We start from the raw sequence: 57671 nt of genomic DNA on the forward strand, positions 1-57671 counted from the left end.
TGAGCGTAGAGAACTCCATGATCACTTTGGCTCGTGCCTGCTCTACTTCCGGGTGCCTGCCATCAACTCCACACCCGCCTACTGCCGAGCCCTCTTAGGCCGCCGCCTCCGGGCCGCGTCGTCACATGCCCTGGCCCGGGCCCGGCGGCCCCTACGAGGCGTCCTGCCGGCGGGCGTAGTCCGCCTGGGCCGTGTAGGCGGTGTCCTGGACCTCCTCGCCGCCCTCGATGCCGCAGACCTTGCGGGCGAGGTCGGCGACCGGCCCGCGCGGGGACAGCTCCGCACGCTTCATCGTGAGGGTGCGGATCGCCAGCAGGGGCGTGCCGTTGAAGTTCTCGAAGACGCTGATGCGGTCGCCCCAGTCGGACAGGAACAGGTCGCGGATCACCCGGCTGATCTTCAGCCGGTCGTGCGGCCTGCCGACCGGTCCGGTCTGCAGCGCCTCCAGCCACGGCCGCAGCTCCGGGCGCTGCCACTGGCCCTCGGTGGGGAAGATCAGCGACGCGCGGCCCGCGAGGTCGACGACCTCGTTCACCATCCGGGCGATGTTCTCCAGGTAGTAGGCCCGGCCGTAGTCGAACATCAGGACGTTCGGCTTGTAGAGGCCGCCCGGGGTGGTGAAGCCCTCGTCCTCGGACGCGATCACGTGCGCCTTCAGCGTCTGGTGGAAGCCGGCGAACTGCGAGATCCGCGTCTGGACGGGAGGCAGCTGGTAGGTGCCGATGTGCTCGGTGATCAGCAGGGTCAGACCCAGCATCAGTTCGGCGCGCACCATCTGCCGGACCAGCGCCTGGTAGTGCAGCCAGTCGAAGACGCGCTGCGGGTAGAGCGAGGCGTGCTGGGGGTTGCCGATGTGGAACACCCGGTCCCAGGGGATCAGCACGTCCTCGAAGAGGATGACGCTGTCCAGCTCGTCGCCCTGCGAGGCGAGCGGGTGCTCGACGTCCTCGCCGTCACGGACGTTGCTCTCCCGGCAGATGATCGTCACGCCCGGGGCGTTCGGCGGGACCGCGCCGAAGATGACCTGCTCCGGCAGGATGCCCGGCCGGTAGAAGACCCCGATGTGGATCCAGTCGCCGAAGGCCGCGCCGGTGCCGATGGCCTTCACGCCCCGCACCGTGATGCCCTCGTCCGAGGTGGCCACGACCTGCAGCGCCGGCGACTCCGCCTGGGCGGACTCGCGGGAGCGGTCGGTCTGCGGGTCCACGAAGGCCGGTGTCGCGTTGAGGTCGCCGTCCCGCACGACGTTCCAGAAGTCGCGGATCCCCTCGGTGAGGTCCCGGCCGCCGGTGCCCACCGACTGGCTGCTCCACGGCTCGGGGTCGTCGACGTAGGTCAGCAGGACGTAGTTGTTGACGTCGGGTGTGCGCGGGGTCGCGCCGCCGCCGAGCTCGCGCAGCACCGTCTCCATGTAGCGGCGCTTGCGCTTGAGGTCGTCCTTGCTGCGGTGCTGGAACCAGGTCATCGACCGCCGCACGCCGTCCTCGTCGACGAACGTCATGACGTCCTCGAGGTCCGGGCGGTGGTGCAGGTCGTAGAACTCCGCGACCCGCCGGGCGTACGCCCTGGTCGCCGGGTGCGTGGCGACGTTGTCGACGAGTTCGTCGCCGACCCACACCTTCCGGCCGTCGTCGAGTGCCGCCAGGTATTCCTTGCCTGTACGCACGTCGTGCTCCTCTCCGAGACACGCGATCTGAACGAGCGGGAGCCTGCGCCCCGACGGGGTGAGCCGGACCCCCTGTGCGGGAAATCACCCGGGGTGAAATCGCCGGTCACAGCCCCGCGGGCATTGAGGAGGCGAGCCCTGGAGAGGCAGGCTTGCGGCATGCTCCACGGCGACGGCACGGCCCCCCGCGCGACCGGCTCCTTCCCGCTGCGGGGCCGCGACGGCGAACTCGCGGCCCTGCGTGCGGTCCTGGAGCGGGTGCTGCGCGGCGGGGGCGCCCGCGTGATCGTGGAGGGCGCCCCGGGCACCGGCAAGAGCGGGCTGCTCGGCCGGCTCGGGGAGCTGGCGCGGCAGGCCGGGTTCGAGGTGCTGTGGGTACGGGCCGACGAGCTCGACCGGTACGCGCCGCTGGCCGCGCTGCACACGGCGGTGCACGGCTCCGCGGGCGGCCGGGCCCCCGCCGCCACCGCCGACGGCAGGCTCTGGCTGCTCGACGGCATCACGGACGCCCTGGAGGCCCGCGCGCAGCGCGCACCGGTGGCGGTGCTCGTCGACGACGCCCAATGGGCCGATCCCGCCACTCTGTTCGCCCTGCGGACGCTCCCCGCGCGGCTGTCCGCCTCCCGGGTCCTGTGGGTGGCGGCGGTGCGGTCGGGCGCCGACCGGACGGACGTCAGCCGGCTGGACGACGCCTTCCGGGACCAGGGGGCGCTGCGGCTGAGCCTTGGCCCACTGCCGCCCGCGGCCCTGCGGGAGCTTGCCGCGGACGTCCTCGGGGCGGCGCCCGGACCCGCCCTCGCCCGGCTCCTGGAGGGCAGCGCCGGCAACCCCTTCCTGGCGACCGAACTCCTGCGGGCACTGCGCGACGCGGGCGCGTACGGGATCGAGGACGGTACGGCCGTCCCCCTCACCCGGGAGGTGCCCGCGCGGTTCCGGCGCAGCGTCGAGGGACGCCTGGACCGGCTTCCCGAGGACGCCCTGCGCCTGCTGCAGGTCGGTGCCGTGCTGGGCCGCGAGTTCGACCTCGGCACCGCCGCCCGCATGCTCGGCCGGCCGGTCGGCGGGCTGCTGTCCGCGGTCGACGGCGCGCTCGGCGCCGATCTGCTGGTGAGCGCCGGGAGCAGGTTCGCCTTCCGCCACGATCTGATTCGGCAGGCCGTCCACGACGAGCTGCCGCCCCCCGTGCGCTCCGCCCTGCACCGTGAGGCGGCGGACATCCTGGGCGGCACCGGGGGGGCGCGGGCGGAGATCGCCTGGCACCTGCTGCTCGCCGGCGGGAACGTCGACGACGCCGCCGTGCGCACCCTGACCGCGGCCGTCCACGAACTGTCGCGGACCGTCCCGGAGTCCGCCGCCGACCTGGCCCTGCTGGCCGCCGGTCTGCTGCCCGCGGGGGATCCGCGCCGGGTCGGGCTGCTCACGGACGCCGCCGGACTGCTGGGCTGGACGCGCCGTGTGCACGAGGCCCTCGACCTGGTCGACACCACCATCTCCGAGGGGGTCGAACCCGCCCAGGAGGCCGCGCTGCGGCTGGTGGGCGGTGAGATCCACCAGGCGGCGGGGGACGGCACGGCCGGCATGACCCATCTGCGGCAGGCGCTGCGGCTGCCCGGCCTCCCCGAGGACCTGCGCGTCCGGCTGCTCAAGGCCAAGGCCATCGGGCACATCCACAGCGGAGAGATCGCCGCCGCCGAGCGCACCGACACCGGACTCGTCGAGGCGGCGTACCGCAGCACCGACCCGGCCGTCGTCGTCAGCGCCATGGTCTTCGAGTCGCAGACGGCCTTCTACCGGGGCCGGGTGACCCGTGCCGTCGGCCTCGCCGAGGACGCCGCCCGCCGCGCCGCCGCGGCCTCCTACGGACTGCGGGTGCGGCCGCCCCGCATTCCGGCCCTCTGGCTCGGCACCGTCCTCGCCTCGGCGGACCGGCTGCGGGACGCCCCGGGGGTGCTCGGCGAGGGACAGCGCACCGCGGAGTCCCTCGGCCTCGGCTGGTCGCTGCCGCACTGGCACGCCTGCCGGGCGACGGTCCTCCTGGAGAACGGCGCCCTCGACGACGCGGCCGTCGAGGCGGAGGCCAGCCTCTCCGTGGCCGGTGAACTGGAGGCCGTCCGCGCGGTGCCCCTCGCCCGCGCGGTGCTGGCCCTGGTCGACACCGCGCGCGGCGACCTCGTACGGGCCCGGGCGCATCTGACGGTCGCCGCGGCCGCGGCACCCGACGGGACGTGCCACGACCCGTGGACGGTGCTCGCCCGCGCCCGGGTCCTGGAGTCGGAGGGCCGCGCCGCCGCCGCGGCCGAGGCGCTCACCGCCCTCCACGCGGGCGACCGCACGGCATGGCTGCTCGCCCTGCCGCCCGGCCACTGGGCCCGCCTGGTCCGTACCGCACTGCGCGGCGGCGACCGGGAGACGGCCGAGGCGCTGGCGGAGGTCGTGCGCGCGGTGGCGGGCGAGGACGGGGCCCAGGACGTGATGCGCACCGTACGGGACCACGTCGACGGCCTCCTGCACGACGACCACGGCGCCCTGGAGGCCGCCGTCGCCGGCCACCGCCGTGGGGGCAGGGGCCCGGCGCTGGCCGCCGCGTGCGAGGACCTGGGCGCCCTGATGACCGCGCGGGGCCGCACGGATGGCGCGGTCCGCGTGCTGGGGGAGGCCGAGCGGCTGACCGCGGCGGCCGGAGCCGTCCACGACACCGAGCGGGTGCGCCGGCAGCTGCGCGTCCTCGGGGTGCGGACCCCCGGGGAATCCCGCGGCGCGGTCGCCGCGTACGGCTGGGACAGCCTGACCGAGTCCGAGCTCAAGGTGGTGCCCCTCGTCGCCGAGGGCCTCACCAACCGGGCCATCGCCGACCGCCTCTTCCTCTCCGTCCACACCGTCAACACCCACCTGAAGCACGTGTTCGCCAAACTCGGCATCAACACCCGGGTCCAGCTGGCCCGGCTGGCCGTGGAGCGGGACGGGACGGGCGACCGCGCCTGACCGCGCGGGCCGCGAAGATCCCTTGAATGGGCGATGCCCGCGCCTTCGCTCCTCCCGATGCTGGTGACGGGGCAGGCCACCGCACCGGTGGCCGCCCCGCGCAGTCCCGGGGAGTGAACGACCATGACGACACCGCGCGGATACCGCGGTTCCCTCCAGGGCGTCGTGGCGGCGGGCGCGGCGCCGCACGGCTACACCCTGGCGCTGTGGACGGCCGCCGCGGTGACCTCGTCCGCACGGGGCACGCCGTCCGCCACGGAGGCACTGGCGCTGCTCACCGGCGCCACGCTCGCCTTCGTCGCGGTCGGGGCCGCCGCCCACGGCGGCCCGGGCCGGCCCCTGGCCCGTACGGCGGCTCCGGCCGGCCCCGTGTGGGCGGCGTTCCACCTGCCCACCGCCGCCCTCGGCGGGGCCCTTTGCGGGCTCCTGGCACGCGTCCTGTCCCGGCACCTCCTGTGGGGCCTGGTCGGGGCCACCGCCACCGCGGTCTACCTGCTGGGCGCGAGCGCCCAGTTCCGGTGGGCCGGGACCGGCCGGCGCCCCTCACCCCCGTTCCGCGCGGCCCCCGTACCTCCCGTAGCGACCGAAGGACCCGCCATGACGCTCGTGCTCGACCCCGCCGCCCAGGACCTCCTCTTCCGCGAGGCCCGCACCGCCAACGCCTTCACGGACACGCCGGTCACCGACGAGCAGGTCCAGGAGATCTACGACCTGGTGAAGTACGGCCCGACCTCCATGAACCAGCAGCCGCTGCGCGTCGTCCTGGTCCGCTCCGCGGACGCCCGGACCCGCCTGGTGCAGCACCTGGCCGAGGGCAACAAGAAGAAGACCGAGACCGCCCCCCTCGTCGCCGTGCTCGCCGCCGACAACGAGTTCCACGAGGAACTGCCCGCCGTCTTCCCGCACTTCCCGCAGGCCAAGGACGTGTTCTTCGCGGAGCGCTCGGTCCGCGAGCGGTCCGCCGCGCTCAACGCCGCGCTCCAGGTGGGCTACTTCATCATCGGCGTCCGCGCCGCCGGGCTCGCCGCCGGCCCGATGACCGGCTTCGACGCCGACGGACTCACCAAGGAGTTCTTCCCCGAGGGCGACCACTCGGTTCTGGCCGTCGTCAACATCGGCAACCCCGGCGAGGACGCCTGGTTCGCCCGCAACCCGCGGCTGGGCTACGACGAGGTCGTCACCACGGTCTGACACCGGCGGGCGCGGTGCGGCTGCTCCCGCGGAGGTATGCGAGGTGCCTCCGCCCGGACGACGACCGGCCGCACCGCCCCCGGGCAGGCTTCGGGCCATGGCGATCACCACCCCCCGCACGCGGCCCCCGCGGCCGCGGCGCCGAGCCGCCGAGCGCCTCTCCCACGCGACCGGCGCCCTCCTGGTCCTGTCGGGCCTGTGCCACCTCGTCGTGTTCGCCGTCGACGGGGGCCCGTGGGACGGCCCCGTCTCCTGGCGGAAGCCGGTCACCTTCGGGCTCTCCTTCGGCCTGACGCTGATCGCGGTCGCCTGGGTCACCTCGTACCTGGACATCGGGGCCCGTGCGCGCGCCGCCCTGCTGACGGTGTTCGCCGCGGACTGCGTGGTCGAGGTCGGCGGGATCACCCTGCAGGCGTGGCGCGGGGTGCCGTCGCATCTCAACACCGGGACCGGATTCGACACCGCCGTCGCGATGACCCTGGCCGCGGGCGGGGCCGTGCTGGTCGCCGTGTTGTCCGCCTTCGCCGTCGCGGCCTTCCGCCGCCGCCCCGCCGGCCCCACCGGGATGCCGCTCGCCCTGCGGTCCGGCTTCGGGCTCCTGCTCGTCGCCCTGCTCTCCGGCGCCGCCATGATCGCCCGCGGGGTCGTCCTCGCCCGCACCGGCCACCAGGAGGCCGCCTACGCCTCCACGGCCCCCCTCAAGCCCCTCCACGGCGTGAGCCTCCACGCCGTCCTGGTCCTCCCCGCGCTGGCCTGGCTGATGTCCCGCACACGCTGGAGCGACCCGGCGAAGACGTACATCCTCCGCGCCGCCGCCGCCCTCTACACCCTCGCGGTCGCCGCGGCGGCCCTCCGGGCGCTGCTCACCTACCGCTGACGGCCGCCCGGGAGGGCGACCAGGCCGGCGGGAACAGGACCCGGTGCCCCGGCGCGCCGAAAGAGCGCAACGGGGCCCGCGCCGTCAGCACTCGATGACGTTGACCGCGAGCCCGCCCCGCGCCGTCTCCTTGTACTTGACCTTCATGTCGGCCCCGGTCTCCTTCATGGTCTTGATGACCTTGTCGAGGGAGACGTGGTGCCGCCCGTCCCCGCGCATCGCCATGCGTGCGGCGGTGACGGCCTTGACCGCGGCCATGCCGTTCCGCTCGATGCACGGGATCTGGACGAGGCCGCCGACCGGGTCGCAGGTGAGGCCGAGGTTGTGCTCCATGCCGATCTCCGCGGCGTTCTCGACCTTCTCCGGACCGCCGCCGAGCACCTCGGCGAGGCCGCCCGCGGCCATGGAGCAGGCGGAGCCGACCTCGCCCTGGCAGCCGACCTCGGCGCCGGAGATGGAGGCGTTCTCCTTGAAGAGCATGCCGATCGCGCCCGCCGCGAGGAGGAAGCGGACGACGCCGTCCTCCTTCTCCGCCTCCGTCGTCGACTGCCCGGCCACGAAGTTCACGTAGTAGTGCAGGACGGCCGGGATGATGCCGGCGGCGCCGTTGGTGGGGGCGGTGACGACCCGGCCGCCGGCGGCGTTCTCCTCGTTGACCGCCATGGCGTAGAGGGTGACCCACTCCATGGCGTGCGCGGCCGTGTCGCCCTCGGCGCGCAGCTGGCGGGCGGTGGCCGAGGCGCGGCGGCGGACCTTGAGGCCGCCGGGGAGGATGCCCTCGCGGGTCATTCCCGCGGCGACGCAGTCCTGCATGACGCCCCAGATCTCCAGCAGGCCCGCGCGGATCTCGGCCTCGGAGCGCCAGGCCTTCTCGTTCTCGAGCATCAGGCCGGAGATGGACAGCCCGGTCTCCCGGGTGAGCCGCAGCAGCTCGTCGCCGGTGCGGAAGGGGTACGTGAGCACGGTGTCGTCGAGCTTGATGCGGTCCTCGCCGACCGCGTCCTCGTCGACGACGAAGCCGCCGCCGACCGAGTAGTAGGTCTTCTCCAGCACGGGCGCGCCGGCCTCGTCGTACGCGAAGAGCGTCATGCCGTTGGCGTGGTACGGCAGCGAGCGGCGGCGGTGCAGGATCAGGTCGTGGTCCGCGGAGAACGGGATCTCGTGGGCGCCGAGCAGGTTGATGCGGCCGCCGCTGCGGATGAGCTCGACGCGCTCGTCGGCGGTGTCGACGTCGACGGTGCGGGGGGAGTGCCCCTCCAGGCCGAGCAGTACGGCCTTGGGGGTGCCGTGGCCGTGGCCGGTGGCGCCGAGGGAGCCGAACAGCTCGGCGCGCACGGAGGCGACGCCCGCCAGCAGGCCGTCGTTCTTCAGCCGCTGGGCGAACATCCGGGCGGCGCGCATCGGGCCCACGGTGTGGGAGCTGGACGGGCCTATGCCGATCGAGAAGAGGTCGAAGACGGAAATGGCCACGGTGCGATGACTCCTCGGGTTCGCGGACCCCGTTGTCCGCGGGCGGCCGGCGGGGTGACCGCCGGGTGGTACGTGGGCGGCGTGGGTGCGCCGTACTGCTCCAGTGTGCGGGACCGTCCTCGCGGGCGGTCCCGCACACCGGGTGATGCTCGCTACTTCAGGCCGGGGTACAGCGGGTGCTTCTCGGCGAGCGCGGTGACCCGGGCGCCGAGCGCCTTGGCCGCGTCCGCGTCGAAGCCCGGCTTCAGCGCCTCGGCGATGACGTCCGCGACCTCGCGGAAGTCCTCCGCCCCGAAGCCGCGGGTGGCCAGCGCCGGGGTGCCGATGCGCAGGCCGGAGGTGACCATCGGCGGACGCGGGTCGTCCGGGACGGCGTTGCGGTTGACCGTGATGCCGATCTCGTGCAGCCGGTCCTCGGCCTGCTGGCCGTCGAGCTCGCTGTGGCGCAGGTCGACCAGGACCAGGTGGACGTCGGTGCCGCCGGACAGCACCGAGACGCCCGCCTCGGCGACGTCGGCCCGGGTCAGCCGCTCGGCGAGGATCTTCGCGCCCTCCAGGGTGCGGACCTGGCGGTCCTTGAACTCCTCGGTCGCCGCGACCTTGAAGGCGACCGCCTTCGCCGCGATGACGTGCTCCAGCGGGCCGCCCTGCTGGCCGGGGAAGACCGCGGAGTTGATCTTCTTGGCGAGCTCGGCCTTGCACAGGATGACGCCGCCGCGCGGGCCGCCCAGCGTCTTGTGCGTGGTCGTGGTGACGACATCCGCGTACGGCACGGGGGAGGGGTGCAGCCCCGCCGCCACCAGGCCGGCGAAGTGCGCCATGTCGACCATCAGGTACGCGCCGACCTCGTCGGCGATCCGCCGGAAGGCCGCGAAGTCCAGCTGCCGCGGGTACGCGGACCAGCCGGCGATGATCAGCTTCGGACGGGCTTCCTTGGCGAGGCGCTCGACCTCGGCCATGTCGACCTGCCCGGTCTCGGCGTCCACGTGGTAGGCGGCCACGTTGTAGAGCTTGCCGGAGAAATTGATCTTCATGCCGTGGGTCAGGTGCCCGCCGTGGGCGAGGTTCAGACCCAGGATGGTGTCGCCGGGGTTCAGCAGGGCGAACATCGCGGCCGCGTTGGCCTGCGCGCCCGAGTGCGGCTGGACGTTGGCGTGCTCGGCGCCGAAGAGCGCCTTGATCCGGTCGATCGCGAGCTGCTCGACCACGTCGACGTGCTCGCAACCGCCGTAGTAGCGGCGGCCGGGGTACCCCTCGGCGTACTTGTTGGTCAGCACCGAGCCCTGGGCCTGGAGCACCGCGACCGGAGCGAAGTTCTCCGAGGCGATCATCTCCAGGGTGGACTGCTGGCGGTGCAGTTCGGCGTCGACGGCGGCGGCGACGTCGGGGTCGAGCTCGTGGAGGGAGCTGTTGAGAAGCGACATCTGGGGGTCATCCGTCCCGAGGTCGGAGTGGACAGGGCGGTGCGGCGGGGCCGCGGCGTCAGCTGCCGGTGAAGGCGGTGTACTCGTCCGCGGAGAGCAGGTCGGCCGGCTCCTCGGAGATCTTCACCTTGAACAGCCAGCCGCCCTCGAAGGCCGCCGAGTTCACCAGCGAGGGGTCGTTGACGACGTCCTCGTTGACCTCGGTGACCTCGCCGGAGACCGGGGCGTACAGGTCGCTGACCGACTTGGTCGACTCCAGCTCACCGCAGGTCTCACCCGCGGAGACCGTGTCGCCGACGGCCGGGAGCTGGACGTAGACGACATCGCCGAGGGCGTTCGCCGCGTGCTCGGTGATGCCCACCGAGGACACACCGTCCGCGTCGGCGGCCGAGACCCACTCGTGCTCCTTGCTGTAACGCAGCTGCTGGGGGTTGCTCATGGCGTGATTCTCCTGGATGACGGTATGTGCTGGTGAACGGCTGTCTTGACAGGTGGGACGGCTGGGCCGGATGTGACCGGTGCCTCAGCGCTGCCGCTTGTAGAACGGCAGCGCCACCACCTCGTACGGCTCATGCGTACCGCGGATGTCCACGCCCACACCGGAGGCGCCCGGTGCGGCGTGGGCGGCGTCCACGTAGGCCATGGCGATCGGCTTGCCCAGGGTCGGGGACGGGGCGCCGGAGGTGACCTCGCCGACCACCTCGCCGCCGGCCACCACCGGGTAGCCCGCGCGGGGGACCCGGCGGCCCTCGGCGACCAGGCCGACCAGCTTGCGCGGCGGCGCGGCCTCGGCCTTCGCGGCGGCCGCGGTCAGCGCCTCGCGGCCGACGAAGTCACCCGGCTTGTCGAACTTCACGACCCGGCCGAGCCCGGCGTCGAAGGGGGTGAGCGCGGTGGTCAGCTCGTGCCCGTACAGCGGCATGCCCGCCTCCAGGCGGAGCGTGTCGCGGCAGGACAGGCCGCACGGCACCAGGCCGGCGTCCGCGCCCGCCTCGGTCAGCGCCTGCCACAGCTTCTCGGCGTCGCCCGGCGCGACGAACAGTTCGAAACCGTCCTCGCCGGTGTAGCCCGTGCGGGCGATGAGCGCGGAGACGCCGGCGACCGTGCCGGGCAGGCCCGCGTAGTACTTCAGCCCGTCCAGGTCGGCGTCGGTGACCGACTTCAGGATGCCGGGGGACTCCGGGCCCTGGACGGCGATCAGCGCGTACGCGTCCCGGTCGTCGCGGACGGCGGCGTCGAAGCCCGCCGCGCGCTCGGTCACCGCGTCCAGCACGACCTGGGCGTTGGAGGCGTTGGCGACGACCATGTACTCCTCGTCGCCGAGCCGGTAGACGATCAGGTCGTCGAGGATGCCGCCGTCGGGCGCGCAGATCATCGTGTACCGGGCGCGGCCCACGGCCAGCGCCGAGATGTGGCCGACCAGCGCGTGGTCCAACGCCTGGCCGGCGGCCGGACCGGTGACCGTGATCTCGCCCATGTGGGACAGGTCGAAGAGACCGGCCCGGGTCCGCACGGCGGTGTGCTCGTCGCGCTCGCTGGCGTACCGCAGCGGCATGTCCCAGCCCGCGAAGTCGGTCATCGTGGCGCCGAGGGCGCGGTGCAGCGCGTCCAGTGCGGTACGGCGGGGTTCACTCATCGGGCGGGCTCCCAAGGCGAGGAAGAGACAGGTGGGCGATGACGGGGGGCTGGTCCTCCCCATCTGTCATCGGAACCTGAGAGGTTCACCTGGACCCTCCGAGCGGAGGAGTCCCGGCTTGCACCTTGGGTGGGGCGGCACCCCCGTGACCGGGAGGGCTCGCCCGCTTTTCAGATCTGCCTCGAACGCGCGGTATCTGTGCCTGAGAGATTCAAGGGAGGACTTGCTCCTTCGGCGCCCCGCCCGCCGCAGCGGTGCGGAAACTCTCCCGCGCGGCCTCGAACGGCCTATATGAGATTGAGGCCGCCATCATTGCACGGGCGCCCGCCGTTGTCGCGATCGCGTCGCGGATGTCCCGGTCCGGTCCCGATCCGGTAGTAACGCCGCCGTTTCTCTGGGTAGGCAAAGACACAGGATTTACCATTTCTTGAACGTCGGACCCGGAGGGCGAACTGTGCGGTGGCAGAGTGCGTATGCGACGGCCGGGGGTCCGGCCGTATCCCGGCCGGCACCGGCGCGGGCCGGGGAGGCGCGCCGCGGGGGCCGCGCCGTGCGGCCTCGCCGGCTGCTCGATCTGCGGCGGGGGCGGCGGCCGGTGCGCACCCTGCGCTACCCGCCGGGTGACGTCCTGGTCGTCTCCGGCCTGCCGGGCGGAGGCAAGAGCACCCTCATGCGGCGCGCGGCGGGCGGGGCCCGCCTGATCGACTCACAGGACGTCAGGGAGCGCTGGCAGGCCCGGATGCCGCGGCTGTTGCCGTACGCGTTCTACCGCCCCCTGGTGCGGATCGCGCACTACACGGGACTGTGGCGGGCGCTGCGTTCGGGTGACAGCGTCGTACTGCACGACTGCGGCACCCAGCGATGGGTGCGGTCCTGGGTCGCCCGCGACGCGCGGCGGCGCGGACGGGGGATGCACCTGGTCCTGCTGGACGTCCCGGTGCGGACGGCCCTCGACGGCCAGCGCGAGCGCGGCCGGGGGGTGTCCGGGTACGCCATGGCGCGGCACCGCAACGCCTCCCGACGCCTGCTGGCCGAGGCGGAGGCGGGCCGGCTGCCCCGCGCCTGCGCCTCCGCGGTCCTCCTGGACCGTGAAGCGGCCCGGGAGCTCGAGGCCATCGACTTCGACGGCTGAGCGACCGGGCCGCGACACGGAAGGTGCGCTACCGCTACGGAACCTGCTGTTCCTCGGGGGACAGCGGCGCCTCCGGGGACAGCGGCGCCTCGGGGGACAGGGGCGCCTCGTATGCCGGCTCCTGTCCCTGGTCGTTCAGGGGCAGCGGAACCGGAACCGGAAGCGGAAGCGGCAGCGGAAGCGCGCCCGTGAGCAGCTTCGGCACCGCCAGCAGCAGGGCCTGCAGATCGGCGACGACCTGGGCCACGCCGGCCGTCACCCCCGCGAGGTCCTTGGCGACCACCTTGGCCAGCAGATCCGTCACGTCCGCGACCAGCTGGTTGAGCGCGTTCTTGACGTCGGTGACGGCGTCCGCGGCGCCCTGGTCGCCCTCCCCGCCGACCTGAGGGGCGGCCGGGTCCTGGGCCGCCGGGTCGATGACGTCGGGAGATACCGCACCGGCCTGGTCGAGGACCGAGGCCAGCTGCCGGCTCGCCTCCTCCAGACCCCTGCGGAGGTCCTCCAGCTTCGCCGAGTCGGGGCTCTCGGCCTGGGCCTCCTGGGTGACCTTGGCGCCGATGGACAGCGTGTCACCCAGCTTGGCGATGAGTTCGGCGTTGCCCGTGTCCGCCGCCCGGGCGGCGAGGTGCTCGACCTGTGCGGCCGTGGTCCGGGTGGGGGCGTGGGCACTCGCGACACCGCCGGTGAGGCCCATCGTCAGCGCGGCGCAGACCGCCGCCGCTATGAGGGTGGAGTTGATCCTGGTGATGCGCATGTCGAGATATCTCCCAGTTGAGGGTTTTCTCCTTGCTCGTCCTACCTTCGGAGCCGCTGTGACGCTTCGCAACCGGACGATCGCATCGTGTGACGAACGCGGGATGCGGGGGTCGCCGTCGCCCGCCGCCGGATAGGGTTTCCGGGGAGGGCACCACCACAGGAACTTGCGAGGCGAGACGCAGTGAACATCCCGGGGCAGCGGATACCGGACGGCTTCGCCCCGACGGGGCACGGCGTCGGCGGCTGGCCCGCCAACGAACTCGAGGAAGTGCTCTCGGCGGCGCTCGGCGACCCCGGGGCCACGGCCCGCGTCCTGGAGGTGCTCGGCCGCTCGCAGTTGTGGATTCCGCTGCCGAACGGCGGCGGCCCGGACAGCGCCGACCTCGACCTGCCGACGATCGAACTCGACGGCGGCGTGTACGTTCCGGTCTTCACGTCCGAGCAGCAGTTCCTCGCCGCCGGTTCCGGCATGAGCTTCGCGGTCGCCCCCGCCCGCGAGTTCGCCCGCGGGCTGCCCCCGCAGCTGGGGATCGCCGTCAACCCCGGTGGCGCGGTGGGCATTCCGCTCCCGCCCGCCGCCGTGATGGAGCTGTGCCGCACCGACCGCGAACCCGGCACCCCGACCGGCGCCCGGGTCCGGCTGTGGGAACCCTCGCCCGACGAGGAGCCGGTGGACTTCCTGGCCGCCGCCGCGGGCGAGTTCGCCGTCACCCCGGTCGTGCTCTCGGCGCGCCGCGCGCTGGCCAGCGTCGAGGGCGACCCCGCCACGCTGTTCATCGGCGTCGAACTCGACCGCTGGCAGGAGGAGGACCGGGCCGCCGCCATGGCCGCCCTCGGGCGCGCGCTCGGCGCGGCCCCGCTGCCGTGGCAGGTGAATCTGGTGCTGCTGGACGTCGCACAGGACCCCGTCGGCGACTGGATGCTGGAGCGCGTGCGACCCTTCTATGTCGGCGCGGGCGCATAACCTGGGTCCGACACCCGAAGCATTCGGCGAAGCAGACGACGCGGACGACACGGACGCGGGAGGGCGGGACACGTGAGCGCGGGCGTGGCAGGGGGCGGGAGTCTGGAGCATGCGCTCCGGCAGGTGACGCCCGGGGGGTACGACGCCTACGAGAATCTGCTGCGGAACCTCGCGGACGGCCGGCTGTGGATGCTGCTCTGGCAGGGCTCGCCCGGCGGGGCCGACGCGCAGTACGGCAACATGGAGGTCGCCGGGTACGGTTACGCCCCCTGTGTGACCTCCGCGCAGGAGCTGACCGCCAGTGGCTGGAACCGGGCCCACGAGGTGGTCTCCGGCCGTGAGATCGCCGCCTCCCTCTTCCCCGACCGGTGGGGCCTGTGGCTCAACCCGCACGCCCCCGGCGGCGGCGTGGGCATCCCCTGGCTCGATCTGCGCCGCGTCTGCCTCGGCCTCGACCGGGCCCCGGCCGGGCCGCTGCGGATCGGCGAGCCCGCGCTCCAGATCCCCCACTACTACGCCCTGTTGTGCCAGCAGGCCCATCGCGCTCCGGCGGTCCGCTCGCTGCGGCGCGCCTGGGTCCAGCCGGCGGTCGGCGAGCCGTATCTCGCGATCGGCGTCGACCTGTACGACGCCGGCCCGCAGGCCGCGGAAACGGTGCGCCTGATGATGCAGTCCGCCCTGGGGGCGGTGCCGCAGGGACTGCCCGTCGCCACGGTCGCCCTCACGGACGAGTACGACCCGGTCGGCATGTGGATGCGGGCCTCGGCGCAGCCCTTCTACTCCCGGGACGCCCATGGCGCACCGGGTGCGCCCGGCGCCCCCGGCGCGACGTACGGCTGGGCCCCGCAGCCCTACTGACGCCTCCGGCGGTCCCCGGCGGTGCGGGCGGCCCCGCACCGCCTGCCTCGAGGCGTGCCTTGGGGCACCCCTCGGGCCACGCCTCACAGGGCCGCGTCGATCAGCCCCAGCGGCGGGCTGCCCAACTCCAGCAGCGCCCCGTGGAACCGCTGCAGCGAGAACGCGGGACCCCAGGCGCGGCGGGCGCGCTCGCGGAGCCGCATGATCTCCAACTTGCCCCAGGTGTAGCGGCCGTACGCCGCGTCGAAGGTGCCGCGCCGGGCCTCCGAGGCCGCGCCGGCCCGCGCGAGGTGGGCGTCCCGCATGAACCGCTGTGTGGCCTCCTCCAGCGTCATCGCACCCGTGTGCAGCCCGATGGCGCACGCGAGCCGGGTGACGCGTACCAGCGCCTCCAGGGCCACGCCGATGGCGAAGCGCGGGTCGCGGGCCCGGAAGCCCTCCTCGAGGCAGACCTCCTCGACGTAGTGCGCCCAGCCCTCGCAGAAGGACAGCGAGTGCAGGACGCGCCGTACCTGCGTCGGTGCGTGCCGCAATGCCCGTCCGTGGGCGAAATGCCCCGGCGCCACCTCGTGGACGGTGATCGCCGGCAGGCTGGTGCGGCTGAAGACCGAGAGCCACTCCTCGCGTTCGTCCTCCGGCCAGTCCGGCTCCGGTGGGGTGACGTGGTACCAGGAGGCGGAGTCGGCCTCCTCCGGGGCCGCCCAGGTCATCATCGCCATGGACCAGCGGCGCGACGGCGGAGCCGGGCCCACCAGGCAGTCGCCGTCGAGCCAGGGTGCGAGACCGTGCTGCCGGCTGAAGTCGATGACCTCCTCCGTGAGCCGGGCGGCCTCCGGGATCACCCCGTCCGCGTCCGGGTGGTCGGCGAGCAGCCGCGGGATGAGCTCGTCGAGGGGGGCCGCCGGGTCCAGCCGCCGGCAGGACTCCGTGAGCAGTGCGGTGAGCCGGTCCCGTTCCCGCTCGGCCTCGTCGGCGAGGGCCGAGAGGTCCACCCGCATGCCCTCCTGACTGCCCATCAGCAGTGCCAGGGCCTCGCCGCCGAGGCGGGGATCGGGGTCCCCGGTCTCGGCGGCGCGGGCGATGTGGTCGACCAGCCGGGCGTGCGCGGCGAGCGCGGGCCCCGCCTCGGGCTCCCGCTCCGGGTCGAGGTCCGCGGCCAGGCCGCGGACCGCCCCAAGGAGTGCGCCGGCGACCGGAGCGCTCACCCGGTCGAGCGACGTGATGGCCGCGTCGACGGCGTCCGGCCACTGCTGGAGGTGGCGCCTGCGGGCCTCCGCCAGCTCCTCCCGGGGCGCGTACTCGCGGTCATAGGCGGTGAGTTCGAGGTTGGACAAATGCGGATACGGGTCGCGCCGGTGCAGCTCCAGCTCACCGTACTGGATCTTGAGGGTGTCCTCGAACACCGACAAATGCCGCTCGTCGTGGGGGTCGGAAAGGGGCGCTTCGCGCAGTCGGGCGTGGGCGAGCGAGGACAGGCCGCGGCGGACCCCGTCGGGCGACAGGTCCTGCACCTGACCGTCGTACTCGTGAAGTCCCGCCATCTCCCTGACCACGGGGACCATCAGGTCGCACACCGAGCGGAGCCGATCATTCATGGCATCGACGGTAGCGACTCCCGTTGCGTCCCGGCGATCTGTCAACGCGCGTAACACTGCGGTAATAACGGACGAAGGCTCACCACATCACGGTTGCGCATCGCTTCCCTGTGGGGTCTGGCGCGTGATCGACGCCCCATGAAGACTCGCGCTCCAAGGCACGCTCTCACCGGGCCTTAACGAACCATCACAAGCCAAACACACAGCCCAGCGCCACCGCACCACCATCAAGAGCTGCGCCCGACATGGTCGGTCCGCTCCGTCGACCCGGGCGGACGGCCAGGCGAAGCCGGCCACCGCCGGCAGGGGGATGCACGAGGAGACATGACAGCACCGCTGCACGACACCGCTGAGACGGCCGTCGCCGACGTCGCCGCCGAGATACCCGCGAAGGCGATCGAGGGGCGTTCGCCCGGGCGTATCGCATGGATGCGCCTCAAGCGCGACAAAGTGGCGCTGGCGGGCGGCGCGATCGTCGTCCTCCTCATCCTGGTCGCGATCTTCGCCCCCCTGATCGTCAAGCTGCTGGGGCACCCGCCGAACGAGCTCCACGAGGACCAGATCGACCCGCTGTTCGGCACGCCGCTCGGGAAGTGGGGCGGCATCAACTCCGACTTCCTCTTCGGTGTTGAGCCCGTCAACGGCCGCGACGTCTTCAGCCGGGTCGTCTACGGCGCGCAGATCTCGCTCCTGGTCGCCTTCCTCTCCGCCTTCGTGGCGGTGGCACTCGGCACCGTTCTGGGCATCATGGCCGGCTACTTCGGCGGCTGGGTCGACGCCGCGATCAGCCGGGTCATGGACCTCCTCCTGGCCTTCCCCCAGCTGCTCTTCATCATCGCCCTGATCTCCGTGGTCCCGAACTCCATGTGGGGATTCGAGGGGACCGGCGTGCGGATCGGCGTGCTGGTGGTGGTCATCGGCTTCTTCGGCTGGCCGTACATCGGGCGCATCGTCCGCGGCCAGACCCTCAGCCTCCGCGAGCGCGAGTACGTGGACGCGGCCCGCAGCCTGGGCGCCGGCCGCGCCTACATCCTCTTCCGCGAGCTGCTGCCCAACCTCATCGCGCCGATCACCGTCTACTCGACGCTGATGATCCCGACGAACGTCCTCACCGAGGCCGCCCTGAGCTTCCTGGGCGTCGGCGTCAAGCCGCCCACCCCCTCGTGGGGCGAGATGCTCTCGACCGCGGTCCGCACCTACGAGGACGACCCGATCTTCATGCTCATCCCGGGCCTGGCGATCTTCATCACCGTTCTGGCCTTCAACCTCTTCGGCGACGGCGTGCGTGACGCGCTCGACCCGAAGGGCAATCGCTGAAACCCACCAGTACCGCCCCTGCCGCAATGTGTCAGGAGGCTATCCCCAGACGGCACCGCGGCTGAGCGCCGCGGGCCGCGAATCACGGAGGTTGCGAGAAAAGTGACATCCCAGCGCTCAACGAAGCGAAGGCTGGCCGTAGGGACGGGCCTGGTGGTCGCGACCCTGCTGTCCACCGCCGCGTGCGGCGGCGGCGGTGGCAAGTCCGACGACGACGGTGCCGCCAAGGCCGCGGGCTTCAACGCCGCTCTCAAGGGAGTCGCCAACGCCTCGGACAAGAAGGGCGGCACCCTGAAGTACATCGGCACGCAGGACGCCGACTTCTGGGACCCCACGCGCGGTTACTACGGCTTCATGTGGGACTTCTCCCGCTACTACGCCCGTCAGCTGGTGACCTACGCTCCCAAGCCGGGTGCCGGCAGCACCGAGCTCGTTCCCGACCTGGCCACCTCCACCGGTGAAGTCTCCGCCGACGGCAAGACCTACACCTTCAAGCTGAAGGACGGCATCACCTGGGAGGACGGATCCGAGATCACCTCCAAGGACATCAAGTACGGCATCGAGCGCATATGGGCGCAGGATGTCCTGTCCGGTGGTCCGATCTACCTCCAGCAGGTGCTCGACCCCAAGGGTGAGTACAAGGGTCCCTACAAGGACACCACCCCGGACAAGCTGGGTCTGAAGGCGATCGAGACGCCCGACGACAAGACCATCGTCTTCAAGCTGCCCAAGGCCAACGGTGACTTCCTGCAGATGCTGGCGCTGCCCAGCGGCTCGCCGGTGAAGGCGTCGATGGACACCAAGGCGAAGTACACGCTGAAGCCGTTCTCCTCGGGCCCGTACAAGTTCAAGTCGTACACCCCGAACAAGTCCATGACCCTGGTCCGCAACGACGAGTGGAAGCAGTCCTCGGACGAGGTCCGCAAGGCGCTGCCGAACGAGATCACCGTCACGTTCACCACGAACGCGGACGACATGGACAAGCGCCTGATGAAGGGCGACTACGACCTCGACATCAACGCCACGGGCATCGGCCAGGCCGCCCGCTCCGAGGCGCTGAAGCAGCACAAGGACAACCTGGACAACGGTCAGACCGGCTTCATCCGCTACGCGGTCTTCCCGCAGACGGTCAAGCCGTTCGACAACATCCACTGCCGCAAGGCCGCCATCTACGCGGCCGACCACAAGTCCCTGCAGACCGCCCGCGGCGGCCCGCAGGCCGGTGGTGACATCGCCCCGAACATGCTCCCGCTGAGCATCAAGGGCGCGGACGGCAAGTACGACCCGTACGGTCTGCTCACCGACACCACGGGCAACCTGGACAAGGCCAAGGAAGAGCTGAAGGCCTGCGGCAAGCCGACCGGCTTCAAGACCGTCATCGCGGTCCGCAACAACAAGCCCGTCGAGGTCGCGACCGCCGTCTCCCTGCAGGCGTCCCTGAAGCGGGTCGGCATCGAGGCCGACATCGACCAGTTCGACGGCGCCCAGACCTCCGGCATCATCGGTGCCCCGAAGGTGGTCAAGCAGAAGGGCTACGGCATCATCATCATGGGCTGGGGCGCGGACTTCCCGTCCGGGCAGGGCTTCTCCCAGCCGCTGGTGGACGGTCGCTTCATCCTGGAGAGCGGCAACAACAACTTCTCCGAGCTGAACGACCCCGAGGTCAACAAGCTGTTCGACCAGGCGATCGCCGAGACCGACCCGGTCAAGGCCGGCGAGATCTACAAGCAGATGAACCAGAAGGTCTCCGAGGCCGCCGTCTACCTGCCCTTCGTCTACGACAAGACGATCACCTGGCGCAGCAGCCGGCTCACCAACGCGTACGTCGCGGACGCCTACAACGGCCGCTACGACTACGTGAACCTCGGCGTCGTCAAGTAAACCCGTACCGACAAGAGTTCGAGTGCCACACCCGCTAGGCACGAAGGGCAGGTGATGGCCGCGTGCGGCGGCCCGGGGACCCCCCACCCGAAGGGGTCCCCGGGTCGTCCGCCGGGCCGAGCGCAGTGCTTGCATATCTGATCCGGCGACTGTTCGCTGTCGTCGTCATGCTGCTGGTCATCTCATTGGTGACCTTCGGGATCTTCTTCCTGTTCCCCAAGCTGACCGGGACGGACCCCGCCACCTATTTCGTCGGCAAGCAGTCCGACCCCGCGTCCATCGAGGGCATCAGGCAGAAGATGGGTCTGGCAGACCCCATCCTCGTCCAGTACGGAAAGTTCGTGCTGGGTCTGGTGGCCGGGCGTGACTACGCCAACGGCGGTGACGTCACGCACTGCGCGGCACCCTGCTTCGGCTACTCCTTCAAGACCGAGCAGGAGGTGTGGCCGCTGCTGATGGACTGGTTCCCGGTCACCCTCTCGCTCGCGGCCGGCGCCGTGGTCCTGTGGGTCCTCGGCGGTCTCGCCACCGGCGTCGTCTCCGCGCTCAAGCGCGGCAGCGTCTGGGACCGTTCGGCCATGGGCATCGCCCTCGCCGGCGTCTCGCTCCCGGTCTACTTCACCGGTGTCCTCTCCCTCGCGATCTTCGTGTACGGACTCAACTGGATCGACGGCCAGTACGTCGACTTCTCCGAGAGCCCGACGAAGTGGTTCGGCGGACTGATCCTGCCCTGGATCACGCTCGCCTTCCTCTACGCGGCCATGTACGCGCGGCTCACCCGCGCCACCATGCTCGAGGTGCTGGGCGAGGACTACATCCGCACCGCGCGGGCCAAGGGCCTGCGCGAACCGGTGGTCATCGGCAAGCACGCCATGCGCTCCACGATGACCCCCATCCTGACCATCCTCGGCATGGACCTCGGCGCCCTCTTCGGCGGCGCGGTCCTCACCGAGAGCACGTTCAACCTGCACGGCCTCGGCTACAACGCGGTGAAGGCGATCAGCGACCACGACCTGCCGGTGATCCTCGGCGTCACCCTGCTCGCCGCCTTCTTCGTGGTCTTCGCCAACCTGGTGGTGGACCTGCTGTACGCCGTCGTCGACCCGCGAGTGAGGCTCTCATGACGGACCTCCCCATCCAGAAGACCGACTCCGCGGCGGAGTCCGCGCCGAACGAGCCGGTCTCCGGGACGTCGCAGAAGCCCACGGCGTTCCTCGAGGTGCGCGACCTCAAGGTGCACTTCCCGACCGACGACGGCCTGGTGAAGTCCGTCGACGGCCTGTCCTTCTCGCTGGAGAAGGGCAAGACCCTCGGCATCGTCGGGGAGTCCGGCTCCGGCAAGTCCGTCACGTCCCTCGCCATCATGGGCCTGCACCGGGCCGGCCAGTACGGCCGGAGCAAGGCGCGGATGTCCGGCGAGATCTGGCTGGACGGCAAGGAACTGGTCTCGGCCGACCCGGACGAGGTGCGGCGGCTCCGCGGCAAGGACGTCGCGATGATCTTCCAGGACCCGCTGTCCGCGATGCACCCCTACTTCACCATCGGCGCGCAGATCGTCGAGGCGTACCGGGTGCACCACGACGTGTCCAAGGCCGTCGCCCGCAAGCGCGCGGTCGAGATGCTCGACCGGGTCGGCATCCCGCAGCCCGACAAGCGCGTCGACGACTACCCGCACCAGTTCTCGGGCGGCATGCGGCAGCGCGCGATGATCGCGATGGCGCTGTCCAACAACCCCGACCTGCTCATCGCGGACGAGCCGACCACCGCGCTCGACGTGACCGTGCAGGCGCAGATCCTGGACCTCATCCGGGACCTGCAGAAGGAGTTCGGTTCGGCCGTCATCATCATCACCCACGACCTGGGCGTCGTCGCCGAACTGGCCGACGACATCCTGGTGATGTACGGCGGCCGCTGCATCGAGCGCGGCCGGGCCGACAAGGTCTTCTACGAGCCGCAGCACCCCTACACCTGGGGCCTGCTGGGCTCGATGCCCCGCCTGGACCGCGAGCGCACCGAGCGGCTCAACCCCGTCAAGGGATCGCCGCCCAGCCTCATCAACGTGCCGTCCGGCTGCGCCTTCCACCCGCGCTGCCCGTACGCGGAGCTCACCGGCGGCGCCAGCAAGACCGTCGTACCGGAGCTGCGCGAGGCGGGCGGCGGTCACCACGCCGCGTGCCACCTGAGCACGGCGGACCGGGAGCGCATCTGGACCGAAGAGATTGCGCCGAAGCTGTGAAAGGCCAGGAGATGACGATCCCCCAGCAGACGACCGCCGACGGGTCGGATGCGCTGCTCAAGGTGAGCGGCCTGGTCAAGCACTTCCCGATCACCAAGGGTCTGCTGCGCCGTCAGGTCGGCGCGGTCAAGGCGGTCGACGGCATCGACTTCCATGTGCGTCCCGGGGAGACCCTGGGCGTGGTCGGCGAGTCCGGCTGCGGCAAGTCGACCATGGGCCGGCTGATCACCCGGCTGATGGAGCCGACCGGCGGCACGATCGAGTTCGAGGGCCAGGACATCACGCACCTGGGCACCGCGGGCATGCGCCCGCTCCGCCGCGACGTGCAGATGATCTTCCAGGACCCGTACTCCTCGCTCAACCCGCGGCACACGGTCGGCTCGATCGTCAGCGCGCCCTTCAAGCTGCAGAAGGTGCAGACGGAGAGCGGCATCAAGAAGGAGGTGCAGAACCTCCTGGAGCTGGTCGGCCTCAACCCCGAGCACTACAACCGCTATCCGCACGAGTTCTCCGGCGGCCAGCGGCAGCGCATCGGCATCGCCCGGGCCTTGGCGCTCAAGCCCAAGCTCGTGGTGGCGGACGAGCCGGTGTCGGCGCTGGACGTCTCCATCCAGGCCCAGGTGGTCAACCTCCTGGACGACCTGCAGAGCGAGCTCGGCCTGACGTACGTGATCATCGCGCACGACCTGTCGGTCATCCGGCACGTGTCGGACCGCATCGCGGTGATGTACCTCGGCAAGATCGTGGAGATCGCCGACCGCGAGTCCCTCTACACCAAGCCGATGCACCCGTACACCAACGCGCTGCTCTCCGCGGTGCCGGTGCCGGACCCGAAGCGGCGTGCCAAGCGCGAGCGGATCCTGCTGACCGGCGACGTCCCGTCGCCGATCGCGCCTCCGCCGGGCTGCCGCTTCCACACCCGCTGCTGGAAGGCGACCGAGGTCTGCAAGACCACGGAGCCCCCGCTGGCCACCCTGGCCACCGGGCACCAGGTGGCCTGCCACCACCCGGAGAACACCGGCGGCGACTCCGACGGCGGCACGGCCGTGAAGACGGCCGCAAAGGAGTAGTCCCGCGCCCGGCACAATGAGGCCGGTGCAAACCGAACTGTTCAGCCACTCCGTCCAGCATGTGCTCGACCTCGTCGGAATCTTCGTCTTCGCGATCTCCGGCGCGCTGCTCGCCGTACGCAAGAACTACGACGTCTTCGGCATGGCGGTGCTCGCAGAGGTCACCGCGCTGGGCGGAGGGCTGATCAGGGATCTGATCATCGGGGCGGTCCCGCCGGCCGCCTTCACGGACCTCGGCTACTTCCTGACCCCGCTGATCGCCACCGTGGTGGTCTTCTTCCTGCACCCCCAGGTCGAGCGGATCAACAGCGCCATCAGCGTCTTCGACGCCGCCGGCCTCGGCCTCTTCTGCGTCGCCGGCACCACCAAGGCCTACGACTACGGCCTCAACCTCACCGCCTCCGCCACGCTGGGGCTCGCCACCGCCGTCGGCGGCGGTGTGCTGCGCGACCTGCTCGGCAACGAGGCGCCCTCCCTGCTGCGCTGGGACCGCGATCTGTACGCGGTGCCGGCGATCGCCGGGGCCGGCATCGTCGTGGTGCTCATCAAGTTCCAGGCCCTGACCACGGGCACCGGGGTCCTCGCCGTCATCACGGCCTTCGTCCTGCGGCTGCTGGCCATGCGCTACCACTGGCGCGCGCCGCGCGCCTGGCACCGGCGCACCACCGCGGCGGAGGATCTCCAGCTCTGAAGGGACCGGGACGGCCCCGCGAGCGCCCCGGGGCCGCCCCGCGCACGGCGCGAGGCCCTGGGGGACGGGACGGAGCGGCGGCGCCCGTAGAATCACGCTCATCATGGCCTACCTCGACCACGCCGCCACGACCCCGATGCTGCCGGAAGCCGTCGAGGCGATGACCGCGCACCTCGCCGTCACCGGCAACGCCTCGTCCCTCCACGCGGCCGGCCGCCGGGCCAGGCGCACGGTGGAGGAGTCCAGGGAGTCCCTGGCCGCGGCGCTCGGCGCCCGCCCCAGCGAGATCGTCTTCACCGGCGGCGGCACCGAGGCCGACAACCTCGCGGTCAAGGGCCTGTACTGGGCCCGCCGCGACGCCGACCCCCGCCGCAACCGGGTCCTCGCCAGCCCCGTGGAGCACCACGCCGTCCTGGACGCCGTCGACTGGCTCGCCGAGCACGAGGGCGCCCGGGTCGAATGGCTCCCGGTCGACGCGTACGGGCGGGTCCACCCCGAGGCCCTGCGCGAGGCCATCGCCCGCGACCCCGGCGATGTGGCCCTCGCCACGGTGATGTGGGCCAACAACGAGGTCGGCACCGTCATGCCGATCGCGGAACTCAGCGCGGTGGCACGGGAGTTCGAGGTACCGCTGCACTCCGACGCGGTGCAGGCCCTGGGCCAGGCCGAGGTCGACTTCGCGGCTTCCGGGCTCGACGCCATGACCGTCACCGGGCACAAGGTCGGCGGCCCTTACGGGGTCGGGGCGCTGGTGCTGCGGCGCGAGATCGGGCCGGTCCCGATCCTGCACGGCGGCGGCCAGGAGCGCGGCGTACGCTCCGGCACGCTGGACGTCCCCGCGGTGGCCGCCTTCGCCGTCGCCGGCGCGCTCGCCGCCGAACGGCACGAGGACTTCGCGCGCGAGATCGGCGCCCTGCGCGACGACCTGGTCACCCGGGTCCGCGCGGCCGTCCCCGAGGCCATCCTCAACGGCGACCCGGCCCCCGGAGGCCGCCTCCCCGCCAGCGCCCACTTCTCCTTCCCCGGGTGCGAGGGGGACTCCCTGCTGATGCTGCTCGACGCCCAGGGCATCGAGTGCTCCACCGGTTCCGCGTGCACCGCCGGCGTCCCCCAGCCGAGCCACGTCCTGCTCGCCATGGGCGCCGACCCCGACCTCGCCCGGGGCTCCCTGCGGTTCTCCCTCGGCCACACCTCCACGGCGGAGGACGTCGAGGTCCTCGGCGAGGCGATCGGCCCCGCCGTCGCCCGTGCCCGCAGCGCCGGCCTGATGTAGCCCCCGCGGCCACGCGCGGGCGCGCTGGCGGGTCCGGGTGCCTCCTGTGGGCGTTGGCGGTCCGCCCCGCGTCCACCCAACGCTCGACGGCAACGGGCGGGCGGGTGGGCGACAGCCCGCCGCAGGCGCAGTGGTCCCGCACGCGCCCACGCACCCGCGCTCGCGACGACCGGCCCGGCGAGGGGAACCGCGCTCGCGGCGACTTGCCCCGTGAGGGGCGCAGCGGTCCCGCTCCCGCCCACGCACCCGCGCTCGCGACGACCGGCCCGGCGAGCGGCACCGTACTCGCGGCGACTTGCCCCGTGAGGGGCGCAGCGGTCCCGCTCCCGCCCACGCACCCGCGCTCGCGACGACCGGCCCGGCGAGGGGCACCGTACTCGCGGCGACTTGCCCCGTGAGGGGCGCCGCGGTCCCGTACCTGCTCAGGTACCCGCACGACGGGCCGCCCGGCGAGGGGCACCGTACTCGCGGCGACTTGCCCCGTGAGGGGCGCAGCGGGCCCGCACCCGCCCACGCACCCGCACGCACGACGCGCCGCCCCGCGAGGCGAACCGCACTCGCGACGACCGGCCCCGCGGGACACCCCGGGCGCACCGTACTCTTGGAGGCGCTATGACTGACTTCCCCGGTGCACCCACAGGCCCTGGCGACGGCCGTCGCCTCCGCGTGCTCGCCGCGATGAGCGGTGGCGTCGACTCGGCCGTGGCGGCCGCCCGCGCCGCCGAAGCGGGGCACGACGTCACGGGCGTGCACCTCGCCCTCTCCGCGAACCCGCAGTCGTTCCGCACCGGGGCCCGCGGCTGCTGCACGATCGAGGACAGCCACGACGCCCGCCGCGCCGCCGACGTGATCGGCATCCCCTTCTACATCTGGGATCTGGCCGACCGCTTCCGCGCGGACGTCGTGGACGACTTCGTCGCTGAGTACGCGGCCGGGCGGACGCCGAACCCCTGCCTGCGCTGCAACGAGAAGATCAAGTTCGCCGCGCTGCTCGACAAGGCGATCGCCCTCGGCTTCGACGCCGTGTGCACCGGCCACTACGCCACCGTCGTGGTGAACCCCGACGGCACCCGCGAACTGCACCGCGCCTCCGACGCGGCCAAGGACCAGTCGTACGTGCTCGGCGTCCTCGACGAGCGGCAGCTGGCGCACGCCATGTTCCCGCTCGGGGACACGCTCACCACCAAGGACGAGATCCGGGCCGAGGCGGCCCGGCGCGGCCTGTCCGTGGCGAAGAAGCCGGACAGCCACGACATCTGCTTCATCGCCGACGGCGACACGCAGGGCTTCCTCGAGCAGCGCCTCGGCACCGCCGAGGGCGACATCCTCGACGAGGACGGCAACCGCCTGGGCTCCCACTCCGGCGCGTACGGGTACACCGTCGGCCAGCGCAAGGGCCTGCGCCTGGGCGTGCCCGCCGCGGACGGCAAGCCGCGCTATGTGCTCGACATCTCGCCGGTGAACAACACGGTGACCGTCGGTCCGGCCGAGGCCCTGGACGTCACGGCGCTGACCGCCATTCGCCCGCGCTGGTGCGGCACCGCGCCCGACGGCGCCGGGGAGCGCGCGTACACCGCGCAGCTGCGCGCGCACGGCGACGACGTGCCCGTCACCGCCGAACTGGTCGGCGGCGAGCTGCACGTCCGCTTCACCGGCGGAGCCGTCCGCGGTGTCGCGCCCGGCCAGGCGGTCGTGCTGTACGACGGCACCCGCGTCGTCGGCTCGGCGACGATCGCCACGACCGAGCGCGCCGGCCGCGTGTCGGCGAGCGCCTGAGCGCCCGACGGCGAATACCCGGCCGGCGAGCGCCTGACCGGCCCCGTTCCGCGGTACGGCGGCGTCCACGGCGCGTGCGGTATCCCCGGCGCGGGGCCGCGGCCCCGTACGGAAGACTGGCCCGTATGAACATCTGCGTCTTCCTCTCCGCCGCCGACCTCGAGCCCCGCTACACCGAACCCGCCCGCCAGTTCGCCGAGTTGATCGGCAAGGGCGGCCACACCCTGGTGTGGGGCGGCTCGGACGTGGGCCTGATGAAGGTCATGGCGGACGGGGTGCAGGAGCACGGCGGGCGCCTGGTCGGGGTCTCGGTGGAGTTCCTGGCGGCCAAGGCCCGCAAGGGCGCCGACGAGATGGTGATCGCGGCCGACCTCGCCGAGCGCAAGGCGGAGCTGCTGGCCCGCGCGGACGCCGTCGTGGTCATGGTGGGCGGCACCGGCACCCTGGACGAGGCGACCGAGATCCTGGAGCTGAAGAAGCACGGGCTGCACACCAAGCCAGTCGTCCTGCTCAACACGGCGGGCTTCTACGACGGGCTCAGGGAGCAGTTCCGGCGGATGGACGAGGAGGGCTTCCTGCCGCTGCCCCTCGCCGAGCTGGTGTTCTTCGCCGAGGACGGCGCCTCGGCGCTGGCCTACCTGGAGGAGAACGCCGGCATCGTCTGAGCCGGAGGGGATGGCAGCATGGCCCCATGTCGATTCACCTGATCACCGGCGCGGGCTCCGGCATCGGCGCCGTCGTGGCGCAGCGCCTCCTCGACCGTGGCGACGAACTGTGGCTGCTGGCCCGCAACGCCGGACGCGCCAAGGAGCTGGCCGACCGCTTCCCGGGCGCGCACACCCTCGTCGGGGACCTCGCGGAGCCGGAGCGCCTGTCCTGGGCGCTGGGCCACCAGACGCCGCCGGACCGGCTGGACTCCCTGCTGCACATCGCGGGCGTCGTGGACCTGGGGCAGGTCGGCGAACTGACCCCGAAGACCTGGAACCGGACGCTGGCCGCCAACCTCGTCGCCCCCGCCGAGCTGACCCGTCTGGTCCTGCCCCAACTGCGGCTCTCCCGCGGTCATGTGGTCTTCGTCAACTCCGGCGCCGGGCTCAACGCGCACGCCGAGTGGGGCGCCTACGCGGCCAGCAAGCACGGCCTCAAGGCGCTCGCCGACTCCCTGCGCCAGGAGGAGCACGGCAACGGGGTGCGGGTCACCTCCGTCTATCCCGGCCGCACCGCGACACCGATGCAGGCCAAGGTGCACCAGCAGGAGGGCAAGGCGTACGACCCCGCGCGCTGGATCACGCCCGAGTCGGTGGCCACGGCGATTCTGACGGCGATCGACCTGCCCCGGGACGCCGAGATCAACGACCTGACGATCCGGCCGGGAGCCTGACCGGCGCGCCGTCGTAGGCTGCACCGGTGAGTACGGACGGTACCGAAGCGAATTTCCGGCTGCCCGCGGGGGCGGCCACCGGTGTGGGGTCCATGCCGGGCGGTGACGCGCGCGAGGCGGCGCGGACGGCGACGGGGGCGCTGGAGGCGCTGCCGTTCCTGCCGGAACTGCCCGCGCGCGGGCCCGGCGCCGACATGATCGGCCGCACGCTCGGCATGCTTGTCGAGCTGTACGCGCGGGTCGAGCCCAGCGGGTGGCGGTTCGGCGACCGGCCGGGCCGCGACACCCGCCGGGCCAGGGCCTGGCTGGGGGAGGACCTGGACGCCCTGGAGGAGTTCACCCAGGGCTACGAGGGCCCGCTGAAGATCCAGGCGGTCGGGCCGTGGACGCTCGCGGCCTCGGTCGAGCTCAAGAACGGGGAGGCGGCGCTCTCCGACCCCGGCGCCTGCCGCGACCTGGCCGCCTCGCTCGGCGAGGGACTGCGGCTGCACCTGGAGGACGTCCGCCGGCGGATCCCGGGTGCGAGGCCCGTGCTGCAACTGGACGAGCCCTCGCTCACCGCCGTGCTCCAGGGCCGGGTCAGGACCGCCAGCGGCTACCGCACGCACCGCGCGGTGGACCGGGGTGTCGTCGAGGGCGCGCTGCGGGACGTCATGGCGGCCGTGGGCGGTGTGGGGGGCGTGCCGGTGATCGCGCACTCCTGCGCGCCGGAGGTGCCCTTCGCACTGCTGCGGCGGGCCGGGGTGGCGGGCGTGTCGTTCGATTTCTCGCTGCTCACGGAACGTGACTGGGACGCCTTCGGTGAGGCGGCCGAGGCGGGAACCGCGCTCTTCACGGGTGTCGTCCCGGGCACTGACGCCCCATTGTCGGACCCTGCCGGTAGCGTCAGTGGTGTTCGGGCGCTGTGGCGCAGGCTGGGGCTGTCCCCGGGGGATCTGGGCACCTCCGTGGCGGTGACCCCCGCCTGCGGTCTGGCGGGGGCCTCGCCGGCCTATGCCCGTGCCGCTCTCGTGCACTGCGCGAAGGCGGCACGCTCGCTCGTCGACAACCCTGAGTGAGGCCCGAGCAGGCCCGAGTGAAGCCTGAGTGAGGAAGGACGAGTACGTGGACACCTCCGCGATCCCCGAGGGCGCAAGGAACGAGGACGTGCCGGCCGAGGCGCGCGAGCTGCACGCGTCCCTGGCCGAACAGGTCGAGGAGCACCGCTTCCGCTACTACGTCAAGGACCAGCCGGTCATCAGCGACTCCGACTTCGACAGGCTGCTGCGCCGGCTGGAGGCGCTGGAGGACGAGCACCCCTCGCTGCGTACACCGGACTCGCCGACCCAGAAGGTCGCGGGCGCGTATGCGACGGGGTTCACCTCCGTCGAGCACCGCGAGCGCATGCTCTCCCTCGACAACGCCTTCACCGAGGAGGAGCTGAACGCCTGGGCCGAACGCCTCGCCGGGGAGCTGGGCCCCCCGGCGGGCGAGGGCGGCACCTACCACTTCCTGTGCGAGCTGAAGGTGGACGGCCTCGCCGTCAACCTCACGTACGAGAACGGCCGTCTGGTGCGCGGCGCCACACGCGGTGACGGCCGCACCGGCGAGGACATCACCCCCAACGTCCGCACGATCGCCGAGATCCCGGACCGGCTGGCGGGGAAGCGCGTCCCGGCCCTGGTCGAGATCCGCGGCGAGGTCTTCTTCCCCATGGAGAAGTTCGAGGAGCTCAACGCCCGCCTGGTCGAGGCCGGCGACAAGCCCTTCGCCAACCCGCGCAACGCCGCCGCCGGCTCCCTGCGCCAGAAGGACCCCCGGGTCACCGCGAGCCGTCCGCTGCACATGGTGGTGCACGGCATCGGGGCCCGAGAGGGCTTCACCATCGACTGCCAGTCCCACGCCTACGAGCTGCTGCACGAGTGGGGTCTGCCGACCACCCGGTACGCCCGCGTGGTCGGCACGCTCGCCGAGGTCAAGGAGGCCATCGCCTACTACGGCGAGCACCGCCACGACGTCGAGCACGAGATCGACGGCATCGTCGTCAAGGTGGACGAGATCCCGCTGCAGGGCCGGCTCGGCTCCACCGCCCGCGCGCCGCGCTGGGCCATCGCGTGGAAGTACGCGCCGGAGGAGGTCAACACCAAGCTGGTCGACATCCGGGTCGGGGTCGGGCGCACGGGCCGGGTGACCCCGTACGCGGTGGTCGAGCCGGTCACGGTGGCCGGCTCCGAGGTCGAGTTCGCCACCCTGCACAACCAGGACGTGGTCAAGGCCAAGGGCGTGCTGATCGGCGACACCGTCGTGCTGCGCAAGGCCGGTGACGTCATCCCGGAGATCCTCGGCCCGGTCGTGGACCTGCGGGACGGCGGCGAGCGCGAGTTCGTCATGCCCGCGCAGTGCCCCGAGTGCGGCACCCCGCTGCGGCCGATGAAGGAGGGCGACATCGACCTCCGCTGCCCGAACGCGCGCTCCTGCCCGGCGCAGCTGCGGGAACGGCTGTTCTATCTGGCCGGTCGCAAGTGCCTGGACATCGAGAACTTCGGCTACGTCGCCGCGGCCGCGCTGACCCGGCCGCTGGAGCCCGCCGACCCTCCGCTGCGCGACGAGGGCGACCTGTTCGATCTCACGCCGGAGGAGCTGCTGCCCATCCGCGCCCATGTCCTCGACCAGAACAGCGGCCTGCCCAAACGCGACCCGGAGACCGGCGAGGAGAAGGTCGTCTCGGTCTTCGCCAACCAGCAGGGCGAGCTGAAGAAGAACGCCGTGGCCATGCTGGAGAACATCCAGAAGGCCAAGGAGCAGCCGCTCGCCCGGATCATCGCCGGTCTGTCGATCCGTCACGTCGGCCCCGTCGCCGCCGAGGCGCTCGCCCGCGAGTTCCGCGACCTGGAGGCCATCTTCGCCGCCGACGAGGAGCGCCTGGCCGGCGTCGACGGCGTCGGCGGCATCATCGCCGCCTCCCTCAAGCAGTGGTACGAGGAGGAGTGGCACCGCGAGATCCTGCGCAAGTGGAAGGCGGCCGGGGTCCGTTTCACCGAGGAGGGTTCCGAGGAGGGACCGCGTCCGCTGGAGGGCCTCACCGTCGTCGTCACCGGCACCCTCGCCACCCACACCCGGGACGGCGCGAAGGAGGCGCTCGTGAGCCGCGGGGCCAAGGTCACCGGTTCGGTCTCCAAGAAGACCGACTTCGTGGTCGTCGGCGACAGCCCGGGCTCCAAGTACGACAAGGCGGTGCAGCTGAAGGTGCCCATCCTGGACGAGGACGGCTTCGCCGTCCTGCTGGAACAGGGCGCCGACGCGGCGCGGGGGGCCGCCGTGAACCCCGAGAGCTGACTGCCCATCATCACCCTTTCGGCCCATAACGGAACGATCCGGGAGGGTGGGATGCATTCGGGCAACAGCAGCCGATCGGTGCCCGTGACAGCCTTTCGCGGCCTACTGTTGAGAGGCGCGCCTTCCGGGCATAGGCCCTCCAGCAGCCCGGCGGTCAATGCCGCGGGCAAGGGCGTGTGGTGGAACGGCACACGCGGCTGCGAGAGGGTACGGGCATGGAACCGACGGACAGCGCCGGACCGGCGCAGCGCCTGCTCGGGCCGGCCGCGCCGGTGCTGCCCGCGGCGGCACTCAGGTACGCCGTCGTGGGGGCGGCCGCGGCGGCCCTGGTCGTGGGCGTCGTCCGGATACTCGTGGACGGCAACGCCTTCTTCCCCGGCGGTGACGTCGGCTGGGCGTTCGCGGTGCTCACCGGCATCATCGTCGGCCACCTGGTCGCCATGGGCCGGGACCGCTGGTGGGGCGGCACCGGCTCCGGAGCCGCCCTGACCCTGGCGATGCTGCTGCTCTACGGCTGGGTGCCCGCGGTGCTGGTCAGCCTGGCCGTCGTCGTGCTGGTCGGCGCGGCCCGCCGGCACCGCTGGCGGGAGGCGCTGCTGCACGGCGCCGTGGACATCCTCGGCATCGGCGCGGCCTCTCTCGCGCTGTCCGCCTTCGGCAACCACCCGTCCGTCGAACAGCCCTGGCAACCCGCCACTTGGGGGATGGCCGCCATCCCCGCGGTCCTCGCCGCCGCACTCGGTTACCTGGCTGCGACCCGTACGCTCCTGTGGTATGCGATCGTGCCGCGCGCCGGGGCGCTGCCCACCGTGGCCCGCACCGCCCTCATACGCCAGGGCTTCGTCGGCGTCGCACTCCTCGGCATCTCCCCGCTGATCATCATCGTCGCGGCCGATCTGCCCCTGCTGCTGCCGCTGTTCGCCGTGCCCCTGATCGCGCTCGACTCCACGCTCTGGATCGCCCACGCCCGCGCCGAGGAGCAACTGCGCGACCCGCTCACCGGACTGCCCAATCGTCAGTGGCTGCTTGAGCGCACCTGGACCGCGCTCGACGACGCCGCCCGCAGCGGCGAGCGGGCCGCCCTGGTCCTGATCGACCTCGACAAGTTCCGCTCCGTCAACGACACCCTCGGCCACATGGCCGGCGACCGGCTGCTGCTGCAGATCGCCGACCGCCTGCGACTCGCCCTGCCGCGGGGCGCCGAGGTCGCCCGGCTCGGCGGCGACGAGTTCGCCGTCCTGCTCCCCACCTGCGACTCGCCGACCCGTGCCCAGCGCATCGCCAGGGCCCTGGTCGCCGCGCTGAGTTCGCCGTTGAGTCTCGACGGCCTGACCCTGGTCCTCGAGGCCAGCGCCGGGGTGGCCGTCTTCCCCGATCACGCCGACGACGCCGAGGGCCTGCTGCGCCGCGCCGACGTCGCGATGTACCAGGCGAAACGCGACCGCAGCGGGGTCGAGGTCTACGAGTCCTCCCGCGACGGCAACACCCCCGACCGCCTCGGCCTGCTCGGCGATCTGCGCCGGGCCCTGGACCGCGGCGAGGTCGAGCTGCACTACCAGCCGAAGGTCCGGTTCGACGGTCAGGTCGCCGGCCTGGAGGCGCTCGTCCGCTGGGTGCACCCCGAGCGGGGCCGGGTGAGCCCGGAGGAGTTCATCGCCATCGCGGAGACCTCGGGACTGATGCCGCAGCTCACCGAGTACGTGCTGGAGACCGCCCTCGGGCAGGTCGCGCGCTGGCGGGCGATGGGTCTGGACGTCCCCGTGGCGGTCAACGTCTCCCCGCGCGACGTCCACTCGCCCGGCTTCGCCGGAGCCGTCGCGGCGCGGCTGGCCCGGCACGGGGTCCCGCCGGGGGCGCTGCAGCTGGAGATCACCGAGCATGTGCTGCTGGAGGACCCGCAGCGCGCCGCCGACACGATGGCCGGGTTGACCGGACACGGGGTGAAGATGTCGCTGGACGACTTCGGCACCGGCTACTCCTCACTGGTGCATCTGCGGCGGCTGCCGGTCAGCGAGCTGAAGATCGACCGCTCGTTCGTCGCGCGGCTGTCCGTCGACGCCGAGGACGCGGAGATCGTGCGCTGCACGGTCGACCTCGCCCACTCGCTCGGCCTCCTCGTCGTCGCGGAGGGCGTCGAGGACGACGAAACGTGGGAGCGTCTGCGGGACCTCGGCTGCGACGCGATCCAGGGCTGGCTCGTCGCCGCCGCGATGCCCCCGGAGGAGACCACGGCCTGGCTGCGGCTGCGCGGCCGGGCGGGATGGCGCCGCCCGGCGGAGCTGGAGGCCGCCAAGGAGCGGGCCGCCGTGCCCGACGCGCAGTAACGTTTGGGGGCCCCCGACCTGCGGAGCCCGCTCCACCGGGCGCCCCGTCGGACCCGGCCGGTTGCGCCGGTGTGCCCCGCCCGGTGCGGCGCGCGGCGGCGGGAATCGGGACCGTCCGAGCGCCCGGCGGCCACGTGCGCGCCCCACCGGCCCCACCCACCCCGGCACCTCCCGCACCCGCCGCCGGCACCTCCCGGCGGCGCGAAGCGCAAACCGTTTCGCCCCCGGGGCGCCCGCGCCCATAGGATTGGGCGCGAAAAGACCAAACTCACCCCCAGAGGATCGCTGCATGCCAGGCATCACGCGCGAGGAGGTCGCCCACCTCGGCCGGCTGTCGCGTCTCGAGCTGAAGGACGAAGAGCTCGACCACTTCGCCGGACAGCTCGACGCCATCATCGGCGCGGTCGCCCGCGTCTCCGAGGTGGCCGGCGAGGACGTACCGCCGACCTCCCACCCGCTGCCGCTGACCAATGTCATGCGCCTTGACGAGGTCAGGCCCAGCCTGACCCCGGCGGAGGCGCTGTCCGGCGCCCCCGCCCAGGAGCAGCAGCGCTTCAAGGTGCCGCAGATCCTGGGGGAGGACTGATCACGATGACCGATCTGACCAGGCTCACCGCCGCGGAGACCGCGGCCGCCGTCGCTTCCGGCCAGACCTCCGCCGTCGAGGTCGCCAAGGCCCACCTGGACCGCATCGCGGCCGTCGACGAGAAGGTCCACGCCTTCCTGCACGTCGACACCGAGGGCGCCCTGAAGGCGGCCAAGGCCGTCGACGACAAGCGCGCCGCCGGCGAGAAGCTCGGCCCCCTCGCGGGCGTCCCGCTGGCGCTGAAGGACATCTTCACCACCAAGGGCGTCCCGACGACGGTCGGCTCCAAGATCCTCGAAGGCTGGATCCCGCCGTACGACGCGACGCTGACCGCCCGCCTCAAGCAGGCCGGCATCGTCATCCTCGGCAAGACCAACATGGACGAGTTCGCCATGGGGTCCTCCACCGAGAACAGCGCCTACGGCCCGACCGGGAACCCGTGGGACCTCACCCGCATCCCCGGCGGCTCCGGCGGCGGCTCCTCCGCCGCCCTCGCCTCCTTCCAGGCCCCGCTCGCCATCGGCACCGACACCGGCGGCTCCATCCGCCAGCCGGCCTCCGTGACCGGCACGGTCGGCGTCAAGCCGACCTACGGCGGTGTCTCCCGCTACGGCATGGTGGCCTTCAGCTCCTCCCTGGACCAGGGCGGCCCCTGCGCCCGCACGGTGCTCGACGCGGCGCTGCTGCACGAGGTCATCGCGGGCTACGACCCGATGGACTCCACCTCCATCAACGCGCCGGTCCCGCCGGTCGTGGAGGCCGCGCGCAACGCCGACGTCAAGGGCCTGCGGGTCGGCGTCGTCAAGGAGTTCGCGGGCGAGGGCTACCAGGCCGGCGTCATGGAGCGGTTCAACGAGTCCGTCGAGCTGCTGCGCGAGCTCGGCGCCGAGGTCGTCGAGCTCTCCTGCCCGTCCTTCGAGTACGCGCTCGCCGCGTACTACCTCATCGCGCCCTCCGAGTGCTCGTCCAACCTCGCCCGCTTCGACGGCCTGCGCTACGGCCTGCGGGTCGGCGACGACGGCACCCGCAGCGCCGAGGACGTCACCGCGCTCACCCGCGAGGCCGGCTTCGGCCCCGAGGTCAAGCGCCGCATCATGCTCGGTACGTACGCGCTCAGCTCCGGCTACTACGACGCGTACTACGGCAGCGCCCAGAAGGTCCGCACCCTGATCTCCCGGGACTTCGAGCGCTCCTTCCAGCAGGTCGACGTGGTGATCTCGCCGACCACCCCGACCACCGCGTTCCCCATCGGCGAGCGCGTGGACGACCCCATGGCGATGTACCTCGCCGACCTGTGCACCATCCCGGCCAACCTGGCGGGCAACGCCGCCATGTCCGTGCCCTGCGGCCTCGCGCCCGAGGACGGGCTTCCGGTCGGTCTGCAGATCATCGCCCCGGCCATGGCCGACGACCGCCTCTACCGTGTCGGTGCGGCCGTCGAGGCGGCGTTCACCGCACGCTGGGGCCACCCGCTGCTGGAGGAGGCACCGATCCTGTGAGCAAGATCGAGAAGGCCAAGGGCTTCAAGAAGAGCAAGTCCGGCACCTACCTGTCGATCGGCACGACGCTCTTCGGCGCGGTCGGTGTGGCACGGCAGATGAAGCGGGGCCGCGCGGAGAGCGACACGCTGCTGCTGATCGACGCGGTCGTCAGCGCCGCGGCGATCGCCACCGGTGTCGCCCTGCTGCTCCGCCAGCTGCGCCGGCTCGGCGACGACGACGTGCTGTCATCCTGACGGGGAACTGAGAGGTATCAAGACTGTGACCGTCACGGACCTGGTGTCGTACGAGGACGCGCTCGCGTCCTATGACCCGGTGATGGGCCTCGAGGTCCACGTCGAGCTCGGCACCAAGACGAAGATGTTCTGCGGCTGCTCGACGGCGCTCGGCGCCGAGCCGAACAGCCAGGTGTGCCCGGTGTGCCTGGGGCTGCCCGGCGCGCTGCCGGCCGTCAACGCGACCGGCGTCGAATCCGCGATCAAGATCGGTCTCGCGCTGAACTGCGAGATCGCCGAGTGGTGCCGCTTCGCCCGGAAGAACTACTTCTATCCGGACATGCCGAAGAACTTCCAGACCTCCCAGTACGACGAGCCGATCGCCTTCAACGGCTACCTCGACGTGCAGCTGGAGGACGGCGAGGTCTTCCGCGTGGAGATCGAGCGCGCCCACATGGAGGAGGACACCGGCAAGTCCACGCACGTGGGCGGTGCCACCGGCCGCATCCACGGCGCGTCGCACTCGCTGCTGGACTACAACCGGGCCGGCATCCCGCTGATCGAGATCGTCACCAAGCCGATCGTGGGCGCCGGCGAGCGCGCGCCCGAGGTCGCCAAGGCGTACGTGACCGAGCTCCGCGAGCTGATCAAGGCGCTCGGCGTCTCCGAGGCCCGTATGGAGATGGGCCAGATGCGCTGCGACGTCAACCTGTCGCTGCGCCCCCTCGGCCGGGAGAAGTTCGGCACCCGCAGCGAGACCAAGAACGTCAACTCGCTGCGCAGCGTCGAGCGGGCCGTCCGCTTCGAGATCCAGCGGCACGCGGCCGTGCTCTCCTCGGGCGGCACGATCGTCCAGGAGACCCGGCACTTCCACGAGGACACCGGCTCCACCACCTCCGGTCGCATCAAGGAGGAGGCCGAGGACTACCGGTACTTCCCGGAGCCCGACCTCGTCCCCGTCGCCCCGGCCCGCGAGTGGGTCGAGGAGCTGCGGGCCGGCCTTCCCGAGCTGCCGCGGCTGCGCCGCAAGCGGCTGCAGGAAGGGTGGGGCATCTCCGACCACGAGATGCAGTCGGTGCTCAACGCCGGGGCGATCGACCCGATCGTCGCCACCATCGACGCCGGGGCCGACGCGGCCGCGGCCCGCAAGTGGTGGATGGGCGAGCTGGCCCGCCGCTCCAACGAGGACGGTGTGGAGCTGACCGCGCTGCCCATCACCCCGGCCCAGGTGGCCCGGGTGGCGGCGCTGGTGGCCGAGGGTTCGCTCAACGACAAGCTGGCCCGTCAGGTCATCGAGGGTGTGCTCGACGGCGAGGGCGAGCCGGACGAGGTCGTCGAGAAGCGCGGGCTCAAGGTCGTCTCGGACGAGGGTGCGCTCGGCGCCGCCGTCGACGAGGCCATCGCGGCCAACGCGGCCGTCGCGGACAAGATCCGGGGCGGCAACCTCGCGGCGGCGGGCGCGCTCATCGGTGCCGTCATGAAGATCACCCGCGGCCAGGCCGACGCCAAGCGCGTGCGCGAGCTGGTGCTGGAGAAGCTGGGCGTCCAGGGCTGATCAGGCCGGGACCGCAGGAGGGGACGGCTCCCCCGGGAGCCGTCCCTTCGGCGTTTCCGCAGGTCCGCGGCTTGTAAGGCAGAGATAAATTCCCCACGTGTTGTGTGATTCGGCGCACGAATCCGGCCAACGATCTCTTCTTCCTGGTTCAGTCGGAGACGTACGTGTTGTGTTCTTTGCGGGCTCTTCCTGGGCCTGAAAGATCCGCGCAACCCCAGGGAGAGCAATGGCTGCACTCGCCCGCTGGTGCCTCAACCGCCGTCTCGCCGTCGTCCTGCTCTGGCTCGTCGCCCTCCTCGGTCTGTCCACGGCCGCTCTGGTGGCCGGGTCCGCGTACTCCAACGACTACGACATCAAGGGCACCGACTCCAGCAAGGCCACCGCTCTGCTGAAGGAGGCGTTCCCGGATTCCGCCGGGGACAGCGACACGATCGTCTGGCACACCGACAGCGGCACGGTCGGCGTCGCGTCCGTGCGGGAGCGGCTGTCCGGCACGCTGGAGAAGGTCGCCGAACTCCCCGGGGTCACCTCGGTGACCAGCCCCTACACCACCGAGGGCGCGGGCCAGATCAGCCGGGACGGCCACACCGCCTACGCGACGGTCATGTTCGACAGGCCCTCGGAGGAACTGCACGCGGGCGAGGTGCGGAAGGTCGTCGACACGGCCAGGGCGGCCGCCGACGACAACACCCAGGTCGCCCTCGGGGGCAGCGCCATCGCCCTCACCGAGGGCGGCGGCGGGCACATGAGCGAGGTCGTGGGCGTGGCCGTGGCCGCCGTGGTGCTGCTGGTGGCGTTCGGCTCGCTGTTCGCGATGTTCATGCCGATCATCACCGCGCTGGTCAGCGTGGGCACCGCGTACATGGCGATCGAGCTGCTCGGCCATCTGATCAGGGTCGCCGACTTCGCGCCGATGCTCGGGCTGCTGATCGGCCTGGGCGTGGGCATCGACTACGCCCTGTTCATCGTCACCCGGCACCGCAGAGGGCTGAAGCAGGGCCTGCCGGTGCGGGAGGCCGCCGAGAAGGCGGTCGCCACGACCGGCAGGGCGGTGGTCTTCGCGGGCGGCACGGTCTGCGTGGCCCTGCTCGGCATGCTGATCCTGCGGCTGTCGTTCCTCAACGGCGTCGCGATCGCGGCCTCGCTCACCGTCATCCTGACCGTCGCCGCCTCGGTGACGCTGCTGCCCGCGCTGCTGGGCGCGATCGGGATGAAGGCGCTCAGCCGCCGGGAGCGGCGCCGGCTCGTGGAGCACGGGCCGTCGCCCGAGCTGCCCACCGGCTTCGCCGCCCGCTGGTCGGCCTTCGTCGAACGGCACCCCAAGGTCCTCGGCATGGTGGCCGCCGTCGTCATGGTCGTCCTCGCGCTGCCCACGACCGCCCTCCACCTGGGCGCCTCCGACCAGGGCAACGGCCCCGCCGGCAGCACCACCCGGCAGGCGTACGACATGCTCTCCGACAGCTTCGGGCCCGGCTTCAACGGTCCGCTGCAACTGGTCGCCAAGTCCGGCGACGCCGCCGACCGGGCGGCGCTGGAGCAGCTCACCGCCGTATTGGGGCGCACCGAAGGCGTCGCCGCGGTGCACATGGAGCAGGCCCGGCACGGCAGCGGCCTCGACGTCGTCGACGTCGTCCCCACCACCGCCCCGCAGGACCAGGCCACCGACCGGCTCGTCACCCACCTGCGCCAGGACGTCATCCCGGAGGCCACCGAGGGCACCTCCCTGGAGGTGTACGTCGGCGGTGTCACCGCGGGCTACGCGGACTTCGCCTCGGTGATCGTCGGGAAGCTGCCGCTCTTCGTGGGCTCCGTCATCGGCCTGGGCTGCCTCCTGCTGCTGCTCGCCTTCCGCAGCTTCGGCATCCCGCTCAAGGCCGCGGTCATGAACATCGCCGCCGTCGCCTCGTCCTTCGGCATCGTCGTCGCGATCTTCCAGTGGGGCTGGGGGAGCGAGCTGCTGGGGCTGGGGGCGGCCGGGCCGATCGAGCCCTTCCTGCCGGTGATCATGGTCTCGGTGCTCTTCGGGCTCTCCATGGACTACCAGGTCTTCCTCGTCAGCCGCATCTACGAGGAGTGGCGCGAGACCCGGGACAACCGCCGCGCGGTCCGGGTCGGCCTCGCCGAGACCAGCCGCGTGATCAACTCCGCCGCGGTCATCATGATCTCCGTCTTCCTGGCCTTCGTGCTCAGTGGCGACCGAGTGATCGCGATGTTCGGCATCGGCCTGGCGGCCGCCGTCGCGCTGGACGCCTTCGTGCTGCGGACGCTGCTCGTACCGGCGCTGATGCACATGCTGGGCGACTGGAACTGGTGGCTGCCCCGATGGCTGGAACGCCGGCTGCCGCGGATCTGCATCGAGGGGCCGGCCGAGACCGTGCCGGCCGCGGTGGACGAGCCCGGCTCTCAGACGGCTCTCAGAATCTGACCGTACGGTTGCCGCCCATGGAGACCACCAAGACCCACGGGGCGGCAGCCGACGAACTCGCCGCGGACGCCGAGCCCGACCGGGCCGAGGACGACGCCGCGACGCCCGCGCCCACGACCGCGCCCGACGCCGGACCCGCCGCGGCCGACGAGCCGCGGGCCCTCGGCGAGCCGGACGAGCTCGACGAGCCGGACGACCTCGACGAACCCCAGGCCCTCGAAGCGTCGGACGCCCCCGCCGACGGGCACCCCGCCGGGGTTGTCCCGGGCGCCGCGGCCGTCGTGGGCGCCGCCCTCGGCCTCGCGTCCCTCACCGGCACCTGGCTGGGCACGGTGCTGGCCGAGCGCCGGCAGTTGATCGGCCAGATCAAGTCCTCCTCCGGCACCGCCGCCCAGCAGATCGAGCAGATATACGGTGCCCCCTGGCACACCACGGCCGTCGTCAACGGCGCCTGCGCGCTGGTCGCGCTGGTCGTGCTCGGCGCGGTGCTGTTCGCCGCCCGGAACGCGGCCCCGTGGGTGCGCGCCGTCGCCTGGGGCGGTCTCGCCCTCGGTGTGCTGGGGCTCCTCGTCGCGGGCGGGATGTGGTTCGACCTCTTCGGCGGGCTGCCGGCCGTGGCCGAGGCCCCGGTCTCGTCCGGCGGCTGAGGCTTTTGAGGAGGGTGGCCGCGCGGTCCCCGGGGCCCTGAGCGGTCCGCCGCGCGGCCTAGAGCCTGTCGTCACATTCCCGCCTGCCCCGCGACGCCTGGCACGGCGCCTCGCTGCGTTGTCGAATCGTCCGAGTAGCCCACTACGAGGACGACTCTCCGCCTTGCGATGCACCGCACCAGACACCGCGGGGCCCGCCCTACGGGCGACCGGCGCCAATGTGATGACAGGCTCTAAGGCATCCTCACCCCCGAAGCCTGGGCGGTTGCCCGATGTCCCCCACCCCCCTTGGGGACGAGGCTGATGGCACGGAGAACGACTCCGGACCATCGGTCCCGAACCCGAGGAGCACGAGATGTACCCGCACGAGATGCTGGGCCGCGAACGGACGGAGCAACTGCTGCGCGAGGCGGCCGAGTACCGCCTCGTACACCAGGCCCGCAGGGCCGCCCGCGAGGCCGCGGCCCGCGCCGCCGCCGGCCGCGGCGCCGCGGCGTCCGACCAGGACGAGGGAAGGCGGCACGGAAGGAGGGCCGGCCGGCTCGCCCGGCGGCTGAGGGCCGCCGGGTGAGCACCGCGGTTCCGGTGGAAACCGGTACCGCGCTGTCCGAGCCCCGTGCGATGCTCGGGACCGTGCAGAACCAGTCGGTCAGCCCGGTGTTCGTCGGCCGCACCCGCGAACTGACCCGCCTCACCTCCGCGCTCGCCCGCGCTCACGCGGGCGAGCCGCAGGCGCTGGTGATCGGCGGCGAGGCCGGCGTGGGCAAGACCCGGCTTGTCGAGGAGTTCCTGGCCGCGGCCCTCGAGGACGGGCCGTCCACCGTGACCGCCGTCGGCGCCTGCGTGGAAATCGGCGCGGACGGACTGCCGTTCGCGCCCGTGGCGACGATCCTGCGCGCCCTGCACCGCCGGTTCGGCGACGAACTGGTCGCGGCGGCCGCCGGCAGCGAGGGCGAACTCGCCCGCCTGCTCCCCGGGCTGGGCGGGACGGACGGCCCCGACCGCCTCGCCGACCAGCGCGACGAGCACGGCCGCGCCCGGCTCTTCGAACTCACCTCGCGGCTGCTGGAGCGCCTCTCGGAGGAGCGCACGCTCGTCGTCGCCCTGGAGGACCTGCACTGGGCCGACCGCTCGACCCGCGAACTCCTCGGCTATCTGCTGCGTTCCCTGTCCCGCGGCCGGCTCCTCGTGCTCGCCACCTACCGCTCCGACGACATCCACCGCCGCCACCCGCTGCGGCCCTTCCTCGCCGAACTCGACCGGATGCGCTCCGTCGCGCGCCTGGAGCTGTCCCGCTTCAACCGCACCGAGGTCCGCGCACAGGTCGCCGGGATCCTCGCCTCCGAGCCCTCCCCGACCCTGGTGGACCGGGTGTTCACCCGCTCCGACGGCAACCCCTTCTTCGTCGAGGAACTCGCCTGCAGCATCACCCAGGGCTGCCGTACCGGCCTCAGCGACAGCCTGCGCGATCTGCTGCTGGTCCGGGTCGAGACGCTGCCGGAGACCGCGCAGCGGATCGCCCGCGTCGTCGCCGAGGGCGGTTCCGCCGTGGAGTACCGCCTGCTGGAGGCCGTCGCCGGGCTCGGTGAGGACGAACTCATCGAGGCCCTGCGCGCCACCGTCGGGGCCAAGATCCTGCTGCCCACCGACGACGGCGACGGCTACCGCTTCCGGCACTCGCTGGTCCGCGAGGCCGTCGGCGACGATCTGCTGCCCGGTGAGCGCAGCCGCCTCAACCGCCGCTACGCGCAGGCCCTGGAGGCCGACCCCGGGCTGGTGCCCGCGGACGAACTCCCGGCCCGGCTGGCCAGTTACTGGTACCACGCCCACGAGCCCGCCAAGGCGCTGCCCGCCGTGTTGCGCGCCTCCGTCGAGGCGCGGCGCCGGCACGCCTACGCCGAACAGCACCGGCTGCTCGAACGCGCCCTGGAGCTGTGGGACGACACCCCCGAGGAGGTCCGCGAGGAGCTGCGGCCCGTCGACTACGTCGAGGTGTTCCCTCCTTGCGGCTGCGACCCGGGCGCCAAGCCCCTCCAGTACATGGATCTGCTCGCCGAGACGACCGTGGCCGCGCGTCTCAGCGCCGACCGCGAGGGCGCCTACGAGGTCACCAAACGGGCGCTGCGCCTGCTGGAGCGCTCCGGCGACCCGCTGCGCGCCGCCTGGTTCTGGATCCAGCGCTCCCGGCTGATGGTCGCGATGGGCCGCGGCGACGGCTGGGCGGAGATCGCCGAGGCCCAGGAACTCGTCCGCGGGCTGCCGCCGTCCCCGGTGCACGCCGAGGTGCTGGAGAGCGCGGCCGGCTGGGCCATGATGCACAACCCGGGGCCGGACGGCATCGGCACGGCGGAGCGCGCCATCGAACTGGCCCGGCTGGTCGGCGCCGAGGAGACCGAGCTCTGCGCCCGGGTCACCCTGGGCATCCTGCTCGCCGACGCCGGTGACGCCGACGCCGGCATAGCCGAGCTGACCGCCGCCCGCGAACGGGCCGCCGCCGCCCGCTACGGCAACCTCACGGTCAGCGCCGACGCCAACCTCGCCGCCCTGCTCGAGGCCGTGGGCCGGTCGGAGGAGGCGATCGCGGTGGCCCGCAGGGGAGTGGAGAGCGCCGCCCGCCACGGGCTGCGCGACGGTGCCACCTTCGCCTCCGCCAACGAGGCCGAGTCCCTGCTCGCCCTCGGCCGCTGGGACGAGGCGGCCGAGATCGCCGCCCACGGCCGGGACAGCACGAACCACGCCCTGTACCTCGGCTGGGCGGCGACGCTCCTGGCCCAACTCGCTGTGCTGCGCGGGGAGTACGACCGGGCCGAAACCGAGATCGCCGCCGCTCGGGATCATCTGGGCACCCAGGACCACCAGCCGCAGAACGCCCTGCCGCTCCGTCATCTGACCATCGCGGTCGCCGCCGGACGCGGACGATTCCTGGAGGCGCGGGCCGCGGTGCGGGCCGCCCTGGAAGCGGGGTTCCCGCCCGCGATGCACCGCTACGCCTGGCCGATGCTGCACACCGCGGTGGCGCTGGAGTCCGACGCCCTCGGGCTGCCCGGCGCCGACGAGGGGCGCTCCGAGATGCTCGCCCTCCTCCGCAAGGCCGCGGGCCGGCTGCCCCGGCTCTCCCCGGTGTGGGCCGCGCACGCCCTGCTCGTCGAGGCCGAACTGCTGCGCGCCGACGGGAGCGCCGACCCCGCGCCATGGGCGGCCGCCGAGGAGGCCTTCGCCGCGCTCGACCGGCCGTATCCGCTGGCCCTGGTACGGCTGCGCCATGCCGAGGCGCTGCTCGCCCAGCACGATGCCGGGGCCCGTGACCGCGCGGCCGTGCTGCTGCGCCGGGCCTGCGAGGTGGCCGACTCCGTGGACGCCGTCCCGCTGCGCGAGGCCGTGCGGCTGCTCGCCCGGCGGGGCCGACTGGCGCTGGAAGAGCCCGAGGAGGCCGTCGCCGCCGCTCCCGCCGAGGAGCCGGAACCCTTCGGGCTGACGGCCCGCGAGCGCGAGGTGCTGCGCCGGGTCGCCGCCGGATACACCAACCGCCGGATCGCCGAGGAGCTCTTCATCTCGCCGAAGACGGCGAGTGTGCACGTCTCCAACATCCTTGCCAAGCTCGGCGTCTCGGGCCGCGGCGAGGCGGCCGCGCTCGCCCACCGGCTACGGCTGTTCGCGGGCCGGACGGGGTGAGCCCGCCGCGCCGCTACCGGCCGGACCGCGGCGGACGTATCAGGACGGTGCCCGCGTCCAGGTCGATCGGGCCCCGGCCCGGATCCGCGTCGCCCTCCTCGTCGCGCACCAGCTCCAGCCGGTTGCGCTCGTCCTCCGCATGCCTGCGCCCCGGCGCGAACAGCTCGTCCAGCGCGTTGAACATCGCACCCCCCCCGGGTGTCGTGGGTCAGGTCACCCGCAGCCGCAGGATCCGGTCGTCGCCCTTGCGGGGATCCCCCCGGCCGTCGGTGTTGCTGGTGGTCAGCAGCAGCCCGCCGTCCGGATCGGCGACGACGGTGCGGAGCCGGCCGTACGTGCCGACGAGGAACGGCTGCGGATCGGCCGCGGCCTTGGTGCCGGCCAGCGGAATCCGCCACAGGCGGGCACCGCGCAGCGAGGCCATCCAGATCGAGCCGTCGGCGTAGGCGATGCCGCTGGGCGAGGAGTCGTCGGTGTGCCACTGCGCGATCGGGTCGGCATACCCCTCGCGGTGGGCCAGGCCCTCCACGACCGGCCAGCCGTAGTTCTTTCCCGGCTCGATCAGATTGAGCTCGTCCCAGGTGTCCTGCCCGAACTCCGAGGCCCACAGCCGGCCGCGGCTGTCCCAGGCGAGGCCCTGCACATTGCGGTGCCCGTAGGAGTAGACGACCGAATCCGCCTCGGGGTTGCCGTGCACCGGCTCGCCGTCGGGCGTCATCCGCAGGATCTTGCCGCCCAGCGACGCCTTGTCCTGGGCCAGGCCGCGGTCGCCGCTCTCGCCCGTGCCCGCGTACAGCATCCCGTCCGGGCCGAAGGCGATCCGCCCGCCGTTGTGGATGGCGCCGTGCGGGATGCCGCGCAGGATCGTGTCCGGCGCGCCCAACTGCTCCCCGGCCGGCTTCGCCGGGTCGTAGAGCATGCGCGCGATGCGGTTGTCGGAGGCGGTGGTGAAGTACGCGTACACCAGGTGGTCGGTCGCGAAGTCGCGCGAGACCGCGAGCCCCAGAAGACCGCCCTCACCGCCCGAGGAGACCCCCGGAACCGTGCCGACCCGGGTCGTGCGCCCGCTCTCCGCGGCCACCCGGACGATCCGGCCGGTGTCCCGGGAGGCGACCAGCAGATCGCCCTCCGCCAGGACGACCACGCCCCACGGGGTGTCGAGGCCCGTCGCGACCGTGCCGGTCACCTCCGCGGATCCCTTCGCCGGCGCCGGCGGTTCGGCGGCGCCCGAGGCGGCCGGGGCCGACGCGGAAGCGGGGGCGGAGGCGGGTGGGGCCGGGGCGCCACCACCGTCCGGCGAGCATGCGGTGGCGAGCAGCGCGGCACCGGCCAGCGCGGCGGTCACAACGGCGGCACGGCGTCGCACGCTTCCCTCCCGGGGGTTCTCCGGCACGGACTCCAAGAACATCACATCCGTAACTACACCGCCCGGCCGTTCGGAGTTCCCGTCAGGCGGGGCGGATCTCCGCACCGCCTCCGCCCCTTGGGCCGCTCCGGCCCCGGCGGTACCCCTCAGTCCCAGGAGCCCCGCGCCGGCGGCAGTGCGGCGATCTCCGCGAAGTCCTCCTCGGTCAGCCGCAGTTCCGCGGCGCCGGCGTTCTCCACCGTCCACCGCTCGCGCTTCGCCCCCGGGATCGGCACGACCTGCGGGCCCTGGGCGAGCACCCAGGCGAGCGCGACCTGCGCGGGCGTCGCGCCGTGGGCCTCGGCCACCCGGCGCAGCCCCGCGACGATCGGCTGGTTGGCGGCCATCATCTCGGCCGTGAACCGGGGATGCCGCGCCCGTACGTCGTCGGGCTCGAAGCCCTGGCCCGGGGTGAGCGTGCCCGTCAGGAAGCCGTTGCCGAGCGGCATCGCGGCCATGAAGCCGACCCCGCGCTGCGCGCACCACGGCAGCAGCTGCGCGAGCGCCTCGGGCGACCACACCGACAGCTCGGCCTGCACACAGCTGACCGGGAAGACCTGCTGGGCGCGGCGCAACTGCCGCAGCGTCTCGTCGTATATGCCGGCGCCCGCGCGCCGGGCCGCCCGCGCGCCCACCGCGCACCACCCCAGCGCGCGCACCTTGCCGGCCGCGACCAGCTCCGCCATCGCGCCCCACGTCTCCTCGACGGGGACCTCGGGGTCGGCCCGGTGCAACTGGTAGAGGTCGATCACATCGGTCTGCAGCCGGCGCAGCGACGCGTCGCACGCCCGCTTCACGTACGAGGGGCGTCCGTTGGCCACCAGGTGCTGCTCGCCGACGAGCAGGCCGCACTTGGTGGAGACGAAGACCTCCCGGCGACGCTCCTTCAGCACCCGCCCCAGCAGCAGTTCATTGGTGAAGGGCCCGTACATGTCGGCCGTGTCGAGCAGCGTCGTGCCGTGGTCGATCGCCGCGTGCACGGCCCGCAGTGACGATTCACCGTCCTGCCGGGACGCCGTGTACGCCCAGCTCATCGGCATGCATCCCAGGCCGACGGCGCCCACGTCGAGAGCCGCCGATCCGACCGTCCTGCGCTCCACCTGGCTGACCTCCGCTGACCTCTCGCGCCGCCCCACTGTGTCATAGCCTCCTGACCATGGCTGACATCACCCGGAACCACCGCCCCACCGTCTGGCTCCCGATCCCCGCCGAGGACGTCGGAGGGCTCCCGGAAGACCTCGAATACCGCTTCTGGGACGGTGCCGAGGAGTTCCCGGGCGACCCCGCGGACGCCGCGTTCTACGTGGTGCCCTACATGAAGGGCGCGGAGGTCGCCGGACGTCCGCTGCCCCGGATGTCAGGGGTCCGGGTCGTGCAGACCCTCAGCGCCGGCGTCGACCATGTCACGCCGTTCCTGCCGGGGCTCCCGGCGGGTGTACGGCTGTGCAACGCCCGCGGGGTGCACGAGGCCAGCACCGCCGAGCTGGCCGTCGCCCTCACTCTTGCGGCCCTGCGCGGCATCCCCCGCTTCGTCCGCGGCCAGGACGCCGAGGAATGGCACGACGGCTTCTACCCGGCGCTCGCCGACAAGCAGGTGCTCATCGTCGGCTACGGATCGATCGGCGCCGCCATCGAGAACCGGCTCACCCCCTTCGAATGCCATGTCACGCGGGTCGCCCGGCTGGCCAGGCGCTCCCCGCACGGGCCCGTGCACGCCCTGGGGGACCTGCCCGGCCTGCTGCCGCAGGCGGACGTGGTGATCCTGTCGACCCCGCTCACCCCGGGCACGCGCCATCTGGCGGACGCCCGGTTCCTGGCCGGCATGAAGGACGGCGCCCTCCTGGTGAACGTCGCCCGCGGTCCCGTGGTGGACACCGGGGCCCTTCTCGCCGAGCTGGAGGCCGGCCGTCTCCAGGCGGCACTCGATGTCACCGATCCGGAGCCGCTGCCCCAGGGGCACCCGCTCTGGCACGCCCCCGGCCTCCTCCTCAGCCCGCACGTCGGCGGCAGCACCTCCGCCTTCCTGCCCCGGGCCAAGCGGCTGCTCCGCGACCAGCTGAACCGGTTCGCGGCAGGCCAGGACCTCGCGAACGTCGTGACGACCACCTGACCGCACCTCGGCGCCCAAGACGGCGCCGGGATGGCACCGGGTGCCTCACGCGTGGGGCAGGACGCTACGCGTGGTCACGCTGTGTAGAGGAACTATGTCCCTGAGTGACTGAACTGGTGTATCGTCCCGCACTGGGGGAACACGACCGGCGTGGTTCGGCGAGCCGCGAACGGGCGTGGGACGACTCAGGACTTGATGGGGGGCGACGGGCGATGCACGGCCAATGGAGAAAGCATCCGACGCTGGACCACGGCACACCGTGCCGGGGACGTTCACGGAATCACGGGACGACACCGTGAGCGCGCCCGGTGCGGTCCTCTCGCGGGCGTCCGTGCCGGGCGGCCGGACCGGCCTGCTCCCGCAACTGCTGATGGCCGTGCTCTGCGCAGGCTACGCCGTCGGATCGGCCTTCGGCTGGGGCTCCCCTGAGCTGGCCCTGGTCATGGGCGACTTCGGGCTCTCCGCCGCCGCGCTCGCGGCGGCCGTCTCCTGCCTGATGTACGTCCGCGGTGCCACCGACCGCCACCGCCCCGCCTGGGTGCTCTTCGCCGTCTCCTCCGCCATGGTGGCGCTCGGCAACGGCATCTGGGGCTGGTACGAGGTCGTGCTGCGGGAGCCCGTACCGCGCACCTCGATCGCCGACTTCTGCTTCCTGCTCTTCGCCCCGCCCGCGATCATCGGGCTGCTGGTGCTGGCCAAGCGGCCGGTCACCCGGGCCGGCTGGGTCTGCCTCGGGCTGGACGCCTGGCTCATCGCCGGCTCGCTGCTGACCCTGTCGTGGACCCTCGCCCTGGCCCAGACGGCCCTGTGGGACGGCCGCAGCACCGCTCGCATCGCCCTGTCCCTGGCGTATCCGCTGCTCGACATCCTGCTGGTCAGCATGGTCCTGGCGCTGCACTTCCGGCGTTCCTCGGCCAACCGGGCGGCGGTGAACACGGCCATCGCCTCCCTCGCCCTCACCGTGCTGTGCGACGCGCTGTTCACCTCGCCGCTGCTGCGCGAGCACTACACCTCGGGCCAGATCCTCGACGCCGGGTGGTTCGCCGGCAGCATGCTGCTCGCCTACGCCCCCTGGGTCGGCGACCGGGAGGGCGCCGAACCGGGGACCGCCGAACGGCGGCCCGGCCAGAGCCGCCGGGTGACCGGGTCGCTGGCCGCGCTGACCCCGTATCTGGCGGCCGCGGTCTGCGTGCTCGGCATCCTCTACAACGTCATCGACGGCCGCAAGAGCGACCGGGTCGTCCTCCTCACCGGCTGCATGGTCGTGCTCGCCCTGGTGGTACGCCAGGGCATCATGCTGCTCGACAACATCGCCCTGACCCAGGAGCTGGCTCAGAAGGAGAACCACTTCCGGTCGCTCGTGCAGGGCTCCAGCGACGTCATCATGATCGCCTCGCCGACCGGCGTGCTGCGCTATGTGAGCCCCGCGGCCAAGGGGGTCTACGGCTGCGATCCGGAGGAATGGGTCGGCACCGAGTTCGCCACCCACATCCATCCCGAGGACCTGGGCCGGGTGGTGCACGAGGTGCGCCGCTTCCTCGCCGCCCATCCGGCCGAGGAGCCCGCCACCCGGATCGAGTGCCGCATACGGCACGGTGACGGCAGCTGGCTCAACGTCGAGTCCAGCGTCAACCGCCACCAGGGCGGTCTGATCTTCAACAGCCGCGACGTCACCGAGCGGGTGCGCCTCCAGGACCAGTTGCAGCACAACGCCTCGCACGACCCGCTCACCGACCTGCCCAACCGGGCCCTGTTCACCGAACGGATCCGCCAGGCCCTCGGCGGTCGCCGGGCCGGCGACGGCGACACCGGGACCACGGCGGTGCTCTTCATCGACCTCGACGGCTTCAAGGCCGTCAACGACACCGTCGGCCACCAGGCCGGCGACGAACTCCTCGTCCAGGCGGCGAGGCGCCTCCAGGACTCCGTGCGCGCGGGCGACACCGCGGCTCGCCTGGGCGGCGACGAGTTCGCCGCCCTCATCTGCGGTACGAGTGCCGACCGTCATCTGCGCGAGTATCAGGTCCACGAGGTCGCCGACCGGCTCCGCGCCGCCCTCTCCGAGCCGTACCGGGTGGACGGCACGGAGGTGCGGGTGGCCGCCAGCATCGGCGTCGCCTTCGCCGACCCCGGGGTCAGCCCCGGGGAGCTGCTGCGCAACGCCGACCTGGCGATGTACCGGGCCAAACAGGCGGGCAAGGGCCGCGTCGAGATGTACGCGCCCGCGATGCAGGCCGAGGTGGTGCGCCGGGCCGAACTCGCGGGACGGCTGCGCACGGCCCTGCGCGACGGCGAGTTCGCCCTGCTCCACCAGCCCGTGGTCGACCTCGGCACCGGTGAGGTCACCGCCGTCGAGGCGCAGGCACGCTGGCGCTCCGCCCAGGGCATCCTCTTCACCCCCGCGGAGTTCCTGCGGGTCGCCGAGGACACCGACCGTACGGCGCAGCTGGCCCGCTGGCTGCTGGAGGAGGCGGTCCGCCAGGCCGCCCTGCGTCACGCCGCGGGCCGGCCGGTGCCCGTCGCCGTCCGGCTGTCCACCCGGCGCCTGATGCACCGCGAGCTGCCCACCAAGGACATCGAGGCACTGCTCGACCGGCACGGCCTCCCGCCGGACTCCCTCGTCCTGCAGGTCGCCGACCAGGATCCGCGGATCTCCCTGGACGAGCTGGAGCGGCGACTGACGGCGCTCAGCCGGCTCGGGGTGCGCATCGCCCTCGAGGGCTTCGGCAGTGGCTACGCGCCCATGGACGCGCTGCGGCGGCTCCCCGTCGACGTGCTCAAGCTGGACCGGGGGCTCACCGAGGGCGTCGTGGAGTCCCCGCGACTGCGCAAGATCACCGCAGGGCTGCTGGGCATCGCCGAGGATCTCGGGATCGGCTCGGTGGCCGAGGGCGTGGACCGGCCCGAGCAGGTGCTGGCCTTGCGCGAGATGCGCTGCACCCACGGCCAGGGCATGGCATTCTCGGGACCGCTCGACGAGCACCGGCTGCGCTCCTCGCTCACCCGCGGGGGCTACCCGGTGCCCGCCGGGTCGATCGCGCTGAACGGCGCCCGGCTGTCCGTGCGGGGCACGCGGACGGCGGACGAGCTACGCTCAAATAATGAGACGCCCGTCCCACCGGCTTGACACTCCCCGCTCGTGAGGAGGAAGGTCAATGCCATGCGCACCCGAATTCTCGTACTTGGAAAGCGCGTCGGCTGACCCGGGGCCCCTGACCGCCTCGCGGAACGCACCGACGCGCTCCCCTCGCTTGCCTGCCGGCACGAGGGGTTTTTTGTTGCCTGGGATCCAGACATACCGCACTCTCCACCCTCAAACTCCTGAGAGATGAGAACCAGATGACCGAGCAGGCCACCGGGGCCCACCACCCGCAGCCGCGGGCCCGCGGCGCCGCGCCGCAGCCCACTCCCGCCGAGCGCGTCACGGGCGCCCAGTCCCTCATCCGCTCTCTCGAGGCGGTCGGCGCCGACACGGTGTTCGGCATTCCGGGTGGTGCGATCCTTCCGGCGTACGACCCGCTCATGGATTCCTCCAAGGTGCGCCACGTCCTGGTCCGGCACGAGCAGGGGGCCGGCCACGCCGCCACCGGCTACGCGCAGGCCACCGGCAAGGTCGGCGTCTGCATGGCGACCTCCGGCCCGGGCGCGACCAACCTGGTCACCCCGATCGCCGACGCCCACATGGACTCGGTCCCCATCGTCGCGATCACCGGCCAGGTGGCCTCCAAGGCGATCGGCACCGACGCCTTCCAGGAGGCGGACATCTGCGGCATCACGATGCCGATCACCAAGCACAACTTCCTCGTCACCAACGCGGACGAGATCCCGCGCACCATCGCCGAGGCCTTCCACATCGCGGCGACCGGCCGCCCCGGCCCGGTCCTGGTCGACATCGCCAAGGACGCCCTCCAGTCGCAGACGACCTTCTCCTGGCCGCCCACGACCGACCTGCCCGGCTACCGTCCGGTGACCAAGCCGCACGCCAAGCAGATCCGCGAGGCCTCCCGGCTGATCAACGAGGCCAAGCGCCCCGTGCTGTACGTGGGCGGCGGTGTCCTCAAGGCCCGCGCCACCGGCGAGCTGCGCATCCTGGCCGAGCTGACCGGCGCCCCCGTCACCACCACCCTGATGGCGCTGGGGGCCTTCCCCGACAGCCACCCCCAGCACGTCGGGATGCCCGGCATGCATGGCTCGGTGTCCGCCGTCGCGGCCCTGCAGAAGGCCGACCTGATCGTCGCCCTGGGCGCGCGCTTCGACGACCGCGTCACGGGCAAGCTGGACTCCTTCGCTCCGTACGCCAAGATCGTGCACGCCGACATCGACCCGGCCGAGATCTCCAAGAACCGCACCGCCGACGTGCCGATCGTCGGTGACGCCCGCGAGGTCATCGCCGATCTGATCGTCGCCGTCCAGGCCGATCACGACGCGGGCCGCCGCGGCGACTACGCCGACTGGTGGAAGCTGCTGAGCGGGCTGCGCGACACCTACCCGCTCGGCTACGACCTGCCCGCCGACGGCAGCCTCTCCCCGCAGCAGGTCATCCAGCGGATCGGGCAGCTGGCGCCCGAGGGCACCCTCTTCGCGGCCGGCGTCGGCCAGCACCAGATGTGGGCCTCGCAGTTCGTCTCCTTCGAGAAGCCCTACACCTGGTTCAACTCCGGCGGCGCCGGAACCATGGGCTACGCCGTCCCCGCCGCCATGGGCGCCAAGGCCGGCATGCCGGGCGCCACCGTCTGGGCGATCGACGGCGACGGCTGCTTCCAGATGACCAACCAGGAGCTGGTCACCTGCGCGCTGAACAACATCCCGATCAAGGTCGCCATCATCAACAACGGCGCCCTCGGCATGGTCCGCCAGTGGCAGTCGCTCTTCTACAACGAGCGCTACTCCAACACGGTCCTGCACGCCGGTGAGACCAACGCGGGCCGCGGCTCCCACCTGGGCGTCAGCGACACCCCGCCGGCCGGCACGCGCGTTCCGGACTTCGTGAAGCTGTCGGAGGCCATGGGCTGCGTCGGCCTGCGCTGCGAGTCGCCCGACGAGCTGGACGAGGTGATCGAGAAGGCCAACGCCATCAACGACCGCCCGGTGGTCGTGGACTTCATCGTCCACGAGGACGCCATGGTGTGGCCGATGGTCGCCGCCGGCACCTCCAACGACGAGATCATGGCCGCCCGCGACGTCCGCCCCGACTTCGGCGACGCGGCCGACGACTGAGGACCGAGAGAGAAGCAGAGGAACGACGCGACATGTCCAAGCACACGCTCTCCGTCCTGGTGGAGAACAAGCCCGGCGTCCTGGCCAGGATCACCGCCCTGTTCTCCCGCCGCGGCTTCAACATCGACTCCCTCGCCGTGGGCACCACGGAGCACCCCGACATCTCCCGCATCACGATCGTGGTCAACGTGATCGAGGACCTCCCGCTGGAGCAGGTCACCAAGCAGCTCAACAAGCTCGTCAACGTGCTGAAGATCGTCGAGCTGGAGCCGTCCTCCGCCGTTCAGCGGGAACTCGTTCTGGTGAAGGTGCGGGCCGACAACGAGTCCCGCTCCCAGATCGTCGAGATCGTCCAGCTGTTCCGCGCCAAGACCGTGGACGTCTCGCCCGAGGCGGTCACCATCGAGGCCACCGGCGGCGCCGACAAGCTCGAGGCCATGCTGAAGATGCTGGAGCCCTTCGGCATCAAGGAGCTCGTCCAGTCCGGCACGATCGCGATCGGCCGCGGCGCCCGCTCGATCACCGACCGCTCCCTGCGCGCCCTCGACCGGACCGCATAGCGAGACCGTAAAACGTGATTCCGCCCGCAGACGTAGTGTGTGGGCAACCCGCCAGATCCAAGGAGAGATCCCAAGTGGCCGAGCTGTTCTACGACGACGACGCCGACCTGTCCATCATCCAGGGCCGCAAGGTCGCGGTCATCGGCTACGGGAGCCAGGGCCACGCCCACGCGCTGTCGCTGCGCGACTCGGGCGTCGACGTGCGCGTCGGCCTGCACGAGGGCTCGAAGTCGAAGGCCAAGGCCGAGGAGCAGGGCCTGCGTGTGGTCACTCCGGCCGAGGCCGCGGCCGAGGCCGACGTCATCATGATCCTTGTCCCGGACCCGATCCAGGCCAAGGTCTACGAGGAGTCCGTCAAGGACAACCTGAAGGACGGCGACGCGCTGTTCTTCGGCCACGGCCTGAACATCCGCTACGGCTTCATCAAGCCCCCGGCCGGTGTCGACGTGTGCATGGTCGCCCCCAAGGGCCCGGGTCACCTGGTGCGGCGTCAGTACGAGGAGGGCCGCGGCGTCCCGTGTATCGCGGCCGTGGAGCAGGACGCGACCGGGAACGGTTTCGCGCTCGCCCTGTCCTACGCCAAGGCGATCGGCGGCACCCGCGCGGGCGTCATCAAGACGACCTTCACCGAGGAGACCGAGACCGACCTGTTCGGTGAGCAGGCGGTGCTCTGCGGTGGTACCGCGGCGCTGGTCAAGGCCGGTTTCGAGACGCTGACCGAGGCCGGCTACCAGCCGGAGATCGCGTACTTCGAGTGCCTGCACGAGCTCAAGCTCATCGTGGACCTGATGTACGAGGGCGGCCTGGAGAAGATGCGCTGGTCCATCTCCGAGACCGCCGAGTGGGGCGACTACGTCACCGGCCCGCGCATCATCACCGACGCCACCAAGGCCGAGATGAAGAAGGTCCTCGCCGAGATCCAGGACGGCTCCTTCGCCAACAACTGGATCGCCGAGTACAACGCCGGCCTGCCCCGGTACAACGAGTACAAGAAGGCCGACGAGAACCACCTGCTGGAGACCACCGGCAAGAAGCTCCGCAAGCTCATGAGCTGGGTGGACGAGGAGGCGTAAGCCCCTCCGCAGCATGGTCGTGACGGTCCCGGGGGCGCCGCGCCCCCGGGACCGGCCGCATTGTCCACGCCGTACACCCTCGTGCGGGTGATCCTTCCACGTTGGCGCAGGACGTCGGGCCCGCCGCCGATACACTCCATTAACAAGCGCGTCAGGCTCACAGCGTCGTGCGTCTTCCACGCGGCATGCCATCCCTCTCCACCGCCTTCGGCCGTCGGGACGCGGCCGTAGACCAGGGACTAGTGAGGACTCACGTGAGCAACCCCGTCGTACTCATCGCTGAAGAGCTGTCGCCTGCCACCGTCGACGCCCTCGGTCCGGACTTCGAGATCCGGCACTGCAACGGCGCGGACCGAGCCGAACTCCTGAGCGCGATCACCGACGTCGACGCCATCCTGATCCGCAGCGCCACCAAGGTGGACGCCGAGGCCGTCGCCGCCGCCTCGAAACTGAAGGTCGTGGCCCGCGCGGGCGTCGGCCTGGACAACGTGGACGTCTCCGCCGCCACCAAGGCCGGCGTCATGGTGGTCAACGCCCCGACCTCCAACATCGTCACCGCCGCCGAGCTCGCGTGCGGTCTGCTGATCTCGGTCGCCCGCAACATCGCCCCGGCGAACGCGGCGCTGAAGCAGGGCGAGTGGAAGCGCAACAAGTACACCGGCGTCGAGCTCGCCGAGAAGACCCTCGGCGTGGTCGGCCTCGGCCGCATCGGCGCCCTGGTGGCCCAGCGCATGTCGGCCTTCGGGATGAAGATCGTCGCGTACGACCCCTACATCCAGCCCGCGCGCGCCGCCCAGATGGGCGTGAAGATCCTCAGCCTCGACGAGCTGCTGCAGGTCTCCGACTTCATCACCGTGCACCTCCCCAAGACCCCGGAGACGGTCGGGCTCATCGGCGAGGAGGCGCTGCGCAAGGTCAAGCCGCACGTCCGCATCGTCAACGCCGCGCGCGGCGGGATCGTCGACGAGGAGGCGCTGTTCGCGGCGCTCAAGGAGGGCCGGGTCGGCGGCGCGGGCCTGGACGTGTACTCCAAGGAGCCCTGCACCGACTCGCCGCTCTTCCAGTTCGACAACGTGGTGGCCACCCCGCACCTGGGCGCGTCCACCGACGAGGCCCAGGAGAAGGCGGGCATCTCCGTCGCCCGCTCCGTGCGCCTCGCCCTCGCCGGCGAGCTGGTGCCGGACGCGGTCAACGTCCAGGGCGGCGTCATCGCCGAGGACGTCCGGCCGGGCCTGCCGCTCGCCGAGAAGCTCGGCCGGATCTTCACCGCGCTCGCGGGCGAGGTCGCGGTCCGCCTCGACGTCGAGGTGCGCGGCGAGATCACCCAGCACGATGTGAAGGTGCTGGAGCTCTCCGCCCTCAAGGGCGTCTTCGAGGACGTCGTCGACGAGACCGTCAGCTACGTCAACGCCCCGCTCTTCGCCCAGGAGCGCGGCGTCGAGGTCCGCCTCACCACCAGCAGCGAATCGCCCGACCACCGCAACCTGGTCACCGTCCGGGGCACCCTCTCCGACGGCACCGAGGTGGCCGTCTCCGGCACGCTGGCGGGCCCCAAGCACATCCAGAAGATCGTCGCCGTCGGCGACGACGACGTCGACCTGGTCTTCGCCGACCACATGGGTTTCCTGCGCTACACCGACCGCCCCGGTGTCGTCGGCACCATCGGCCGCATCCTGGGCGACGCCGGCGTCAACATCGCCGGCATGCAGGTCGCCCGTGACCAGGCCGGCGGCGAGGCGCTGGTGGCGCTGACCGTCGACACCGCCATCCCGGCGCCGGTGCTGGCCGAGATCGCCGAGGAGATCGGCGCGACCTCGGCCCGCGCGGTCAATCTCGAGGACTGACGGCCGGTTCGCTCCGCTGGGGGCGGCCGACCCGGGCGATCCGGGTCGGCCGCCCCTTCGTCGTCAGCGCCGCCATCGCGGCGGAGGAGGGCCGGAAGCGCACCGCCACCGCCGCGAGGAAGACCAGGCCCAGCACGGGGTAGGGCGAGGCGAACGGCTGCAGCCACCACGCCAGGTGCAGATCGAGGTCTCCGTCCTTCGGCACGATCCACAGCGTGCGCGCCAGGAAGACCACCGCGGCCGCCCGCAGCGCCCAGCGCGGCGCGTCGGCGGCCAGCAGGATCAGCATCGGCACGCACCACACCCAGTGGTGCGACCAGCTGATCGGGGTGATGAGCAGCGCCGTCACCGCGCAGCAGACCACGCCCCAGGCTTCCCGGCCGAGCCGGCCCACGCGCACCGAGACGGCGAGGCCCGCGCCGGCCACGACGAGCGCGGTGACCGCCCACACCGCACCCGGGTGGGCGGTGTGCAGCGCCCGGGCCACCAGGCCCTGAAGCGACTGGTTGTCGACGATCCAGACCTTGCCGATCCGGCCGGTCTCGAAGACGCAGCGGGTCCAGTAGTCGACCGTCGCGCCGGGCAGCGCGAGCGCGCCGAGCAGCGCCGTGCCGGCGAAGCCCGCGGCGGCGACAGCGGCCTCCTTGCGGCGGCCGGTGAGCAGCAGATAGACGGCGAAGATCGCCGGGGTGAGCTTGATCCCGGCGGCCACGCCGATCGCGATGCCCTTGCCGCGCGCGCCGTCCGGCCGGCTCAGATCCCACAGCACCAGCACCGTGAGCAGCAGGTTGATCTGGCCGAACAGCATCGTCTGGAAGACCGGCTCCAGCCACAGCCCGAGGGCCATCGCCAGGATCACCACCACCCAGCGCGAACCGCGGGCGCGCGGCCATCCCGTCGACCGGCAGGACACGTGCGCGAGCAGCCCGAGCAGCAGCAGGTTGCCGCCCATGAACGCCGCCTTCAGCAGCGGCACGGGCAGCCAGGTCGTCGGCACGAAGAGCAGGGCGGCGAAGGGCGGGTAGGTCGCGGGGAGGTTCCACTCGGT

At 72.4% G+C, this 57671-nt stretch carries 44 protein-coding genes and 1 riboswitch (1 of these 45 running past the window's edge); of the genes, 33 read left to right on the plus strand and 11 right to left on the minus strand.

Going from position 1 to position 57671, the window contains the following annotated elements; genetic code table 11:
• Window positions 1–151: 151 nt before the first annotated feature.
• Window positions 152–1666, minus strand: coding sequence for a 4-hydroxyphenylacetate 3-hydroxylase N-terminal domain-containing protein (locus AB0F62_RS05590; protein ID WP_361792506.1), 1515 nt, complete (start codon window positions 1664–1666; stop codon window positions 152–154).
• 159 nt (window positions 1667–1825) lie between these two features.
• On the opposite strand from AB0F62_RS05590, the gene AB0F62_RS05595 reads away from it, so the two are divergent.
• The 3 genes from AB0F62_RS05595 (at window position 1826) to AB0F62_RS05605 (ending at window position 6716) form a co-directional block, all read left to right on the plus strand.
• Window positions 1826–4648, plus strand: a complete 2823-nt coding sequence (locus tag AB0F62_RS05595) for an AAA family ATPase (RefSeq protein ID WP_361792508.1) — start codon at window positions 1826–1828, stop codon at window positions 4646–4648.
• Window positions 4649–5245: 597 nt separating this feature from the next.
• Window positions 5246–5839: a malonic semialdehyde reductase gene (locus tag AB0F62_RS05600; RefSeq protein WP_361792958.1), complete on the plus strand. Its 594-nt coding sequence runs from the start codon at window positions 5246–5248 to the stop codon at window positions 5837–5839.
• 97 nt (window positions 5840–5936) lie between these two features.
• On the plus strand, window positions 5937–6716 hold the full coding sequence (locus AB0F62_RS05605; protein WP_361792510.1) for a hypothetical protein: 780 nt from the start codon (window positions 5937–5939) through the stop codon (window positions 6714–6716).
• Window positions 6717–6800: 84 nt separating this feature from the next.
• Here AB0F62_RS05605 and AB0F62_RS05610 read toward each other — a convergent pair whose 3' ends face one another.
• The 4 genes from AB0F62_RS05610 to gcvT all read right to left on the minus strand — a co-directional run bounded on the left by AB0F62_RS05610 (window position 6801) and on the right by gcvT (window position 11246).
• Entirely contained in the window at window positions 6801–8186 is a 1386-nt protein-coding gene (locus AB0F62_RS05610) for an L-serine ammonia-lyase (RefSeq protein WP_361792512.1), read from the minus strand.
• Window positions 8187–8338: 152 nt separating this feature from the next.
• Window positions 8339–9610: a serine hydroxymethyltransferase gene (gene glyA, locus AB0F62_RS05615; RefSeq protein ID WP_361792514.1), complete on the minus strand. Its 1272-nt coding sequence runs from the start codon at window positions 9608–9610 to the stop codon at window positions 8339–8341.
• A 58-nt stretch (window positions 9611–9668) separates the two neighbouring features.
• Complete coding sequence (gene gcvH, locus AB0F62_RS05620; protein WP_361792516.1) at window positions 9669–10049, minus strand: glycine cleavage system protein GcvH; 381 nt, start codon at window positions 10047–10049, stop codon at window positions 9669–9671.
• Window positions 10050–10133: 84 nt separating this feature from the next.
• Window positions 10134–11246, minus strand: coding sequence for a glycine cleavage system aminomethyltransferase GcvT (gene gcvT, locus AB0F62_RS05625; protein ID WP_361792518.1), 1113 nt, complete (start codon window positions 11244–11246; stop codon window positions 10134–10136).
• 180 nt (window positions 11247–11426) lie between these two features.
• A riboswitch (glycine riboswitch) is annotated at window positions 11427–11527 on the minus strand.
• A gap of 269 nt (window positions 11528–11796) precedes the next feature.
• Between gcvT and AB0F62_RS05630 the strand changes: the two genes are divergently transcribed.
• Window positions 11797–12378: an AAA family ATPase gene (locus AB0F62_RS05630; protein WP_361792519.1), complete on the plus strand. Its 582-nt coding sequence runs from the start codon at window positions 11797–11799 to the stop codon at window positions 12376–12378.
• A 34-nt stretch (window positions 12379–12412) separates the two neighbouring features.
• Here AB0F62_RS05630 and AB0F62_RS05635 read toward each other — a convergent pair whose 3' ends face one another.
• On the minus strand, window positions 12413–13132 hold the full coding sequence (locus AB0F62_RS05635) for a hypothetical protein (protein WP_361792521.1): 720 nt from the start codon (window positions 13130–13132) through the stop codon (window positions 12413–12415).
• Window positions 13133–13321: 189 nt separating this feature from the next.
• Here AB0F62_RS05635 and AB0F62_RS05640 point away from each other — a divergent pair, with 189 nt between their 5' ends.
• Complete coding sequence (locus AB0F62_RS05640; RefSeq protein WP_361792960.1) at window positions 13322–14098, plus strand: enhanced serine sensitivity protein SseB; 777 nt, start codon at window positions 13322–13324, stop codon at window positions 14096–14098.
• 72 nt (window positions 14099–14170) lie between these two features.
• Complete coding sequence (locus AB0F62_RS05645) at window positions 14171–14956, plus strand: enhanced serine sensitivity protein SseB C-terminal domain-containing protein (RefSeq protein ID WP_361792523.1); 786 nt, start codon at window positions 14171–14173, stop codon at window positions 14954–14956.
• Window positions 14957–15039: 83 nt separating this feature from the next.
• Here the strand turns inward: AB0F62_RS05645 and AB0F62_RS05650 are convergent, their stop codons facing one another.
• A complete protein-coding gene (locus AB0F62_RS05650) occupies window positions 15040–16551 on the minus strand; it encodes a DUF885 family protein (RefSeq protein WP_361792525.1) in 1512 nt (503 codons plus the stop codon).
• Between the two features lie 324 nt (window positions 16552–16875).
• Between AB0F62_RS05650 and AB0F62_RS05655 the strand changes: the two genes are divergently transcribed.
• From AB0F62_RS05655 to AB0F62_RS05755, 21 genes are all read left to right on the plus strand, one after another.
• Window positions 16876–17868 (plus strand): ABC transporter permease, encoded by a 993-nt coding sequence (locus AB0F62_RS05655; protein WP_361792527.1) that lies wholly within the window; start codon window positions 16876–16878, stop codon window positions 17866–17868.
• Window positions 17869–17970: 102 nt separating this feature from the next.
• Window positions 17971–19749, plus strand: a complete 1779-nt coding sequence (locus AB0F62_RS05660; protein WP_361792529.1) for an ABC transporter substrate-binding protein — start codon at window positions 17971–17973, stop codon at window positions 19747–19749.
• Window positions 19750–19874: 125 nt separating this feature from the next.
• Window positions 19875–20873 carry an ABC transporter permease gene (locus AB0F62_RS05665; RefSeq protein WP_361792531.1) on the plus strand — a complete coding sequence of 333 codons (999 nt, stop codon included), beginning with the start codon at window positions 19875–19877 and terminating at the stop codon, window positions 20871–20873.
• Window positions 20870–21985, plus strand: coding sequence for an ABC transporter ATP-binding protein (locus AB0F62_RS05670; RefSeq protein ID WP_361792533.1), 1116 nt, complete (start codon window positions 20870–20872; stop codon window positions 21983–21985). The genes AB0F62_RS05665 and AB0F62_RS05670 overlap by 4 nt, the downstream gene beginning before the upstream one ends.
• A gap of 11 nt (window positions 21986–21996) precedes the next feature.
• Complete coding sequence (locus AB0F62_RS05675; protein WP_361792535.1) at window positions 21997–23055, plus strand: dipeptide ABC transporter ATP-binding protein; 1059 nt, start codon at window positions 21997–21999, stop codon at window positions 23053–23055.
• Between the two features lie 25 nt (window positions 23056–23080).
• A complete protein-coding gene (locus tag AB0F62_RS05680) occupies window positions 23081–23746 on the plus strand; it encodes a trimeric intracellular cation channel family protein (RefSeq protein ID WP_361792537.1) in 666 nt (221 codons plus the stop codon).
• 103 nt (window positions 23747–23849) lie between these two features.
• Entirely contained in the window at window positions 23850–25019 is a 1170-nt protein-coding gene (locus AB0F62_RS05685) for a cysteine desulfurase family protein (RefSeq protein ID WP_361792539.1), read from the plus strand.
• A 612-nt stretch (window positions 25020–25631) separates the two neighbouring features.
• Window positions 25632–26795, plus strand: a complete 1164-nt coding sequence (gene mnmA / locus AB0F62_RS05690; RefSeq protein ID WP_361792541.1) for a tRNA 2-thiouridine(34) synthase MnmA — start codon at window positions 25632–25634, stop codon at window positions 26793–26795.
• Between the two features lie 125 nt (window positions 26796–26920).
• Entirely contained in the window at window positions 26921–27460 is a 540-nt protein-coding gene (locus AB0F62_RS05695) for a TIGR00730 family Rossman fold protein (RefSeq protein ID WP_361792543.1), read from the plus strand.
• Between the two features lie 26 nt (window positions 27461–27486).
• Window positions 27487–28176 (plus strand): SDR family oxidoreductase, encoded by a 690-nt coding sequence (locus tag AB0F62_RS05700; protein WP_361792545.1) that lies wholly within the window; start codon window positions 27487–27489, stop codon window positions 28174–28176.
• A 26-nt stretch (window positions 28177–28202) separates the two neighbouring features.
• Entirely contained in the window at window positions 28203–29234 is a 1032-nt protein-coding gene (locus AB0F62_RS05705) for a methionine synthase (protein WP_361792547.1), read from the plus strand.
• Between the two features lie 28 nt (window positions 29235–29262).
• Window positions 29263–31491 carry an NAD-dependent DNA ligase LigA gene (gene ligA, locus AB0F62_RS05710; protein ID WP_361792549.1) on the plus strand — a complete coding sequence of 743 codons (2229 nt, stop codon included), beginning with the start codon at window positions 29263–29265 and terminating at the stop codon, window positions 31489–31491.
• A gap of 215 nt (window positions 31492–31706) precedes the next feature.
• Entirely contained in the window at window positions 31707–33815 is a 2109-nt protein-coding gene (locus AB0F62_RS05715; protein ID WP_361792551.1) for a bifunctional diguanylate cyclase/phosphodiesterase, read from the plus strand.
• Between the two features lie 289 nt (window positions 33816–34104).
• Window positions 34105–34401: an Asp-tRNA(Asn)/Glu-tRNA(Gln) amidotransferase subunit GatC gene (gene gatC, locus AB0F62_RS05720; protein ID WP_326572306.1), complete on the plus strand. Its 297-nt coding sequence runs from the start codon at window positions 34105–34107 to the stop codon at window positions 34399–34401.
• Window positions 34402–34406: 5 nt separating this feature from the next.
• On the plus strand, window positions 34407–35900 hold the full coding sequence (gatA, locus tag AB0F62_RS05725) for an Asp-tRNA(Asn)/Glu-tRNA(Gln) amidotransferase subunit GatA (protein ID WP_361792553.1): 1494 nt from the start codon (window positions 34407–34409) through the stop codon (window positions 35898–35900).
• Entirely contained in the window at window positions 35897–36136 is a 240-nt protein-coding gene (locus AB0F62_RS05730; RefSeq protein WP_361792555.1) for a hypothetical protein, read from the plus strand. Before gatA ends, AB0F62_RS05730 begins: the two co-directional genes overlap by 4 nt.
• A 25-nt stretch (window positions 36137–36161) precedes the next feature.
• Window positions 36162–37670, plus strand: a complete 1509-nt coding sequence (gene gatB / locus AB0F62_RS05735; RefSeq protein WP_361792557.1) for an Asp-tRNA(Asn)/Glu-tRNA(Gln) amidotransferase subunit GatB — start codon at window positions 36162–36164, stop codon at window positions 37668–37670.
• A 226-nt stretch (window positions 37671–37896) separates the two neighbouring features.
• Window positions 37897–40095, plus strand: a complete 2199-nt coding sequence (locus tag AB0F62_RS05740) for an MMPL family transporter (protein WP_361792559.1) — start codon at window positions 37897–37899, stop codon at window positions 40093–40095.
• Between the two features lie 17 nt (window positions 40096–40112).
• Window positions 40113–40742 (plus strand): hypothetical protein, encoded by a 630-nt coding sequence (locus tag AB0F62_RS05745; RefSeq protein ID WP_361792561.1) that lies wholly within the window; start codon window positions 40113–40115, stop codon window positions 40740–40742.
• A gap of 355 nt (window positions 40743–41097) precedes the next feature.
• Window positions 41098–41313: a hypothetical protein gene (locus AB0F62_RS05750; RefSeq protein ID WP_361792563.1), complete on the plus strand. Its 216-nt coding sequence runs from the start codon at window positions 41098–41100 to the stop codon at window positions 41311–41313.
• A gap of 50 nt (window positions 41314–41363) precedes the next feature.
• Entirely contained in the window at window positions 41364–44414 is a 3051-nt protein-coding gene (locus AB0F62_RS05755; RefSeq protein WP_361792962.1) for an AAA family ATPase, read from the plus strand.
• Between the two features lie 13 nt (window positions 44415–44427).
• On the opposite strand, the gene AB0F62_RS05760 is transcribed toward AB0F62_RS05755, so the two are convergent.
• The 3 genes from AB0F62_RS05760 to AB0F62_RS05770 all read right to left on the minus strand — a co-directional run bounded on the left by AB0F62_RS05760 (window position 44428) and on the right by AB0F62_RS05770 (window position 46919).
• Window positions 44428–44598, minus strand: a complete 171-nt coding sequence (locus AB0F62_RS05760; protein ID WP_361792565.1) for a DUF6191 domain-containing protein — start codon at window positions 44596–44598, stop codon at window positions 44428–44430.
• A 24-nt stretch (window positions 44599–44622) separates the two neighbouring features.
• Window positions 44623–45759 carry a PQQ-dependent sugar dehydrogenase gene (locus tag AB0F62_RS05765; RefSeq protein WP_361792964.1) on the minus strand — a complete coding sequence of 379 codons (1137 nt, stop codon included), beginning with the start codon at window positions 45757–45759 and terminating at the stop codon, window positions 44623–44625.
• A 167-nt stretch (window positions 45760–45926) separates the two neighbouring features.
• Window positions 45927–46919 carry an aldo/keto reductase gene (locus AB0F62_RS05770; protein WP_361792567.1) on the minus strand — a complete coding sequence of 331 codons (993 nt, stop codon included), beginning with the start codon at window positions 46917–46919 and terminating at the stop codon, window positions 45927–45929.
• 56 nt (window positions 46920–46975) lie between these two features.
• On the opposite strand from AB0F62_RS05770, the gene AB0F62_RS05775 reads away from it, so the two are divergent.
• From AB0F62_RS05775 to serA, 6 genes are all read left to right on the plus strand, one after another.
• Entirely contained in the window at window positions 46976–47929 is a 954-nt protein-coding gene (locus AB0F62_RS05775; RefSeq protein ID WP_361792569.1) for a 2-hydroxyacid dehydrogenase, read from the plus strand.
• Window positions 47930–48224: 295 nt separating this feature from the next.
• Window positions 48225–51056: an EAL domain-containing protein gene (locus AB0F62_RS05780; protein ID WP_361792571.1), complete on the plus strand. Its 2832-nt coding sequence runs from the start codon at window positions 48225–48227 to the stop codon at window positions 51054–51056.
• Between the two features lie 212 nt (window positions 51057–51268).
• Entirely contained in the window at window positions 51269–53146 is a 1878-nt protein-coding gene (locus AB0F62_RS05785) for an acetolactate synthase large subunit (RefSeq protein ID WP_361792573.1), read from the plus strand.
• Window positions 53147–53178: 32 nt separating this feature from the next.
• Window positions 53179–53706 carry an acetolactate synthase small subunit gene (gene ilvN / locus AB0F62_RS05790; protein ID WP_361792575.1) on the plus strand — a complete coding sequence of 176 codons (528 nt, stop codon included), beginning with the start codon at window positions 53179–53181 and terminating at the stop codon, window positions 53704–53706.
• A gap of 74 nt (window positions 53707–53780) precedes the next feature.
• Window positions 53781–54779, plus strand: a complete 999-nt coding sequence (gene ilvC, locus AB0F62_RS05795) for a ketol-acid reductoisomerase (RefSeq protein WP_361792577.1) — start codon at window positions 53781–53783, stop codon at window positions 54777–54779.
• A 254-nt stretch (window positions 54780–55033) separates the two neighbouring features.
• Window positions 55034–56623: a phosphoglycerate dehydrogenase gene (gene serA, locus AB0F62_RS05800; RefSeq protein ID WP_361792578.1), complete on the plus strand. Its 1590-nt coding sequence runs from the start codon at window positions 55034–55036 to the stop codon at window positions 56621–56623.
• On the opposite strand, the gene AB0F62_RS05805 is transcribed toward serA, so the two are convergent.
• A protein-coding gene (locus AB0F62_RS05805) for a glycosyltransferase 87 family protein (protein ID WP_361792580.1) crosses the window boundary here: on the minus strand, window positions 56607–57671 show its 3' portion. The gene runs 243 nt beyond the window's last position; the window shows 1065 of its 1308 coding nt (coding positions 244–1308); its start codon lies off the right edge, out of view; its stop codon occupies window positions 56607–56609. The genes serA and AB0F62_RS05805 overlap by 17 nt on opposite strands.

The organism is Streptomyces sp. NPDC026673 (assembly GCF_040638135.1).
GTDB lineage: Bacteria > Actinomycetota > Actinomycetes > Streptomycetales > Streptomycetaceae > Actinacidiphila.

What these genes read in the sequence shown, in the direction of transcription:
- AB0F62_RS05700 (WP_361792545.1), top strand. Translation starts at nt 27,487, where the DNA reads ATGTCGATTCACCTGATCACCGGCGCGGGCTCCGGCATCGGCGCCGTC.
- gcvT (WP_361792518.1), bottom strand. Translation starts at nt 11,246, where the DNA reads ATGAGTGAACCCCGCCGTACCGCACTGGACGCGCTGCACCGCGCCCTC.
- AB0F62_RS05755 (WP_361792962.1), top strand. Translation starts at nt 41,364, where the DNA reads ATGCTCGGGACCGTGCAGAACCAGTCGGTCAGCCCGGTGTTCGTCGGC.
- AB0F62_RS05595 (WP_361792508.1), top strand. Translation starts at nt 1,826, where the DNA reads ATGCTCCACGGCGACGGCACGGCCCCCCGCGCGACCGGCTCCTTCCCG.
- AB0F62_RS05740 (WP_361792559.1), top strand. Translation starts at nt 37,897, where the DNA reads ATGGCTGCACTCGCCCGCTGGTGCCTCAACCGCCGTCTCGCCGTCGTC.
- AB0F62_RS05760 (WP_361792565.1), bottom strand. Translation starts at nt 44,598, where the DNA reads ATGTTCAACGCGCTGGACGAGCTGTTCGCGCCGGGGCGCAGGCATGCG.
- AB0F62_RS05635 (WP_361792521.1), bottom strand. Translation starts at nt 13,132, where the DNA reads ATGCGCATCACCAGGATCAACTCCACCCTCATAGCGGCGGCGGTCTGC.
- AB0F62_RS05685 (WP_361792539.1), top strand. Translation starts at nt 23,850, where the DNA reads ATGGCCTACCTCGACCACGCCGCCACGACCCCGATGCTGCCGGAAGCC.
- gcvH (WP_361792516.1), bottom strand. Translation starts at nt 10,049, where the DNA reads ATGAGCAACCCCCAGCAGCTGCGTTACAGCAAGGAGCACGAGTGGGTC.
- AB0F62_RS05750 (WP_361792563.1), top strand. Translation starts at nt 41,098, where the DNA reads ATGTACCCGCACGAGATGCTGGGCCGCGAACGGACGGAGCAACTGCTG.
- glyA (WP_361792514.1), bottom strand. Translation starts at nt 9,610, where the DNA reads ATGTCGCTTCTCAACAGCTCCCTCCACGAGCTCGACCCCGACGTCGCC.
- ilvN (WP_361792575.1), top strand. Translation starts at nt 53,179, where the DNA reads ATGTCCAAGCACACGCTCTCCGTCCTGGTGGAGAACAAGCCCGGCGTC.
- AB0F62_RS05670 (WP_361792533.1), top strand. Translation starts at nt 20,870, where the DNA reads ATGACGGACCTCCCCATCCAGAAGACCGACTCCGCGGCGGAGTCCGCG.
- AB0F62_RS05600 (WP_361792958.1), top strand. Translation starts at nt 5,246, where the DNA reads ATGACGCTCGTGCTCGACCCCGCCGCCCAGGACCTCCTCTTCCGCGAG.
- AB0F62_RS05745 (WP_361792561.1), top strand. Translation starts at nt 40,113, where the DNA reads ATGGAGACCACCAAGACCCACGGGGCGGCAGCCGACGAACTCGCCGCG.
- AB0F62_RS05785 (WP_361792573.1), top strand. Translation starts at nt 51,269, where the DNA reads ATGACCGAGCAGGCCACCGGGGCCCACCACCCGCAGCCGCGGGCCCGC.
- AB0F62_RS05715 (WP_361792551.1), top strand. Translation starts at nt 31,707, where the DNA reads ATGGAACCGACGGACAGCGCCGGACCGGCGCAGCGCCTGCTCGGGCCG.
- gatC (WP_326572306.1), top strand. Translation starts at nt 34,105, where the DNA reads ATGCCAGGCATCACGCGCGAGGAGGTCGCCCACCTCGGCCGGCTGTCG.
- AB0F62_RS05655 (WP_361792527.1), top strand. Translation starts at nt 16,876, where the DNA reads ATGACAGCACCGCTGCACGACACCGCTGAGACGGCCGTCGCCGACGTC.
- mnmA (WP_361792541.1), top strand. Translation starts at nt 25,632, where the DNA reads ATGACTGACTTCCCCGGTGCACCCACAGGCCCTGGCGACGGCCGTCGC.
- AB0F62_RS05695 (WP_361792543.1), top strand. Translation starts at nt 26,921, where the DNA reads ATGAACATCTGCGTCTTCCTCTCCGCCGCCGACCTCGAGCCCCGCTAC.
- AB0F62_RS05775 (WP_361792569.1), top strand. Translation starts at nt 46,976, where the DNA reads ATGGCTGACATCACCCGGAACCACCGCCCCACCGTCTGGCTCCCGATC.
- AB0F62_RS05605 (WP_361792510.1), top strand. Translation starts at nt 5,937, where the DNA reads ATGGCGATCACCACCCCCCGCACGCGGCCCCCGCGGCCGCGGCGCCGA.
- AB0F62_RS05650 (WP_361792525.1), bottom strand. Translation starts at nt 16,551, where the DNA reads ATGAATGATCGGCTCCGCTCGGTGTGCGACCTGATGGTCCCCGTGGTC.
- AB0F62_RS05675 (WP_361792535.1), top strand. Translation starts at nt 21,997, where the DNA reads ATGACGATCCCCCAGCAGACGACCGCCGACGGGTCGGATGCGCTGCTC.
- gatA (WP_361792553.1), top strand. Translation starts at nt 34,407, where the DNA reads ATGACCGATCTGACCAGGCTCACCGCCGCGGAGACCGCGGCCGCCGTC.